The organism is Mesorhizobium sp. M2E.F.Ca.ET.209.01.1.1 (assembly GCF_004010375.2).
Classification (GTDB): Bacteria; Pseudomonadota; Alphaproteobacteria; order Rhizobiales; family Rhizobiaceae; genus Mesorhizobium.
This window is the reverse complement of record NZ_SADP02000002.1, coordinates 1-57671: the sequence shown is the minus strand read 5'-3', so window position 1 is coordinate 57671 and position 57671 is coordinate 1. Positions and strand designations below refer to the sequence as shown.

The window sequence follows — 57671 nt, the reverse complement described above, 5'->3', positions numbered from 1 at the left end:
AGCCGACTGGGAAGAGGTCAAGAGCTTCTGCCAGGACTTCGCCGAATTGCTGGCCCGCACGGATCCGGCCCGCTTCGTCGCGAACATGAGCAAGGCGAGGCGCAAGGGCCGTATGTTCCTCGATTATCTGCGCAATGGCCAGGGTGCCACGGCAATATGTCCCTGGTCGACCCGAGCCCGGTCTGGAGCGTCCTGTGCCGTACCCGTCACCTGGGATGAATTGCCGGCCTTCAAAAGCGCCAGCGCCTTTGACGTCTACGCGTCCGCTGCGCGAGCTCGGCAGTCCGACGACGCGTGGGAAGGCTATTTCGACGTCGAACAAACCCTGACCGAGCGGATCCGAAAAGCAGTCCGGTAACAGCAGCCAGTCCTAGATGGTCAGCGACATCTGGCCGTCTGCCTCTGCTCGCGTTCCGCTCAAGTTCGAAAGCGTCACCCCAAGCAGGCGTATCCCCTTGGTGACGGGAAACACCTGTTCGAGGAGTGTGCCGCTGACGGTCGCCAGGTCCGTCTCCGTCTCGATGACGCCACCGATCGTTCGGCTGCGTGTGATCTGCTGAAAGTCGGCGAACTTCACCTTGAGCGTCACGGTCCGGCCATGGATCGATCGCTCCGCACAATAGCGCCAGACCTTTCGGACCAATGGCGCCAGTTCCCTGCGAGCACTTTCGAGGTCAAACAAATCGTTCACGAAGGTGTCCTCGGCCCCCACCGACTTGCGCTCGCGATCGGCCCGCACCGGACGCTCGTCGATGCCGCGGGCTATCCAGTAATAGTACGGGCCTGCCTTCCCGAACTTCTCCTCCAGGAACACCAGGCTCTGCGCACGCAGGTCAGCGCCTGTCTCGATGCCGAGCCGGGCCATCTTGTCGGCGGTCGCCGGGCCAACGCCATGAAACTTCCGCACGGGCAATGCCTCGACAAAAGCCGGCCCCATTTTCGGAGTGATGACGAACAGCCCATCTGGCTTGTTCTGGCCAGAGGCGAGCTTGGCCAGGAACTTGTTGTAGCTGACGCCGGCTGACGCTGTCAGACCGGTCTCGGACTTGATCTTCGTGCGGATCATCTCCGCGATCGTCGTGGCGACCGGGATGCCCTGAAGATTGTCGGTGACGTCCAGATAGGCTTCGTCGAGCGAAAGCGGCTCGATCAGTGGCGTGTGCTCGGCGAAGATCGCGTGTATCTGCTGTGAGACGGCCCGGTAGGCGTCAAACCGCGGCGGCACGAAGATCAGTTCGGGACATTTGCGCTTCGCGGTGATCGAGGGCATGGCCGATCGCACCCCGAACTTTCTGGCCTCATAGCTGGCGGCGGCCACGCCCCCCCGCGCCGCCGAGCCACCAACCGCCACAGGCTTGCCACGCAGGTCCGGTTTGTCGCGCTGCTCGACCGAGGCGAAGAAGGCATCCATATCGACATGGATGATCTTGCGAAGAATGGCCATGCCTTTCGCCTTCGGCGCATCAGCTTCTTGGCCGTTGTCAATTCGCTCGCCCATAACGCCCTTTCCCGCATCGCCTGCCGCATATGAAAATAGACCGCAACGCGATGGAGTGCAGTCTGCGATCCAACTTTCGAAGCGACGCAACGACCCCGATCGACTCATCAGCCCCAAGAGAACAAATAAGGAACATATCAGCCCCGAAATTCGTTGGGAAGACAGTTTGAGAGTGGTTCGTCCATGGGTCAGCCGGCCGCCAGCCCTGCTATCGCCGCGCTTCGCGAGCGAATCGCGCGCCTCGAGGGCGGGCCGACGCGTAACCGTGCGTCGCTTCCCTTCGGCGTTCCCGCCATCGACAAGGTCCTGCCGGGAGGCGGGCTGGCGCTCGGCGCGCTGCACGAGATCGCCGGCGGCCGAAACGGAGCGATCGATGGCGCCGCGGCGGCGCTTTTTGCCGCCGGCATTACCGCTCGAACCAAGGGCAAGGTGCTGTGGTGCGTTACGCGGCAGGATCTCTTTGCGCCCGCCCTCGCCCAGGCCGGTCTGCTCCCAGGCCGCGTCGTCTATGTCGAGGCCGGCGACGAAGCTTCCGTGCTCGCCTGTTTCGAGGAAGGGCTTCGCCATGGCGGGCTCGGGGCCGTCGTTGCCGAACTGGCTCGGCTCTCAATGACCGCCTCCCGCCGACTGCAACTTGCCGCCGAAACCTCCGGCGCCATCGGCATCGCCATCCGCCGTTGGCGCCGACAGACCGAGGCGACCGATTTTGGACAACCAACCGCTGCGGTCACCCGCTGGCGGGTCACCGCGCTCCCCTCCCGCCCCCTGCCGGTCCCCGGTATCGGCCGCGCTCGCTGGCAGCTCGAGCTGATCCGGGTGCGGGCTGGAGAAAGCGCCGATTTTGAAGTGGAAGCCTGCGATGACAAGGGTCGTCTCGCTCTATTTTCCGACCTGGCCGACCGATCGCCTGCGGCGCGCCATGGGCCAATCCGCGCCCTCGGTTGAAACCCCGGTCATCATGCTCGGCCGGCAGGGAAACCGGCGGCTCGTGCTGGCCACCGATGCGGGGGCGCGCGCGGCCGGCCTGCGCGTCGGCATGCCGGCGAGCAAGGCCCAGGTGCTGGTGCCCAACGTGCAGAGCTTCGACCTGGATGCCGCCGGCGATAACGCGGCACTCGATAGAATGGCGCTCTGGTCGCTGCGCTATGCGCCAATCGTCGCCGCCGATCCGCCCGATGGCCTGATCATCGACACCACGGGCACCGACCATCTGCATGGCGGTGAGGACGCCATGCTCGAGGGACTCGTCTCGCGCATGGCGTCCTCCGGTATCGAGGCGCGCGCCTCTCTCACCCTGCGCTTCGGGCCCGAACTCGGCCGTCGCCTGGACCAGGCCATGGGGCGGCGAAGCGAACCCTTCGAGCCCGCCCGCTCTCCCGAACTCATCGAGGTTCGCCGGGCCTTCGGCGAGCCTATCGGCGCCGCCGAGACCATAGCCCGCTATATCGGCAAGCTCGTCGCGGCGCTTTGCGAAGCGCTCGAGGCCAAGGGGCTCGGCCACGCCGGCTAGACCTCCTGTTTCATCGTGTCGACAACCGCATCGAGGCCATTCGCGTCGGCACCGCCGTGCCAGTGCGCGATGTCAAACGGCTGACCCGTCTCCTTACCGACCGGATCGAGAGCGTCGATCCCGGTTTCGGCATCGAGGTGATGACCCTGGCCGCAACGCTCGCCGAGCCCTTCGGAGCCAAGCAGATCATCTCCTCACTGGTCGAGGAGCCGGAGCCCGACATTACCGATCTCATCGACGTGCTTGCCAACCGTATCGGCGAGCAGCGGCTCTACCGCTTTGCCCCGGTCGAGAGTGACGTGCCCGAACGCTCAGTCCGCCGCATCGCACCGAATGCGCCGGACGACGGGACGAGTTCGCCCAGTGACTGGCCTCGCCCGGCGCGTCTGCTGACCCACCCCGAACCCATTGAGACCATGGCGCTGCTACCCGACCATCCGCCGGTCTGGTTCAGTTGGCGCGGCATCCGGCATCGCGTCGCGCGGGCAGACGGTCCCGAACGCGTTTTCGGTGAATGGTGGCAGCGCGACGCCGAACTAATCGCCGTGCGCGACTATTTCCAGGTGGAGGACGAGTCCGGCGAGCGCTTCTGGATCTACCGCGCCGGTGACGGCGAGGATCGCGAGACCGGCTCGCACAAATGGTTCCTGCACGGGGTCTTCGCATGACCACCCCGCGCTATGCCGAATTGCAGGTGACCAGCCATTTCTCGTTCCTGCGCGGCGCCAGCTCTTGCGTTGAGCTGTTCGCGCAGGCGGCGGCGCTCGGCATTGAGGCCTTGGCTGTAGTCGACCGAAATTCTCTAGCCGGCATTGTGCGGGCACATCAGGCCGCCAAGGACACCGGCGTCAGGCTCGTCGTCGGCTGTCGCCTCGATCTCGTCGACGGCATGTCCCTGCTCGTCTATCCCACCGATCGGGCCGCCTATTCGCGTCTGTGCCGGCTGCTGACCCTCGGCAAGAAACGCGGCGGCAAGGCCCAATGCCATCTCGAATGGAGCGACCTGGCCGACTATGCCGAGGGCCTGATCGCCGTTCTCGTTCCCGATCGGGCTGACGACAACTGCGCGATGCAACTGCGTCGCCTGCGGGAGACCTTCAGCGATCGCGCCTATCTGGCCCTCACCTTGCGTCGCCGACCCAATGACCAGGTCCGGCTGCACGAACTCGCAAACCTTGCCGTCCAAATGAGGGTGCCGACGGTGGTGACGAACGACGCTCTGTTTCACGAGCCCGGCCGGCGCATCCTCCAGGACGTAGTGACCGCCATTCGCCACAACATCACCATCGACGAGTTGGGGTTTCGGCGCGAGCGCCACGCCGACCGCTATCTCAAGCCGCCCGAGGAGATGGAACGCCTGTTTTCGCGCTATCCGGAGGCGCTTGCGCGTACGGTCGAGATTGCCCGGCAGTGCCGCTTCTCGCTCGACGAACTCGCCTACCAGTATCCCGAGGAAAAGATGCTGCCCGGGCTGACGGCGCAGCAGGCGCTCGAAAAGCTCACCTGGGAAGGCGCGGAGCGCCGCTATCCCGAGGGCGTCCCCGACAAGGTGGTGGCTGTCATCAAGCATGAACTGCGCCTGATCGAGATCCTGCAATACGCCCCATACTTCCTGACCGTGAACGCCATCGTGCAGTTCGCGCGCAGCAGGGACATCCTGTGCCAGGGCAGAGGGTCGGCAGCGAACTCCGCCGTGTGCTACGTGCTTGGCATCACCAGCATCGATCCCGAGCGCAACAATCTCCTTTTCGAGCGCTTTGTCTCGCAGGAGCGCAACGAGCCCCCGGATATCGATGTCGTTTTCGAGCATGAGCGGCGCGAAATCGTCATGCAGTGGGTCTATGAGACCTATGGCCGCGACCACAGTGCCCTCTGCTCGACCGTGGTGCGCTATCACACCAAAGGTGCGGTCCGCGACATTGGCAAGGCTCTCGGCCTGCCCGAGGACGTCACCAAGTTGCTCTCGCCCCAGGTCTGGGGCCACGGCGAAGGCATCGACGAGACGCGCGCTCGAGAGCTCAATTTCAACGTGGCCGATCGGAGGCTGCGGCTGACGCTCGAACTGGCGCAACAGCTCGAGGGCACGCCCCCGCATCTGTCACAGCATCCCGGCGGCTTCGTTCTGACCAATGACCGGCTCGACGACTTGGTGCCGATCGAGCCCGCCCGCATGGCCGATCGCCAGGTCATCGAGTGGGACAAGGACGACATCGACATTCTCAAATTCATGAAGGTCGACGTCCTGGCGCTTGGCATGCTCACCTGTATGAAACGCAGCTTCGATCTGCTGGCCGAGCACAAGGGCATGACCCTCGACTTGGCCACCATCCCGGCCGAAGATCCGGCGACCTACGCCATGATCCGCAAGGCGGACACGATCGGGGTCTTCCAGATCGAGAGCCGCGCCCAGATGTCGATGCTGCCCCGCATCAAGCCGCGCACCTTCTATGACCTGGTGGTCGAGGTCGCCATCGTCCGCCCCGGTCCGATTCAGGGCGACATGGTCCACCCCTATCTGCGCCGCCGGGAGGGCAAGGAGCCGGTCGAGTTCCCGACCCCCGAGCTCGAGCGCGTGCTCGGCAAGACCTTGGGCGTCCCTCTGTTCCAGGAGCAGGCCATGCAGGTCGCCATGGTCTGCGCCGGCTTCAGTGCCGGCGAGGCCGACCAGCTGCGCCGCGCCATGGCGACCTTCAAGCACACTGGCGGCGTAAGCAGATTTCGCGACAAGCTGATCGGCGGCATGATCGCCAACGGCTATACGCCGGAATTCGCCGCGACCACCTTCAAGCAGCTCGAAGGCTTTGGCAGCTACGGCTTTCCCGAAAGCCATGCTGCCAGCTTCGCGCTCATCGCCTATGCCTCGAGCTGGATGAAATGCCACCATCCCGAGGTCTTCTGCTGTGCGCTGCTCAATTCCCAGCCAATGGGCTTTTACCTGCCGGCCCAGATCGTGCGCGATGCCCAGGCCCACGGGGTTGAGATCCGGCCGGTCTGCATCAATGCGAGCCGGTGGGATTGCACGCTGGAGCCGATTGGCGAGGACGGACGCTTCGCCGTCCGCCTCGGCCTGCGCCTCGTCAAAGGGCTAGCCAATGCGGACGCGGCGGCGATCGTAGCAGCCCGGACTGACGAGCCCTTCGCATCCATCGACGATCTCTGGCATCGCGCTGGCATGCCGTCGGCAGCTCTGGTCCAACTGGCCGAGGCGGATGCCTTCCGTTCCAGCCTCGGTCTCGCGCGCCGCGAAGCTCTATGGGCACTCAAGGGGTTGCGCGACGAACCCCTGCCCCTCTTTGCCGCCGCCTCGGCGCGCGAACAGAAGACAGTCTCGGAAATCCATGAGCCCGCTTTGTCGCTTCGGCCGATGACGGCCGGTCGGGAAGTGGTCGAGGATTACGGCATGTCGGTCTCACCCTGCGCAACCATCCGCTCTCGTTCCTGCGCAGTGACCTTGCCCGGCGCGCCATCGTCACCTGCAGGGAAGCGATGCAGGCGCGCGACGGACGCTGGCTGGAGGCGGCCGGCCTTGTTCTTGTCCGTCAGCGGCCCGGCTCGGCCAAGGGCGTGATGTTCCTGACGATGGAAGACGAGACCGGCTCTGCCAATGTCGTCGTCTGGGTCAAGGTTTTCGAGAAGTATCGCCGCGTGCTGCTCTCCTCCTCTATGCTCAGCGTTCGCGGCAAGATTCAGCGTGAGGGCGAAGTGGTCCATCTCGTTGCACACCAACTCATCGACCTTTCGGGGGACCTTGCCAGTGTGGGCAACCGCGAGACGCCGTTTCCCCTTCCGCATGGGCGAGGCGACGAAGCTCGTCACAGGGGACCGGGAGTCGATCCGCGGAGCTTACCCAGGGGCTTCAGACCACGTGACCTCGTTGACCCCACGTTGCAAATAGGTGAGGAGCCGGGATTTTCACTAAGCGACGCCCTAGCCCTTCAGTTCGCGCATGCCGGCTTCAAGGAAGCTCGACAGCAATGCCTCCATCGCTTCCATTGGGTTGTCCTGCTTTTCCTCGCGGAGCTTTTCGACCTGCTCAACGAACCCCGAAAGCAGGCCTCGCATCTTGTCTGGCGATTCTTCCAAACGTCTCAGCATCTTCAGCGAATTGTGGCTGTTACCGAGAAACTCTGCGTTCCTTTCAGTGATCTCGGCCAGCATCTCCTTGCTGATGCGTTCACTCGGGGCGGCAAACTCACCGTCGATCCAGTCGACGTAAAGTGAGGCGTTCTTGGCTTGATTTGATCTCTCGTGAAACGCCTCCTGGCTGTCCTTGAATGCCGCCATCGCGCCGTCCCAGTCACCACGCAATCTGGCCTCACTCTCCGCCTCGGATGCCTTGAGCATATACGCATTGGACTTGTTCTTCGACGCATGACGCGCGAAGGCGGACAGGACCTTCTTCTGATCGACGTCAAAACCGACAACCAGGCTGACTGCCCAGGCACCGAGGCTGTCGACCTTCGAGCATTCCTCGAGCGATATCTGATGCAGACACAGCGCCCGTGCCACAGCGCCTGCTTTCGCCAAGAGCTCCGCCTCGACAAAAAGGCGTTCCGCGTTGTCGAATGTCTTTTCGGCTCCTCGGACGAGAATGTTCAACGATACCCGATCCGACTTCGCCGCTTTCTCCACTATGCCGTCCCGCTCTTTATCGCTCATCCCTTGTCCAGCTTATTCCAGTCCGCCGCGCCCGTCACTTCGGGCGCGCCGGCGACGATTCCGTGCAGCCATGTCACGATACAGTAGGCCCGCTCCTCTGCCGGCCGATGGTCCATGAAATCCCCTCCCCGCTCACGATCCCGGAAACCTCCTTGCCGATGTGCCGCTCGAGCACCGGCCGCCATGGCACCAGCGTGAACTCTCGCGACTTTTCAAGGACGGCATTATTTTCCGCTGGCAAGCTCGACGGAGCGACGGAGCCTACCCTCCACTCGTCTCCAGACCGGGCTTCGACATAAGACAGTCCAAGCTCCTCCGACAGCTGCCCGGCAACACGGTTCAGTTCGCGCTGCCGTAACATCGAAAGCATGTTGGCGCGATAGACGATCCGATCCTGCTCTTCATGCGCGAGGCCTTGCGCGATCAGCCACTGCCGCCGGCGGGCTTGCGCCTCGCGAACCTCACGCCCGAACCCAGAGTCGCGCAACGCCTCCGGTCTCTCCGCACCCAGCTCCCGGTCGAGCCAGGTGGCGCCGTCGAAGGTAACTTGGCGCTCCAGCGGCATTGATGAGAGCTTGTCGACAACGACAGGCTCGGCCCTGGCCCGCTGGCGCTCGTATTCCGTGACACGATCGAGATGGTCTGGCGAGACGAGCCAGGTGCCGTTCGGCTCTCGCTCGACGCCGCCGGTCGCGCGGCGGATCGCCTCCAGCCGCCGTACATGCGTTTGCGCAAAGCTCTCGGTGGCGGATGTATCATGCCTCAGATGGATATCGACGTTGTAGCGACCGCCATGCGCGCCGGCGACTTCGGCGACGGTGCGGTCAACCCGCCTCGGCTCGGTGTTCCTCGGCGCGACACGCACGATGCAGCCATCAGGCATCGGTTCTATCGCCTCGCCTCTGCCGATGTCGATCCAATGGCTCTTGCCGTCGACGCCCTCGACGATCAGGTAATGCCGGTCATTGATTTCGTCGGCCAGCCCGCGCGCGACGACGCGACCGACGAGAAGTTGGATCGGCTCGCCGGATCGATCGTGGATTGCCCAATCGGCGGCACTGCGGGCGAGCCCCTTGCCGCTCAGCTCGCGGTGCATGGTCTTGATGATGTCGCCGCGCTCGCCAATACGGCGCAGCGTCGTTTCGAGCTCATCACCGAGACGCCAGGCGCCAGCGCCGACTTCCTCGGCCAGCCCCATGCGCTCGAGCTTGCGCAGGCGGCCTTGGTGCAGCGTCTGCCGAAAGGCGTCGCCGCTCGCCGGCGAGACCAGGCCGTCATCATCCCGAATGCTGAGCAGCCGACGGTCGATGCTGGTAAAGCGTTCCTGCTCGATTTCCTGGCGCAGGCGCTGCTCGATCTCGCGATCGGTGCGTGGACCAAGATCGAGGCTGACCAGCTCGGCGGCGCGCTCGCGGATGCCGCTCGAAATATACTCACGCGCGATGACGAGATTGTCGCCGCGGTCGTCCTTGCCGCGAACGATGATATGGCTGTGCGGATGGCCGGTGTTGAAATGGTCGACGGCCACCCAGTCGAGCTTCGTGCCGAGGTCTTCTTGCATCTGCGCCATAAGGCGCCGGGTGAGCGGCTTGAGGTCCTCGTACTCGATGCCGTCCTCGGGTGCCACGATAAAGCGGAACTGATGCCGGTCGCCGTTTGCGCGATCGAGGAACGCCTTGCCGTCGACGCGGTCGCTGTCGGCGCCATAGAGCTCGCCAGGTTCGCCCTCGCGGGTGACGCCGTCGCGCTGCAGATAGCGCAGGTGCGCACGCGCCCCGTCCGCGCCCTTGCCGGCGAGCTTGACGATCCGCGCCTTGACGACGACCCGCCGCTGCCGGAAGGCGGCATAACGATCGCGCGATTTAAGCAGCGCCGCGGCGGCCCCGCCGCGCCCTGCCCGGCTTCCGGTGAAGCGTCCGCCGTGCTGCGGCCGGCCGCCGGCCCTGTTGATCGCCGCACGGAGCTGGCCGGCATAGCGTTTGCCGGCCTTGGAGCCGCGGGCGCCTATCTTGCCGAGCTTCGGTCGGAACTCGTCATCCTTCATGCCCAGCCTCCGGCCGCAACAGAGTCGAATCAGCCACTTGCGGGTCCCTGCTCTCCTGACGCAGGAGGGAGCCTCCAGTAAAAACGATGTGCAGACAACGACTTGGCCGGCTCGTGGAGGCGGTGCCTTTATCTTGCCTTACGCGCCCCGCCCCCTCTGGACGCGCCCCGCCCGCCACCGCTAGTGATCCGGCTCTTTCGGCAGCCCGCCTTCCTTGCCGAGCGGGACGAAGAGATCCGCGTTTCGCGCGCGGGCGCGAATACCATCCTGGAGGAAGAACAGCGACCGTCCGGAGGGAGCGTTTTGCGCCTTTGGAGCGACAGATTTGCCGTTGGACTTGTCGATGTCGTCGCCTGAAACTCCGGCCGCCTTGAGCTGTTTGAGATAGTCGACGGTCTCCCTTGGCAGGAGTTTTCCATGCTGCAAATGGTCGTCGTAGCGCGCGGGGCCTGCGTTGTAGGCGGCAAACAGGCCTGGAAATCCGAAGCGGTCATACATGGCGCGCAGATAGGCTGTTCCGGCGAGAATATTGTCGCGCGGATCGTGCGGATCAGGCCCAAGGCCGTGTTCGACCCGCATCTCCGCATAGGTGCCGGGCATCACCTGCATGAGGCCGACCGCGCCGGCGCTCGAGGTGATGGGGTGGCCATCGCGCATCGTGTTGCCGCCGCTTTCGGCATCCATGACGGCGTAGATCCAGGCCTTGGGAAGACGAAAACGCCGGCTCGCTTCCGCCACGAACTCCTGCCAGTTTCGCAGCTGCGGAGTTTGGGAGATGGCGACCGGCTCGGCGCCGGTCGAGGCGGAACAGGCGCATGGCGCGATAGCGAGCACGCCGAACAGCAGGAGGGTCACTCGGTCCATAGCGGCACGAGCCTCCCGATGACATTTTCGGCCGACACCGGCCCGAAATAGCGACTATCGAAGGAGTGATTTGTCTCACTGCCGAGCAGGAACACCTCGTTATGGCCGAGCGCCCGGCAGCCATTCCACCAGGGGCAAAGTTCGGCCCTTGGCGTCGACCTTGAGCCGGCGCGCGACGATGTCGCCGCCGATGATGATCGCGTCGTGGAAGGCGCAGACATGCTCGCCGGGCAGCGCGGCAAGGCGTTTAACCAGCGGTATACTGCGGGGCAGATAGCCGCGTTGGTCGGCGAGATAGGCCACGAAATCGGGCGTGCGGACGAGCACGAGATCGTCGCGCGCGGGGGCTCCGGCAGCGACTCGATAAAGCCCGACCGGCGCACTGGCGGAGGCGTTCCAGACCAGCAAGGGCGTGGGTTTTGCGAGCGTGGTGAAGCCCAGAAGGCCGAGGCCAATCGCGGCAATGGCGATCGTCTTGCGGGCGCGAACGCGCCGCAAGGCGCTGCCGATCAGACGGATGGAAGGGCTCCGGTTCACGACTGGCCTCCCTCGTCGGACGGCGCGGAACCGTGCTCGGAAGTAGCGTCCTGGGGATGGCCTTTCGACCATTCGTCGAGCTCGTCGATGTGATAGCGGACATAGCGGCCGTGCTTGCGGAATTTCGGGCCGCCGCCCTTGAGCCGCATCTTTTCGAGCGTGCGTTGGGAGAGCCCGATATAGAAGGCGGCTTGCGCTGTGTTCAGAAACGGGCTGCCCTTCTTGGCGCGGGCGGCGCGTTCGTTTTCGTCGTCCATGATGATCCTCGTGTCTTCAAGGAGAAGCGACGGCGAGGATGGGCGAGCGGGATCGCGTCGGGGACGGGCGAAGAGTCGGGGGCGAGTTTTCGCCGCTTTTTTTGAGGTGAGCCCCGCGCCGGCTGCGGCGCGAGGCTCCAGTGTCCGCCGTTCAGTCGACGGGATTCCAGATAATGGCGTAGGTGTCGTCATCGTCCTGGCCGGCGGCGCGGCCGAGATTGGCGTAGAGCTTGCGCGGGCCGAACTCCGGGGCGGCGATGGAGAGGCTCACATAGTCCTTGCCGGAAGCCTCGCCGATGCGGATCCAGCCGGCGCCGACTTCGACGCCTTGGGTCAGCACCCGGAAGTCGGGATGGGTGTCGGCGCTCTTGGCCTGGTTGGGCACGATGTCGATGTCGGCGCGGACGCTGAGCGTCTTGAGCTGGCCCTTGTAGCCGCCATTGTCCTGCTTGGTGACGTATCCGATCGCGGTCATGTTGGTCTCCTGTTTTGCTGTCGCCGGGGACCATTCCCCTGCGATGGCGGACCGTGATGGGCGCATCCGGCCCGCCTGAACCCGATAGGGCCGCAGCGGCAGCGAAGGACCCGAGCGGGCGGCTTTTTTGAAGCGAAGCGGCGCGAGGAGCCGCCGCAGGCGGCGGGGAAAAAAGCCGCCGGCCGAGGGTTTCGGGCGGGCCGGATCGCCCATAGGTCGACAAGCCAGCCGCAGGGAAATGGTCCTAAAACACGCTTGGGAGACAGTTGCGCGATCGGCTGACACGGCAAGCAGGCGGCGCGGCGGGTACCGAGCTTGGCACGGCTTCAGACACCGCAGCCAGCGGGGACGTGCTTATCCGAGATGCGCCTCTGCGAGCATTCCCACGTGGCGCAGGGCTGGCGAGATGCATCGAACTGACGTCGAGATTGCGCGTACGGTGCGCACCGAAAAGTCCCAAAAGTGCGGCCGGTACCGCCCGAGAAGGTGCCCCAAGCGGCGGCTCTCGAAGTGCCGCCGCCTGGGGCTTGGTCGATTATTCCGACACGAACAGGTGCCGTACCTTGGCCCACTGGTCGGCGGTGCGGAAGCCGCCGCGATTGGTGTAGCTTTGGGCAGGGAATTTCATCCAGCGCGGCAGCCAGGCGTCGACTTTTTCCCTGCCGTTCTCGCCCGCGAGAAAGTCGCGGATGATCTTCTTTTGCGTCTTCACCTTCTCCGAAACATTGCCGTCGGCGACAGGCTTGCCGCCGATATCGGCGAGCATCAGATTGGCGATTTCCCTGTCGCGCAACAACTCGAAAAACGCGTCGTCGGCCTGCCAGCAAGCGGACATGTCGACATTCAGATGATTGCCGAGCGCCTCGATGACGGCGCTGCCGGCTTCGAGCGTCTCGGCCATGACGATGGCGAGAACGCGCAAGACATCGTCGTCGGAGAGCGCCACCAGCTTTGCTAAGACGCTGGCGAGGGCGAAGGCGTCGCCATTGCCGCCTGCGACCGCGCCGTCCTCGTCCGGTTGCCCGAGCAGCGCCAAAACCTCGCGCCGCTTTTCGGCAAAGGCGGCTTCGGCCTTGCAGGCCGCCACGCTGGCGCCGACCGTCTCGTTGGCGGCGCGCTGCGGCTCGCAGCGCACCTGCCACAGGCTTGAACCGGCAATCGCATGCGCCACCATGAGGCGCAGGGCAATGGCGGGATGGTCGAGCAACGCGGTGCGCACGGCGGCATGACGGTGCAGGTCGACATAGTTCTGCATCGGTCCGGTGAGTTCAGGTCGTGACGGCTTTGCGACCTGTTCTTCCTGCTCGCCGCCCCCTTCATTGGCGCGGGCGCGGCGCGCTTCCTTGCGCGACAGCCAGCCCTCGTGACACTCGACCTCGCCGCGATGCGAGACGGTAATGACGACCTTGCCGCCCTTTTTCTTCGGCGTCTTTTCGTGGTCCCATGAGTGGAAATACTGGCCGGGTTCGAGCACGTTCACTTGCGCCCATCCGGCCTCAAGATAGGCGTCGCGTCGGGCGGCAATCGCCTCGTTCTGCTTTAGCCAGAACAGGTCGGCATCGGCAAAATAGCTGTCCTCGCCGAACAGGTCGGAGACGATGAGGCCGGGATAGTCCTCTATGGCGAACAGCGCCACCTTGGTGGAGATCGACTGGCCGCCGAACAGCCATTGCTTCAACTGGAAGCCGCGCGGCGCGTATTGTTCGGGATCGGCATAAAGCGCCAGCCAGTCCTTCTGCTGCGCTTTGGACGCCATGGTGAGATAGCGCGCCGTCTCGGCGTCAATTTCCTCGCGGCGGTAGGCTTCGCGAATTTTGGGCAGAAGCTCGCCGAGCGCCAGAACGCGTTTCACCTGAAGCTCGGTGAGGCCGAAGGTGGCTGCGATGTCGGCAATGGCGCGGCCTTCGCGGATCAGACGGGAGAAGGTTTCCCATTGCGAGACTTCGTCGGGATCGAGGCGGGCGATGTTTTCGATGAGCGAGGCTTCGAGCGCATCGGCGTCGTCGCCATCCTCCATGATGGCGCAGGGCAAGGCATCGCTTTCGCCGCGCTCGTCGGCGAGCGATTTGGCGGCGAAATAGCGTCGCCGTCCGGCGACGATCTCGAAGGTTTCGGGCGAACCGTTGGGCCGCACCAGAAGCGGCACGAGGACGCCGCGCGCGCGAACGGACGGCAGGATATCGGAGATATCCGGCGCGCGTTTGCCGTGGCGCATGTTGAGTGCGGAAATGTTCAACCGATCAATTGGGATATGGGCAAGCTGCATGATTTGTCTCCTTCGGTTTGGTTGAGGTTTCCCCGCCGCAAAGGCCACGAGGCCGGCGCGGGCGGGACGGTTTTCGCACCTAGCGGCGCGTCTGTTCCGCCGTATCCGGCGGAAGCTCGGAATGGGGTTTTGCAAGCCCGTCTGCTGCCTGTTGCAGCAGACGCTCCTCCTCGGTGATGTGGCCGGCGTGGCGCGCGGCTTCGGCATAGACAGAGAGCGGAAACCGCCCCTGAAAATAGAGGTCGCGCTCGATGCCGAGCCCAAGCCGGCCCTTGACGCTTTCAAGTTCGGCAAGGCTGACGTTGCCGAGTTCCGGAAAGCCGAATCCGAGGTCGCAAAGCCCGAACAGTGTGTCGCCGTCCATATCGAGTTCGGTCAGAAGCCAGGTCGCCGGCCCGGTCGGATCGAACAGTTTCAGCACCGGAACATGGTCGTTTTCCTTGTCGGCCGCGCCATTGGCGAGCAGTTGGGCGCAAAGGTCGTCGGTGATCAGGATCATGGCAAAGTTCCTTGTCAGAACAGGTCGGTTTGGTTGCGTATGCACTCGTCCAAGAGGCCGAGATCGGGTGATTTCTGCTCCGCGCGCGGGCGCATCGGCGCGTTCGTGAGAAGGCAAAATCGGTCGCGCGTGTTGACGGGCCGCTCACCGGAATGAGGGTCTCGTCGCCTTCCGGCGTCGTCTCGGTCGGCAGCGTTTGGGGATTGCGCGCACTCATGCCGCGATCTCCTGCTGATCGCTGCCTTGGGCATCGGCGTTAGCGCCGAGCAGGAAATCGGCGGCTTTCGAGGCGTAGCTGGCGGCGCGGAAGATGGCGCGGTTGTCCTCGCGCAGCACCGTCAGCCATGAGCCGATGTAGTCGGCATGGCGCACGGTCGGCTCGATGCCGAGCGTGGTACAGACAAAGGCGGCGGCGATTTCGGCGACCAGTTCCTCGCGCGCATAGGCCTTGCAGCCGAACGAACCGGAAAGATCGCGCGCAAGCCGCGTCGGGTGTCCGGTCCAGTGGCCAAGCTCGTGGAAGCAGCTGCGGTAATAGTCGATCTGGTGGAAGAAAGCGGGCTGCGGCGGCACCTGAATGAAGTCGCTGCCCGGCATGTAGAAAGCGCGATCGCAGCCGATGCGAAAGTCAGCGCCGGTTGCATGAATCAGCGCCTCGGCCTGCGGGATCATCTCGCGTTCTGGCAGCGGTTGGGCGGCGGCATAGAGGTGGTCGGGCAGGTTGTCGCACTGCGCGACATTGAAGACGGTGAAGCGCTTCAGATAAGGCACCGCCTGCGGCTCGTCACCATCGGCCTTGGCGCGTTCCTTCTCGTCCTTGGGAACAAAGCGGTCGGCATGGACGATGGTGGTGCCGTGTTCGCCCTTCCTGACATTGCCGCCAAGCGCAAGCGCCTGGCGGAAGGTGAGCCAGTTCTGGCTACAGAAACCGCGCTCGATGACCGCGCCCCAAAGGATCAGGATATTGATGCCGGAATAGGCGCGCCCGCTGGCCGCGTTCTTCGGCAGGCCGAGGCCGGCCTTTGCGCTGCCCCATGGCTTGACCCATGGCACGGTGCCGCGCTCCAGTTCGGCGATGATGCGGTCGGTGATTTCCTGATAAAGGCTGGCACCCGTGCGCCCGCCGCTGCCCGCGCCAGCCTTTCGGCTGCCGGAACGCTTGCTGTTTGCACGCATCGTCTGGTCCTCCGCTCTTCAATTCCGCGCCCTCCCCGGAAGCGGGGTGGGCGGCGAAAGCGACCGGAAAGGCCCGACGTCAAAGGCGAACCGCATCCGAAGGACCGGAACGAAGAGGAGGACCCGGAGCGGCAAGCGAAGGGTTGCGGGATGCCGCGGCGGGCCTAGAAGGGAGTGCCGCCCACCCCGCGCCACCGGGGAAGGCCAGCACAAAAAACCACGCCGGCCGAGAGGCCGGCGACCGTCAGCAGCCGAAAGGCTGCCTCTCGCCAGGGGGCGAAGCCGCAGGGCCGAGACCGCCTGAGCTTGCCGAAGACAAGCGGGCTCGGTTCACGAGCACCCGGCGCGCGCCACAAGGCGCGCGGGCGCCCCTATGCCGGCTAGTTGCAAATGTCCCTTCGGCGCGGTGGTTTATGAGGTCGCAAGCTCGGCCAGATGGCAAAGATCGCCGAGAAAACCAGTGCCACTCGTCCAAATCTGACGGACCAGGCATGGGAACTGATCTGAGCGTTGAGCCGTCCGCTCGAGGGTGAGGTGATCAATGCGATGCGCTACCGGCTTGCGGCCGGATGCTGCCGATCTGTCTCGCTCACGCGAGTCTGATGACGACCCGCAAAAAAAGGGCGCCCGGGAACAGGGCGCCCCTTCTCATCGACGAAATGCTCGGATTGGAGGTCCGTGATCAAGCACTTCCCCGACAATTTCTTCAAGCCTCACCACAATGGTTCAGCCACAAATTGAAGGCTCGCAGTTACCGCTTCGAACGCGGCGAACGGCCCTTCAATCCTCAGAACGAGCGCTGGAAGCGGAGGAGGCCGCCGATGCTGTTCTTCTTGTCGGCAGCGGTCCAGTTGCCGAACGGCGTGCCGTCGTTGAAGTGACCGTAGTGATCGTAGTCAACTTCCGCGGTGACCGTGAGACCGGGGACGACGTCGTAAGCGACGTTAGCCGCCACGCCATAGTTCTTGTCCTGGTCACCCGAAACCTGCAGGTTGAACGACGTCTTGGGATTGAACTTGTAGGTACCGCCGGCCCACCAGGCCCAGTGACCGCCCCACTGCTTGTAGAAGTCGCGACCGCTTGCGAAATCGAGCGAATTCTTGTCGGTGCCGTAGCCGAACATGGCGAACAGCGACAGCTCGCTGGTCACGTTGAAGTCAGCTCGAACCTTGCCGGCCCATTCTTCGTAGTTGCTGTCATAGGCGACGACGCCGGCGATGGCACCCCAGCCCTGCGTGTACTTCACACCGCCGACGACATGCGGAACATAGCTGTCGATCGTGCCCACGTAGAAGACATTATTGACGTCGACCGAACCTTCTTCGAGCGAGATCACGGCCGAGAAGCCGTTGCCGGCATCAAAGTTGTACTGGATGAGGTTCGTGGAGAAATCACCATAAGGAACGATGGTGTCGTTGAGAACGTTGCCGGCATAGCCGATGAACGAGTCAAAGGCCGAATCATCCAAACCGACCCGGAGCCCACCAAGCTGGATCCAGGCAAAATCCATCGTAACGCCCTTGTTGTGGGCCTGATTGCCGTCTTCGCCAGCGTAGTAGGCGCTGTTGCCGAAGTTGAATTTCGTCTGGGTGTAGGTCTTCAACGTGCCGAGCTCAGTTTCCTGGCCGGTCCAGGTCTTCAGCGCGAAGCGGGCGTTCTTGTGCCAGGTGCCCTGGTCCTTGCCGTTGAGAACGTCTGTCGAACGTGCGCCATCGAAGCTGCCGACATCGCCAGCGCTGATGTCGTAACGGACATAGCCGCCAATGCGCAGGCAGGTTTCGGTGCCGGGGATGTAGAAGTAGCCAGCGCCGTAGACGTCGCAGATCTTGACGTATTCAGCCGGTTCCGGCTCGGCGACGACGACGGCGTCGGCGGCGCGCGCACCGGAAACTGCGATCAGGGCCGCAGCGGAGCCGAGAAGTAGGCTCTTGATGTTCATACTTGATCTCCTTGAATGATTTGAAAAGGGCGAGGACGTCGATAGACGAACCGTTCCCTATCCCCACGATCGAAAAAGATGCGCATCGCGATGCATCCTTCCCGGTTCGAACGCTATTCACCGGGCGGAATAGCGCAAGTTCAAATTCCGTTCCACTGCAATATGTACCAGTATTAGTTGTATTTTTATCACTAAATAGCCGTTATTACTTGCACAAATTGAACAACTATACATTTGTACAAACCGCACAATTGGCACATTCACTGCTTGCGGCCACATCGAGCGTGCGCGAACAGCCAACGACGCCGACGAATCGTCAGATAGATCCAATCAGAGAAATAGCCTGGGCGGCCGACGCAACAGCTTCTGTGTTCATGCCTTCCCTGAGCAATTCGACAGGAACACGACCCTTGAGCAGAGGCGACGGGCTGATCAGCCACAGCCAAGCCAGTCTGGGATCGGAGATCGAGGAAAGGACCTCCCGGATTCCGGGCATAGGCCTGCCGTCGATGAACTGAGCCAGGGGAAATACATGCTTGCGGGAGCCTCTGCGAAAGGCAACCACATCATTGTGCCGCTGCCACCAATGTAGCGTTGACCGCGGTATTCCAAAACGTCTCTCGAGATGCGTCGACCCCGCAACTGGACCGGCCCACTCAGCAATGCGGGCGCCTTCTCTGGGATGATCTTTCAGAAGCGGATGCCCAAGGGGATGATCGGCGGGCCGCGGTCGCGAAGCGATCTCACACGCCTGAGCATCCAGCCGTCGCGCTGCTTCGGCCTCGAGTCTGCCAAGAAATTCGGCGACCACGGCGGTCGAGTTGTCGGAAGGAGAACCCGAAAGCGCGCCAGCAGCCTTGTCGCCCTGCTTTGCCTCATCGCATTGGGCAAGAATGCGCTGCACCTCCTTCAAGACAAAGCTTGAAAGCTCGCTCTGGCGTTTTTCATCCGCAAGATCACTCGGTCCGGACATAGGTGGCTTTCCCAATAGGATTCCCTCAACAGGCCGCCGAAAGAGCGTTGAAGACATGAAGTTTGGAGAACTGCGATGTATTGCGTTTTCGCACGCATGCGAACTAGCAGCCGTCTCGCGGCCTCAACCTGGTGCCTCTCAACAAAAAGGGGAAGAACGTCGATTGACGACCATCTTTGCCCCGACGACCGAAACGGACGCACATCGCAGTGCATTCTTCGCAGCGCGAAGCTACCCATGGCTCCCATTTGCGCAAGGGCAAAGTTTATCTTTCAGAGCTATATAAATTAGACGTTGCTTTTATGCAACTATGTCTCGAATTTTACTTGGACAAATTGAACGTTTGCACATTTATAGGTACTATTTTCCATATAAACTTTGTATATGGCATTTAACAGCGCATACATGCTTCACTGTTGCCGAATTACCTTGGTCAGTGCGCGGCACCTCTCTCATGCCAAACGTAAAAGCCGGTCCTCAGGACTTCTCATCATGCCAGATCGCTCGATCCACTCATGCGGGCTTCCCCGGCAGCGAGAGCAGGTTTTTCCGGTGCTTCAGCGGTCTGGGTCTGCAACCAAAGGACCAAGCGAGGCTTCCTCATTCACCAGCAGGACCCATGCTCACGCCAGTCACATCGAGATCGAAGGTAAGATGTGGCATTTCGCTTATTGCAGGCGCCGGAGCATATCTCTGCGGGCGGGCGTTTGTCCCGCTAGCTGCGAGTATGCGCGACGTGGTGTTCAGTTCGCCAATATAAAATTCTGGACGATATCATCGCGTTTGCAGATGGCCCGTCCCTAGGAAACCGCGCTGCTTCGCCGCTCGCAAGGTCGTCCTGAATGAAACACTCTCCCGCGCCGCGCGAACGACGCTCAGCGCCGTCTCGTAAGTTGGTTCATGGTGGTACAGCGAGGAGGGAAATATATGACACCGGCGGCCGGAGAAGGTCCTCTGGGTCTCCAGGTGATGATCTCATGGTTAAGGGCTGGGCCCCGAGCCGCCCGACTTCCTTCGCTAGCCCCTCGGCCGCGCAACGCTTGGTATTTTCCCGCATGGCCGAGACCGCAGAGCTGCCAGAAACGTGGCCCGTATCGCGCAAACGCCCCAGAACCTCTTCCCGGATAGTCTCTGTATGCGCGCCAAGACCCGGCACTGGGCGCAGCGAGGGGCGCTCCGAGTTGAAGATCGCCGCAGGCGCTATCGTCTCGACAGTTCCTTCGGGTGTGACGACCTCGACCCTGCGAAGATGGGGATGCTTTGAAAGATCCGCCACTTCGTTCAGTCGGCCATATGCCAAACCGGCTGCCTCAAGCTCCTGCATTGCTTCGTGGCAGGATAGTTCGGAAAAACGCAGTTCAATGATCTCATCAAGTTGCGCCCCGTGACCGAGGCGCTCCATATTATCGGCAAAACCAGGTGCGCGCGTGAGCGCCGGCTGCTTCAGGAATTTCTCGCAGAAATTTACCCATTCGCGGTCATTCTGAACCGAAAAGATGACGTCTTTGCCATCGGCACAACGATAGGCGCCATACGGCGCAAGCGACGGGTGTTTCACGCCAGCGCGTGCCGTGTGGTAGCCGCTATAGTCATGTTGCAGAACCGGCACGTTCATCCAGTCGGCGACGGCATCGAACAGTGACACCTGAATGCTGGTCCCTTTGCCGGTAACCTCGCGGTAATAGAGTGCCTGAAGAATGGCACTATGCGCCGTCATGCCCGCCGAGATGTCGCAAACCGAGACCCCTACACGCGCCGGTCCCTGTTGGGTGCCGGTGATCGCGCACAGACCTGTTTCAGCCTGGACGATGAGATCATAAGCCTTCAAATGGGCATACGGGCCTTTCTCCCCGAAACCAGAGATGTCGCAGGTGATCAGCCGCGAAAAACGACGACGGAGATCCGCAGACCCGAAACCCAGTTTTTCGATGCTGCCCGGCTTCAGATTCTGGATAAAAACGTCAGCACTGGCAACGAGCGTGTCCAGGACGGCGCGGTCCGCCTCCGACCTCAGGTCCAGACAGACCGACTCCTTACCCCGGTTGAGCCAGACGAAGTAAGCGCTCTGTTCCCGCACCAGTTTGTCGTAGTTGCGCGCGAAGTCCCCTTCGGGCCTTTCGACTTTGATCACCCGGGCGCCGGCATCGGCAAGGCGAGACGATGCATAAGGCGCGGCCACGGCCTGCTCCACGGCTACGACAGTGATCCCCTCAAGAGCGTTTTGCATGCGACACCGTGCTTTTCATCCAACGTTTATGGCTTGAGACCGGCGACGGTCCAGCATCGCAAGCAACCGGCTTTGTTCGTTCCCGACAATTGAGAATGCCTCGTCGACACCCATTCCGGGCTTTGCAAGCATCATGTCGGCCTGGGTTGCCACGGATACGTGGACAGAAGCTTGGGCGGAGAGATCTGTCTCGGTACAGCTTCCTCCGACATACGCTCCGACCTTGTTTTTCTTGCAGAGGAGAACGGCCCGCGCTGTGTCGGCAATTGAACCGACATCGGGCGTCTTGATCTGGACAAGATGCGTGGCTTTCGCTTCTGCGAAGAGCCGAATATCTTCAAGCGTATTGCATCTCTCATCCACGACAAGGCGTGCGTTGGAGCCCCGGTTGTCCAAGATCGATACGATCTTGGCGTAGTTCTCAATTTGAGCTTGCGTCGAACCAAAATCCGCCGGGGACTCGATGTTGAGCGTGAAATCCGGGACCGTATCTGCAACCTTGCAGATAAAGTCGGCGATGCTTTGCGGCTCCAGGCCGATTTCCTGGCCGATCCAGCCATACACATCGAAATGCAGCACCGGATGATACCCCGGGCGGCCGATTTGGCGCGTACGCGTTGCAACCCACTTCACGAACTCCATGAAGGCTTGCCCGTCGATGCCGAATTTCTGCCGTGAGTTGATCAGACCGTGGGGAAGCACATCCACGGCTTTCAAAACCATTTTGTCGACGTTGATTTCTCGCGAGTCACCGCTCTGGCAGTAAATTGGGACTCGGGACGTGGGTAACTGCAGCCCGAACTCACTACATATGATCTCTGCCATCGTCTTACGGTGGAGATGGGCGGCTGCGCGAAGAAGAGCTTGGCTGACGCCATACTCTATAGCCAGAGGTAGACGCCGATGTTCGACGAGCTGAAAAGCGTTCGTGCAGGAATCACGAAACTGAGTGGCATCGACATCAAGAAGCCGCGGTACGACAGCGCGTGAGGTAAGATCCGAGATTTGATTGGTGTCGAACACAAGGCCGCGTCCACCTGCACCGGAGTACTGGACGTTCATCATGTCGCCCCAAACGACGGTTTCGTCGGTAAGAACCAGCCCGACACTGAGCGACGATGCCGGAATGCGAATTCGATCAAACCCAGGCGTAGTCGGTGTGCCGACATAGATGAAGCCGTCCTGGGTCGCGCCGGACCTAATGGCAGCTTGATCGTCATAAAAGAACGCGCCGTTGCCAGGCGCAAGAAGGACGTCTTTGATCTGCACTTCACTTCGCTCGATTCATTTAGAGCCATTGATGGGCGCACACACCAGCTGAACGCTAAGTATGCGCTACTTGGGGCAGAGTTCGCCAATATAGAGTCCGGGACGGCACTATCGCGTTTTCAGATGGACACGTCCACCCGCTGCTTTGGCCTGAGAGTAGCGAGCGCGCATTTGGAGATGCGTCAGACATCTCTTTCCATGCATCCAAGGTCTCATTCCGAGCCGTTTGCCAGACACCCATCCGGGTCCACGTTATCTTTGTCGAGAGTTTGGTCGATGGCTCTGGATCTTGACTACCGCTCCGATCAATTCTGGGCAGTGGTCAGCTACAGGGGTTCATGCCTTCAATGTCGTCTCGACGAGGCTTATCCAGTAGCCAATCCCGTAAGGGAGGGCTTCGTCGTTGAAGTCGTAAGCCGGGTTGTGTACGGCTGCTGTCGATCCGTTCCCGAGCCATATCATCGCGCCAGGCCGCGCTTCGAGCATATAGGCGAAATCTTCTGAGCCCATTAGAGGCTTGACCTTGTCATTCACGGCACCCGAGCCGACGAGGTTTCGAGCAGCCGCGACTGCCAGACTAGTCTGCTCGGTATGATTGATGGTCATCGGTTCGAGGCGCCGGTATTTCAGCTCAACATCTGCGCCGAACCCCTGCGCGATGCCTCGAGCGGACGCCAGAATCTGATGCTCGACGAAGTCTCGCATGCTCGGCAGCAGCGTCCTAACAGTGCCCGACAACTCGACCGTATCGGGGATGATGTTGTAGGCCTGCGCGGCGCTCAGTTTTGTGACGGAAATGACGAGCGATTCCGTGGGATCTGTGTAGCGAGACACCAAGGTCTGCAGCCCGAGAATGATCTGCGCTCCAATAACGACCGGATCGATTGTAAGATGTGGGATTGCCGCATGCCCCCCTCTACCCCTTATCGTAATATCGAACTCATCGAGCGCAGCCAATATTGGCCCATCAGCGATGGCGAATTTCCCGACGTCGAGACCCGGCGAGTTGTGCATGCCAAAGACCTGTGAGATGCCAAAGCGGTCCATAATCCCTTCCTGCACCATCTTCTGACCGCCTCGCCCATCTTCTTCAGCTGGCTGGAAGATCAAGGCGACCGTGCCTTTGAAGTTCCGCGTTTTAGCAAGATGCTTTGCTGCCCCAAGAAGCATAGCTGTATGGCCATCATGGCCGCAGGCATGCATCTTGCCGGGCACCCGGGAGGACCACGGCTTGTTTGATGCTTCTGCAATCGGTAAGGCGTCCATATCTGCCCTCAGGCCGACAGTCGGACCCTCTCCGCCTTCGCCTTGGATCAGTGCGACGACCCCAGTCTCAGCAATCCCGGTTTCGATGTGATTGATACCGAAAGAAGCCAGCTTCTCTGCAACGAAGTTGGCCGTGTTATGCAATCGATAATCGAGCTCTGGGTATTGATGCAGATGACGTCGCCACCCGGCGACCTCAGATTGCAATTCTCTCAAATTTTCAAACTTCTGCATCTATCAAGTCCTGGCTGGGTTGGCCGCCGCACATTCGTTACAGAGGACCATCAATCGGCCAACAACGTGCGTCAAACGCAGTTTGTATATCGTAGTCATCTAGGAGCGAGATTGTTCACGGAACAGATTTTGGGGTGCCTTAAGTCGGGGGGTGAGCACGTCTGCCGGTATTTCGGGCCGATCGCCTAGGGGCGGCGCCACGAGCCGAGACGCCCTGGGTGCTCTTTGCCTGGGCTATTGCCCGCTCGCTGCGCAAGCGGGCACGCGCGGCAGACGTTTTGGCGGCATCGACCTCGCCGTCGGTGAAGATCACGCCGTATTTCGCCTCAAGGTGAGCGCGCATGCTGTAGCCTTCGAGCAGATCGTAGCGGATGTCGTCGAGCGATCGATCGAGCGGATCGCCATAGCCACCGCCCGACGGCGAAACGTGACGGAAGATATCGCCCTTCAGCAGTTCATAGGGCTCGGTCACGAGCACCGGCAGGCGGATCCGCTCGCGCCGTCCTTGCGCGACAACGTGCTGTCCGGGCCGGCACCGACCTCACCACCGAAGAGACCATGCGGCGGGAAGGCGAGCTTGTCGGACCGCAGCGACAAAATGCCATCCTCGCCAAGGAATTCATATTCGCGAATGAAGGAGTTGCCACCGCGCTGGCGACGGCACCGCCGGTGTCGGAGACCGTGCCGTAGTTGCGGATGCGGAGGGGTAACTCGCCTCGATCATCTCGATCGGCACATTCGCCTGGTTGCGCCCATGTGCGGTACCCCGACCTGGCCATCATGCGACTGACCAGCGCCCCAGGTGCCCATGACCGTCTCGGTGAAGACATAGGGGCTTGCCGTTATGCCAGCCACCGAAGGTCGGGACGCTCGATCCGCCCATCCCGTCGGCGGTGAAGCGATCGGGCAACGGAGCCGCGAGTGCCCCGAACATCGCATCGATAATTCGGTAGCCGGTAATTCCGCGCGCGCCGCAGGGCGCGGGATGCACGGAATTGCGGCGGTGCCAAGCGGCGCGGCGACGACTATGGCGCGCTCGAAGCCGCGACAGTTCGGTATTTCCGACTTCATCACCGAGCGCAGCGCGGTATAGACACTTGCTTTGGTAAAGGGGAGCGGGGTGTTGATGCCGTCCTTGACCGGCTTCGACGATCCAGCGAAGTCGACCGACAGTCGATTGCCGTTGATCGTGACCGCCAACTTGATGATGATCGGCTCGGGCGTTTTGCCGAGCCCGTCGATGTGATCGGTGAATGTGTAAACGCCATCGGGTAGCTCGGTGATCTAAGCGCGCGTGAGCCGCTCGGCGTAATTATGAAGTTCCTCCGCGTAGGCAAGGATTTCCGTCAGGCCATAATGCCCGAGCAACTCCATGAAGGACCGGCGACCGGCCGTGCAGGCAGCCATTTGTGCCTTTCAGATCGCCTAGGACAATACCTGGGACGCGGACGTTGAAGCCGATAATCTCCCAGATCGCCTCGTTCAGGACGCCGCCGTCGTAGAGCTTAAGAACGGCAAGCGGAGCCTTCCTGGAAAATCTCGGTCGCACCGAGCGCATTCGAGCCCGATTGCGTTCTCCTTGTGGAGTTGCTCAGACGGATGGACAGTGACGATGAGATCGCCGCCGGAATACTCCTCGACCTGTTCGGCGAAGACTTTGTGTGTCTTGCCCTCGGAGCTGTCGGGCTGTTTCGTGGCCAAACACCACCCGGTCGGTGTGTGAGCCGCAGCCGAGAACGCTTGCGAAACGGCCATGAACGACAGCGCCCGGATTTTCGCTGCGGCAATGTCAAAGCCCTTCAAATTCATTCCTTCGGTTCTCTTCTACCGGTCGGAGCTCCCCAACCACCTCCCCCAGGCGTTTCCAGGATGACCGCATCTCCAGCGTCGAGGGTCATCGTTCCCTTGCTGGGCGCCCTCGTGAGCTCTCCCTTTTTTTCTATCCAATTGCGTTCTGTCGCCCCCACCATGCCACCATGCAGGCCATAGGGGTTGAACCGGCGACGATCGGTCTGCAACGAGACACGCGCTTCGTGCCCGATGACACGCAGCGAGCGGATGACGCCGTCACCGCCACGATTGGCGCCTTCTCCCCCAGAGTTTTCGCGCAGCTCGTAGCGTTCCACCCTCATCGGGTAGCTGATTTCTAGCGCCTCGATCGGCGTGTTGAGCGTGTTCGACATGTTGGCGTGCACCGCGCTCATGCCAGGGCCCATCGGCCGCCCGCCCTGGCCGCCGCAGATTGTCTCAATGTAAGTGTACGGTTTGCCGTTGCGCGGGTCGACCGCCGACGCCGACGAGGTTCATCGTCCCTTGGCTCGCGGCGGCGATCCGGTCCGGCGCGAATTGCGAGAACGCCTTCAGTACCGTGTCAGCCAGACGCTGCGTCGTCTCGGTGTTGGCGGCGCAAACGGCGGCCGGCATCTTTGCGTCGAGAAACGAGCCCTCAGGAATCAGGATCGTGACCGGGCGCATGACGCCGGAATTCGGCGGCAGCGTCGGGTCCATCAGGATCTTGATGGAGTAGAAGACCGATGAATGAACCATCGCCTGGACGGCGTTGATGTTACCGCGCCGCAAGCGCGAAGACCCGGTGAAGTCAAGCACCATCTTATCAGGCATGACATCCACGCGCAGTTTGATCACGACCGGATCGTCGCTCGAGCCGTCGTCGTCGAGGCAGTCCTCCGACGTCCAGCTGCCGCTCGGAAGTTCGGCTAGCCGCTTCAGCACGCGACGTTCCGTGTAGTCGAGAATGGCAGCGAAGCCGTCTTCGAGCGTTTGAGAGCCGATGCGATGGGCCAGTTCGTCAATGCGGCGAATGCCGATCCGGAGCGCTGCGAGCTGGGCGTTGATGTCGCCCTTACGCTCTTCCGGCGTCCGCACGTTGGCGAGGATCATTGCCATAATGTCGGTCTGCTCGGTACCCTGACGATAGAGGCGAACGGGCGGAATGATGAGGCCTTCCTGGAAAATCTCGGTCGAGCGGCCCGGCATCGAGCCCGGCTCCATGCCGCCGACGTCGGAGTGATGCGCGCGGGTTGCGACATAGGCGATGCAGCGGCCTTCGACGAACACGGGAGCGACTAGCGTGATGTCGGGCAGATGCGCGCCACCGACGTAGGGGTCGTTGAGAATGACGACGTCACCCTGTGCCAGTGGTTCAATGAGGGCGAGGGTCGGACCAACCGCCCTCAGCATCGAGCCCAGATGGACGGGCACGTGCTCAGCCTGCGCAACGAGTTGCGCCTTGGCATCGAAGATCGCGCAGGAGGCATCCATGCGTTCCTTGATGTTCGGCGAGAATGATGTCAGCTTCAGGACGACACCCATTTCCTGAGCCGTCGCTTCAAGGCCGTTTTTGAGGACTTCGAGGCGGAGGGGATCAAACCCGGTCATTGCGCAACCTCAACGATCATGTTGCCGGACACATGGACGGTCAATCGGTCGCCGGGATAAAGAATGGTCGTCGCCGAGATTTCCTCAACCACCGCAGGACCGCAAATCGTGTTGCCGGCCAGAAGCGCGGCGCGATCGTAGATCGGCGCGTCCTGGAATTCGCCCCTTTCGAGCTGATTGAACGGCTCGAAATAGATCTTGCGCGATCCCTTGAGTGCGGCTGGAGGCGGTAGCGACATTCCCTCGGCGAGCTTCGGCAAGACCGGCGTGTCGATCCGGCCGATGCCGGTCACGCCGATACCCACGATTTCGATCGGGTTCGAGGGATCCGCATGGCCGAAGCGTGCAGCGTGGGCGGCGTGGAAGTTGTCCGGAAGCTTGTCCCAGAAATGCTTATCGGTTATGTCGACGAGGATCGGCAGGTCGTAGCTCTGGCCGAGGTAGCGCACGTCGATCTTGACCTCGATGTCGCGCTTTTCCTGCCGCACGCCGTCATGGTCGAGATGCGCGTTCGCCTTAGCAACCTGCGAGCGGATGATGGTCGATCGGGTTGGCGATCTTTTCCTCGATAACCTTGCGCGCAGCCGCCAGATCGAGACCGAGATCGCCACCGAGTCGCGACTTCTCGTCGAAGCGACCGAGCACGAGATTGGCGTCGGTAACGGTTGGCAGGATCCCGCCGCGGCCGTAGCAGACTGGCCACGGCACGGCTTCCGCACTCATCGGACCGACGCGCAACGCGCCGCCGTCGTCGATCCAGGCGATTGAGCCACCGCCCGCGCCGATTGCATTGATATCGATGACCGGTAGCCGGATAGGCACTGTCTCCAGGCTCGCCGAACGCGTGATTTCCGGGCGCCCGTTGCGGATGAGGCTGATGTCGGTCGAGGTGCCGCCGATATCCATGGTGATGATGTCAGGAATCCCGGCGAGTTGGGCCACATGGGCACTGGCGACGACGCCGCCGGCCGGCCCGGACAGGACTGTGTGCACTGGCTTTATCCGCGCGCTGTCGAGGCTCATGAGACCGCCTGCCGCGTCCATGACCATCATTGGCTTTTCGCTGGAAAGCGCGAGCCCCTCCCGCGCATCTACGAGCATACCGTGCAGCGACTCCAGGTATTTTCTGCATAACGGGGCGGAGATAGGCGTTCAGGACCGTCGTCGACGCCCGCTCGTACTCGCGGAATTCCGAATTGATCTCGGTGGAGATGCAGATGGCGACGCCAGGAAGCGACTCTTCGAGGATCTTGCGTACGCGCTCCTCGTGAGTCGGATTGGCATAGGAGTGCAGGAACAGGACGCCGACAGCCTCTACATTGGCCGCCTTGATCGCAGCGGCGACCTCATGCACATCCGCCTCGTTGAGCGGCTCGATTTCCGTGCCGCCCGGCGCCAGACGACCGCGGACGGTGAAGCAGAGGTCCCGCGGTACCAGTTGCTCGGGCGGACGATTGTAATGTCGAACAGTGTCGGTCGATTCTGCCGGCCGATCAGAAGGATATCACGGAAGCCGCGATTGGTCACGAAGGCCGTGCGCGCTCCCTTGCGCTGAATGACGGCGTTCGTCGCCGTGGTCATGCCATGGCCGACGTAAACGACCTCACTCCCGGTGCCGCCCTGCAGAAGAAGAGCCCGCTTCAGCCCGGTCACGGTGCCCTGCGCACGATTGACAGGCGTGGTCGACACCTTGGAAACCGTTATGGTCTGGGTAGCCTCGTCGTATGCGATGCTGTCGGTGAATGTGCCACCGACGTCCGATGCACACGAATGCGCCTGCTCATTCACCGCTTTGTAACGATAACGTTTCCGTTACCGTAAGCAATGCTGTATGGTCTGGCAAGACATATTATGGGCAGGCCTCGCAGTTTTCTTTTAGGAAACAAACTAAGTTTTCGTCCGATTCGAAAGGCAAACGTATGATCGTAGCACGTGCCAACGTAGGCCAGCCGCAAGTCGCTGAAGGTCATGGCATATCGGAAAAGAGCTCGCGCACGCGCGCCGCCATTCTGGCCGCTGCCGAGGCGGAGTTCGTCGCGAATGGCCTGAGCGGTACGAAGATGGAAAGTATCGCCAAGGCGGCCAGAGTGAACAAGGCGTTAGTTTATCGCCATTTTGAGCGCAAGGAACTGTTGTTTCAGAGGGTACTCGTCAACGCCTATCGGCGAATGCGCGAGGCCGAAGCCGTGCTCACAATCTCCGCCGACCCGATGGTCGCGCTCGATCAGCTATGCGAGTTCACGCTCACTTACTATCGGAAAAATCCTGGGTTCCTTGTGCTGGTTGGAATCGCGAATCTCCATCATGGCGACAATTTGCGCTCAGTGCCGCGCTCAGAATTGGCAATCGACAAGCTCATGACGCTCGTGGGTGGCATTATTGCCCGCGGCGAGGCGACCGGCGTGTTTCGGAAGAACCTCAATCCAGCTGATTTGTGGATCTCCCTATCGAGCCAGTGCTGGTTCAGCGTAGCCACGGCCTATACGGTCGAAGTGTCATTCGGCAAGAGCATTCTGGAAGACCAGGAAGCAGACAGGCGGCTGGCGACGATCAAGGAAGTGATCCGCCGCTACGTGCTCGCGTGAACGCTGAGTCCCGCGTAGTGTCGCTCCGCCCGCCCGATCTTCTTTTCAAAGATGGGAGGTGCGCGGCAAACTGTAATCAGATTTCGAAGATTGTTCGTGGCAAGCGAGAGAATGTTTCGGCGCCGCTTTCGGTCACGCGGAAGCTTTCACTGATCACATAGCCGAAGTCTTCGTCTATCCAGTTTCCGAGCATCAGGTGAAAAGTCATGTTCGGCCGAAGCACGGTCAGGTCATCTTCCTTGAGACTCGCCGTTGGTTCCAGCCACTCGATTCCTTGGGCGTAGCCGCATCTGGTTTCTTTCGCAAAACCGTGCTTTTTCAGCGTTTTATTGAAAGCCATAGCGACTTCGGCACAAGTGGCACCTGGCTTGACCGCGGCAAGCGCAGCTTCCAGTCCTGCTACCTCTCCCTCGTGCACTCGACGCAACTGCTCCGACGATTTGCCGATTGACAGAGTTCGCATCAGCCCAGAGGTATACCCATGACGCACGCCGCTAAACTCGAGGTTGATCTGCGAACCGTCGTGGAAAACATCTTCTGCCCACCTGATATGCGGCGTGGAGGAACGCGGTGAAGCACATAAAAGAAAGTGCGACAAATCCGTGCTTGGCTTGCCATTCGCACCTCGGATCAACGTCGAGATGATCTCTGCCGCAGCATCAGCTTCTCTAACGCCGGGCCGGATTACCTCTACCGCTCGCAACATTCCCGCATCAGTGATCGCCGCTGCCTCCCGCATCATAGCGATTTCAAGGTCGGATTTAATTAGCCGGATCCAAGCGACTGCTTTGCTAAAATCTACGATTTTGGCGTCCGGCATCCGGGTCCTGAATTTCTCTACCGATTCCGGCCTGAGGGATTTAATTTCCATCCCCACCCGCCCCGCAAGGCCACCTTCATGCAGGAAATCAATTATTGCATCATAGCCATCTTTGTCAGGGTTTGCGATAAGCGCTTCTGGATAGCCAATAACTCGATTGCTATCGAAGAACATCTGATGAACAGCGCCCGGCGCATCACAACGGCGCGTCACAAAGGTCGGCTCCTCATCTTTCAAGGAAACGATCAGCGCTTCCGGGATGTAGCCAGATTTGGCAGTGTATCCGGAAAGATAGGTGATATCCGCCGAAGTGCTTACCAATAAGGCATCGATCTCGCGTTTTTCCATTTCCGCCTTAACTACGGACAGCCGTCGCAGATATTCAGCCCGGGGAAACGCTTGTGGTCCTTTTGGCATCGCCATTGGTTTTAACTCCTTGCCTGGTGTGGGGCCGTCCGTCGGTAGGGTAATTTAGGGCAACAGCACGCGCCCAAGTGTCCGAAAAGCGTAAAGCGCGGGGGAACTAGAGGGGTAGAATCGTCTGCCTCTATGAATGGGATTGTCAGCAATTGAGAGATACTGACGAAGGCCACGATGTCTCTTGGATGATTGTGGCTGCGTACCCCATTTCAACGGATCGAAAGATCAGGGCAACTCAGCCTCTGGCGTTGTGTGCAGTCTCCGGATGTTTGGATGGCGCGTTGTTCAGCCGACATCCGAGGTTAGGACCTTTGTGGCGCCAAGCTCTGCAGATGCCGGAAAGTTTCGCCTCTGTGCATACGTCGCCTATTGATCCTCTAACTGTCGATCTCAAGTTGCGTCAAATTCAGTTTGCATATGTCATGATCTAGAAGCGAGATGCTCCCCCAGGAACAATCCTCGGCGTGGCCCATCCGCTGCCCTTGCGGTGCTTTTGGGTTGCTTTTGCGGGTGCCACCCTTCCCATGTCTTCGCCAAGCGGGTGGTAGGCCACGACCGGATTTGAACCAACGCTTGATGCGCGGCGCTAATGAACCGCTTTCTTCCAGGCGGCGGGCCTGAGGTTGGAAGCATGGAAGCGGAGTCACTCATGGACCCATGCATCCAATCCGCAGAAGGTTTCTCTCAACGGCCCTGACCTAAGACCCTGAAGCTCCCCCAATTTTTGACGGACGAAAAAGGCTCCACGGTGGTGCGTAGGTTCGCCCGGCATAGTGGGGCAAGCCGTTCTGCCCGCACAACCTCCCCAGGTGCGCGGTGAACCGCTTCACCTGCGGCGCCACCGCTCCGACGTGCACTGTTCCTGTTGCAGCTCCATCTTCGGTCACGACACTTACAGACACAACCTACTATCTCGCTTGCCGCGCGGAATGCTTGCCATCTAGGCGGAACGCGCTCCCTTGAATGAAAGTGCGGCATGGGGAACGATTGCACATGACACCGCTTCGCGATCTTAAATTGACTGGCGCCCGACCTGCAAGAGAACCGGATCCCGCCGTCGGCAGCGATTGCAATGCCCTGACCATACTATCGCTTTTGCCGCCTCGCTGCGAAGAACAGAGTATTCTTTGTGGGCCTTGCCGGCACTTAAATCGCCGCATGAGACGATGTTTTTTCCTTCATTGAGCGCCACCACGTAAAATAAATGGCGACCACCCAAAGGACAGGCAGGAGCATTAACAGAGAGGAAACCGCGGCGATTGTAGGATCAATCGAATGACTAATGTTCTCCCGCATCTTTAGCGGTAAGGTCTTGATTGAGTAACCGCGTACCAATGAGGTTATCACCACTTCGTCAAATGAATGAATGAAGGCAAAAACGGCCCCTCCCAGGATACCAGGCAGAATCAAAGGCAGAGTTACTCGTCGGAAGGTCTGGACGGGACCCGCCCCCATGCTCATGGCAGCTTGCTCTAAACGTCTATCAAAGTTGGCTAAAGTCGCTGAGACAATCACGACTACGTAGCTTGTAGCCCCAATGCTCTGCGCCAGGATTAAAGAGCCTGCGATCCAAATGATCTTCTCGACCAGCTTCTGGCAGGAGGCGCAGCCAGTGCAGCCTTCGAACAGGGCGGCCTGCTGGATACGCTCAAGAAGGCTCTGACCGAGCGCGCCTTGAACGCGGAGATGGACCATCATCTGGCGAGCGGCGAAGGCGCTGGCAATACGCGTAACTGCTACGGCCGCAAGACCGTGACGACGGAAACCGGACATACCGCGTGATCGCCACGCCAGTTTCCATCCGCAACTAATCGCCAAGTATCAGCGTCGCTTACCCGGCTTCGACGAAAAGATCGTGTCAATGTATGCGCGCGGCATGAGCACCCGGGAGATTACCGGGCACCTGCATGATCTGTATGGCGTCGACGTGTCGCCGGATCTGATCAGCACGGTGACGGACGCCGTGCTCGATGAAGTCGCCACTTGGCAACAGCGCTCGCTCGATCCGGTTTATCCGCTCATTTTCTTCGAACCCGATCCGGGTCAAGACCCGGGACGAAGGGATGGTTCGCAACAAAACCATCCATATCGCGTTGGGCGTCCGCGCCGCTGGCGCCAAGGAGGTACTCGGCCTGGCTCGAGCAGAATGAAGGCGCCAAGTTCTGGCTGCCGGTGATGAACGAGCTCAAGAACCGCGGCGTCGATGATATCCTGCTGGCCGTCATCGATGGCCTGAAAGGCTTCCCCGACGCGATCACCGCCGTTTCCCGGAGGCGATCGTTCAGACCTGCATCGTCCACCTGCTGCGCAACTCCATGGACTTCGTCTCCTGGAAAGACCGCAAAGGGCTTGCGACAGCGCTCAAGGACATCTACCGCGCCGTCTATGCCGATGCTGCCGAAAAGGCGCTGACGGCGTTCGAGGCCGGCCCATGGGGCCAGCGCTATCCCGCCATCGGCCAGAGCTGGCGGCGTGCCTGGGGCGAGGTCATCCCGTTCTTTGCGTTCCCTGACGAAGTCCGCCGGATCGTCTACACCACAAACGCGATCGAGGCGCTGAACTCGAAGCTCAGGCGGGCTGTCAGGGCCAGGGGCCACTTCCCCAGCGATGGCGCGGCCACCAAGCTGCTCTACCTGATCTTGAACCGGTCCGAAAAGAGTGGAAAATGCCGCCACGTGAGTGGTCCATGGCCAAGGCCCAGTTTGCCGTCATCTTCGGCGAATCGCTTCATCAAAGCCATGGCGGCACAATGTTGAACCGCCCACCCGCACACGGAATTCCTGACAGTCCCCCATGGCCGATGATTTGATCCGTGGCGACGAGAAGAGGGTGTGGGCGGACGCCGCTTACGACACCCATGCCCGCCGCGCCCGGCTCAAGGCCGAGGGCAAGAAGGTGCGCATTGCGCGCCGCCCCAACAAGCATCATCCGCAGTTGCCGCCGCGGCTCAAGCACTACAATCGCCTGATCGCCAGACGCCGGGCGACGGTCGAGACCACCTTCGCCACGCTCAAGAACCGTATGAGATTGACCGCAATCCCCTATGTCGGGCTGGCCAAGGCGACCGCCCAGGTAACGATGGCGGCGATCGCATTCAACATGCGCCGATGGACCGCCATCACGGGATAGGTGCGCCTACAATCCGGCCGCAAGAGGCCGCACCGCCGCCAACCCCCACCCAAGGCGACAGAGCTCAAGAATACGAGCGAAACCCCCTGCAATCCGATCCCTTCAAACATCCCTCCGCTACTGCGCAACAGGCCCCTATTTAGGCAGAAAATCGGAACGAAAGGGCCTCGCAGCCTGCGCCTTTGGGCACAACGAGGAAACCTATGCTCACGCCAGGCGCTTCGAGATCGAATGTAAGGTGTGGTGCTCCGGTCATTGATCTATCTCCATTATGGAAGTAATTTCGCGCATTCTGTGCACTGCAACTCGTCACAATTCTACAGCTTGGCAGAGAGCGCTTCGCACACGGCTGGCAGCCCGACCGACGCGATGACTTCTAACCCGCGGTTGTCGCCATGTGCAAAGTCATTCCAGCTAGACCATGATATAAACGGATCTCCAGGATGAGGGTCCGAAAGGACGTCTAATGCGGCGGCCATGTCGCGCACCGTTCGACAGAAAACAAATTCGCGAGTGCGACCAAATGAGCGTCTTGGACCTGAAATCCGTCCGCGGGATCGGAATGAGCCCGAAAAGACCGCACCAGGATGCAGGAATGCGAATTGACCCGCCGCCGTCGCTGGCATGTGCAAGGGGGTGATGTCGGCAGCGACCGTCGCGGCAGCGCCGATGAGGACCCCCTGCAGATCGTTCCAGATTCCATGGATTGGCGGTAATGCCATTGAGTTCACTCATACCTGAGGTACCCAACTCCGGGCATGTTGTTCTCCCATGGTACGGAGCCCTGCGTCTCGCGCGCGGCGATAATAATGGCTGTCGGTTCGGGGCCGATATCCTTTGAAGAGACGGCTCCCCTGTTCTTGAGGGCGCCGAGATGCGGTAGCGCCAATATCCTTGCGAAGGAAAGGTACTCCGCCCAAGATGCCTTCGTCCGAGACGACAACTGTCTCGACAGTCTATGACGGCGTTGATGCGTCGATTGACCTCGTCATGGCCGTCACTTCGGCCGCCTTCACGAGAGAGGCCAAATCGGTAGCATCGTGGTCGGCATATTCGCTCATTCTCATTCGACAGATCCTTACTCACCAACTGCTCTATTGATGGCTGTCGCAGTTGCGTTCCCAACCTGCCCGGTTTGCCAATGCCGAAGCGTACCCGTGACATCACTCTCAATAGCGATCGGATCGACGGCACGCAGGTCTCCAGAACGATGGAACTGTGCGGTCGGCTGGTGAAATCGCCATTGTTCAGTCCCCAATTGAGAACAAGGAGGATCCAAGGAGGAGGTGTGGCCCGTGAGAATGACCGGACTTCAGCACGAATTTACCTCGTCGAGACCTCGTCCGTGTTGCAGATAATGCAACTGTATTGCAACTAGGTTTGAAACGTGACAGGGGTGTGAACACTTGTCCAGTGGAGCTGAGGAGTCATCGATGAATTCTGTCAAACATCCCCCGAGCGCCCGTGACCGAGCCCGTGGTGAGGTTACAACCGTGCAACGGGCATTGAATCTGCTGAGGATCGTCGGCGCGAGTGAAAGGCCGATCGGAGTAAATGAGATCGCGCGGCGGCTAGAACAGCATGCAAGCGCGGTTTCCAGGACACTGTCGACGCTTGAGCACAACGGATTCGTCGAGCGCGATGAAGAGACTGGACGGTTTGTGCTCGGAGTTGAGCTCATCGCGCTGGCGAGCAGGCTTCTTGCTGAACTTGACGTGGTCCGGGTGGCGCGACCCTATCTGGAGGAACTTGCCGAGAGCACGAGGGAAACGGCCTCGCTCAGTCTTTGGAACAAGACGGAGGCCATCAACATCGAGCACGTACTTGGTCCTGGGTCGATCAAGCACATCGCGGCACCGGGGCGCCGCAATCCGGCGCATTGCACGGCTACTGGAAAAGCCATGCTGTCGCAGATGCCTGGGTCAACCCTGGAAGAGGTTTTGGCGCTCGGGCTAGAGCGCTACACGGACCGCACGATCACCGAGGGGAACGCGCTTGAACGCGAGCTGCGTTGCGTGCGCGAACGAGGATACGCGCTGAATGTGGGGGAGTTCATTCCCGAAACCGCCGCCATCGCGGCCGTGATCCACGATCGGAGGGGGAGAGTTGTGGCCGCAATTGCCGTTACGATGCCGGTTTTTCATTTCACCCAGCAAAGTGAACGCCAGCTGGCGCCTCTTGTCATGAATGCGGCGGCAACCATCTCGCGGCGTCTAGGACATCACGGTGCTCAGACGATATGATCAGCAAAGCAACATGCCCAGTGACCTGAGCACATCGGTATTCGCTTCATGTGGCGCTACGGCGAGGTCCGAAAGTCTCTCGCGTCTGCCGTCGATGACATCTTTCGTTCAAAAGAGCAACGGCAGCAATTACGCCCTCCACGCCCCGGCGGGCTTTGCGGCGGCGTGGACCCGGCCCGGCCCCGCAGACGAGCCAAGGTGATTTATGCGAGGTACACTTCAGGCTCGGCTGCCGGTTGTCCCTGTCCCGAAATTGCCGACGCAAGCGCCGAGAGCTGGACGAAGGCGGGTCCACAAATCGGCTGCTTAACTTGTCGGCCGCCCGAGCGCCCACATAATCATAGGCGACGACAAACTTTCCGTCTGACCACAATCCGTGAGGACTTGTGACAGCATCAGTTCAGCTGCTTGTTCGTCGGAGCTGGTCGAGCGTCCAGGCAATGCGAAATGCTGTTTCCTCGGCTACACCAGGCCCATGTGAAGCGCCGCTGTGGCCGCCCACCATCCGCATGCGGAAGACAAGCTCGGGATCGCGATCGGCCGCGCAGGACCGACGCTGCGCCACGTAGCGAGCGGGCTGGTAATAGAGCACCTGGCCGTCGTCGAGCGCGGCGTCGATGTACGTCGGCGGAAGTGGGCGATCAGCGCTGAGGTTGTAGTACGGGTCGTAGCTGCGCAGGTACCGATACTCGTGGGCGATGTGGGGATCTCCGTACTCCGCCGTTTCATGTAGCGCGTACGGCATCGTGAAGTCCAGTTCGGTATCTAGGATGTCGGCGACTGGAACCTCGGCGAGCACGGCGCGGAACAAGTCGGGCCGCAAGCCGGCCGTGGCAAGCACGGTACCCCCGCCACCGCTCTTTCCCTCAATGACGATGCCGTCGCGGATGGCAATCCCCCGCTGAACGAGCCCCTCTGCAGCGGCGATCAAGTCTGTGTGGGTAATGCGCTTTTGATCGCGGGTAGCCGCCTCGTGCCATGGACGTCCGAGCTCACCGCCCCCTCGTACGTGCACGATGCCGAAAGCAACTCCGCGATCGAGCAGGCTCAAGCGCTTTGTTATGGATGAGGGCCACGAGAAGAACGAGGGCCATCTCGGTATTCCGTAACAGCCGTACACATTCAATAGTACCGGCCCCGGGCTTGTTCGATCGCGCCGCGCGACCAAGGAGATCGGGACCTGCACCCCGTCTTCCGCCTCCGCCATGACCACCGTCGCCACATATTGAGCCGCGTCATATCCCGGAATTCGGGCCTGGTACAGGACTGCCGATCGGTCGTCGACAAGATCATGCTCGATGACGGTGTCCGGCGTCACAAACGAGCTAACCGAGTAGGTCAACTTCGAGCTTCGGAACGGATGCCGTGCGACCGAACAGTGCCCCCCTGCCGACAGGCCGACCATTAGAGTGCAGCTCGGCTGGTCGGGAACGATCGTGGCCCCAACCCGCCCGCTTCCGTTACGCGAGATCAGGCGAGGACGAAGACCTTCTCGTTCCAGGACAACCAGATGCTGTTCGAGCACGTGGACCTCCTCGAGGGTCACGCCGTTCCGATGTGGTATGACTTCTTCCCAGCGCGATGGCGACGGGTCGTCAATCGGCGCACACACGAGCCGCCAGTACGGTCCAGCATCGTCCACCCGAAACAGGAACCTGTCGCCCCAGTGCTCGGCATAGATCTCGTGCCCAAGTTCACGCTTCACGATCCGGCGCCACTTGCCCTGCGGCTCGTCGGACGGAAGACACCACACCTCTACAGCGCCTTGCTGAACGCTGAAGGAATAGGTCGTAACTACGTCGAGGAACAACCAGGCGCCGCTATCAGAACGCCGAACCAGCACCGCCAGTCGCTCATTGGCCTCCTCGAACACCACCTCGAAGTTTCCGACGTCTACGTCCAAGCGGACAATCTGATCGACATGCCGCCGATCACTCCGCTCCCGTGTAAGAAAGAGCGTGTGATTGTCGGCGGCCCAGACAACGCGCCGGGCGCGACCCGAGTCGCGCCATATGTCACGGCCGGCGGCCATGTCCCGCACTCTCAACTCGTAGCGCTCGTCGCCGATGAGATCAAAGCTGAACGCCACGTAACGCCCATCGTCGCTCGGCTCGAACACACCGAGCTGATAGAAGACCTCGGCCCCAGCAATCGCGTTCGGATCGAGAACAAGCTCGGCCGAGCCTCCGGTCACCGGCCGGCGCCACCATGCGGGATGACACAAGCCCCGCTCGTGACTTTGGAAGTACTCGAAAGGTCCAACCTGGAACGCTGGTGCGGCGACGCCCTCGCAGGTCTGACGACCTTCGATCTCGGCGATGAGTTCCGCCTTGAGCCCCTTCAGGTGAGCTGTCGCTTGCTCCGCATAGCTGTTCTCGGCTTCCAGATAAGCGCGGACATCGGGATTCTCCCGGTGTTGAAGCCATCGATACCGGTCTATTGTTACGTCGTCATGAAGCACCCTGATCCGCGGCTCGGAATGGGGAAGCGGCGGCTGTAGGCGTTTGTCTCCCATCACACTTCCCTCACGTGGAAGCAAAAGTAAGGATTGCCGCGGCAGCCCTCAAAAATATAGTTTCTTCACTAATGCCCCCCGCCCGACTAGCGAGCAAACCGCTCAAGAAATCATGACCCATGAGATGCCTCATTGTTTTTCTCTTTCCGATTTTGACAGCATAGCGTTCAGCACGACGCAGAACTTGCTTACAATAGCGACGTGCATGCTATTCTCAGCCATCATTAATAACATGAACTGCAAAAAATCCGCTGTTACATAGTCATAAACACGCGGGCGACCGTTTCAGCTACCTAGATGATGGCCCTGCAGCTCGCTTGCTTTGCTATTGATTAGACCTTCAAGCTTATGCCGGAATTGACAAGCATAGAATTAAGCTATCAGCTATCGCGAATCCAGATGCTCAATGCTCGCCGGCGGCGGGGACAGGCCGGTGCGGTGCACGGCCAGGCAACGTCGATCGCGTCGAATCGAAGTTATGGCCAGTTGTACGCTCGAGGTGGGGGCCGAAAAGCAAGCGCCTGTGAACCGCGCATGGCCGCGAGCGAAGGTTAAACGTTGGCGCCTTACGCAACTGACTGGCTCTGTGTTCTCAACGGACCGATTGACGGCCAGTGCCTCCGCACTATCTCGAGCAGCAGCTTGTGCCCAACTGGCGAGTTCGCTCGACCAGGCCGTATTGGCGCCGCTGGATTTCGCGGTTGTTCATGACTTGGCAGCTTGTCAACTGCCGGATGTAGACGATGGTCGGCAAAGGTGCTCAGCGGTGATCTTGCTCATTGCCCGCCTCCTTCAGGTTCGCGGATCGACTGTCCGTCGGCTGGCACGGACGCCGCTTCGATGAGTAGCGATTGCAACAGAGCCACTCGCTTCAGCCGATCGTCGGTCGGACATGTCGGTTGGTGGCGCAGCGGGCGCGAACAAATCCAGTTGAATGCGCAGTGGGATCTTCATCCGCATGTCCTCCTCCAGAGATCAAGTCTCTCGGAAGAGAAGCTACGAGATGATCGACAAGCGGGCGAAGTTCGAGGAGGTATTTGGGGGACGATGGGCTCGGCAACGACCCAGCAAGGCGACAAACGCCCGCAACCGCCGCCTGGAGCCCGCCCATAAACAGCATACCAGTCGATGATTTGCACGGGGTTGGAGTATCAACCACTGAGCCCTTACTGACCGGCATTGGCTGACCTTCACTTTGTCAGCCAACACGCGGACATATGCTGTGGTCCCACTTCGAGGGCCGGCGGCTCCTCCTCCTTGCAGCGGTCGAAGGCAAGCGGGCAGCGCGGATGGAAACGACAGCCCTTCGGCACGCGTGCGGCACTTGGAACCTCGCCCTGCAGGGCCGGTAGCTTGCTGCGATCTGCGTCGCCGCGAATCTGCGGCGTGGCGTTGCGCAGCGCGACGGTATACGGATGGCGGGGGTTGAACGTGATCTGATCCGCTGTGCCGATTTCCACCAGTCGCCCAAGATACAACACCGCAATCCGGTCGGCGATCAACCACGCGAGCGGCAGGTCGTGGGTGATGAACAGCAGCGCCATGTGGTGTTTGTCACGCAAATCCACCAGGACCTGAAGAATCTGTGCGCGTATCGAGACATCGAGCATCGACACAGGTTCATCGGCGACGATGAGTTCCGGCTTCACGGCAAGCGCTCCGGCAATCACGACCCGCTGTCGCTGCCCGCCGGACAGTTCGTGCGGGAAGCGGGGAAAGAAATCGCCGGAAGGATTAAGCCCGGCTGCCGCAAGCGCTTCGCTGACCCTCTCCGTAAGTTGGGAATGGTTCTCGACCAACCGCAGGGAGCGCAACGGCTCCGCCACGATATCGAATACGGTGTGTCGCGGATTGAGCGCCTGATAGGCGTCCTGGAAGATCATCTGCACGCGACGCCGGTAAGGACGCAGGGTCGAGGAGCCTCGCTCCGACGTCATGTCTCGGCCTTCGAACAGCAACCTGCCGCCTGTCGGCTGAGCAAGTTTGGTGATGACGCGGCCCACTGTCGTCTTGCCGCTCCCCGATTCCCCGACCAGGGCAACGATTTCACCCTGTCCGACGTTCAAGTCGATCCCGTCCACCGCACGCACTGCACCGGCAGGTCGGCCCAGAACACGGTCGAAGAATCCGCCACGGATCGGGAAGTGGACCTGCAGGCTTTCCAGACGCAGGATGTCGGCAGTGTCAGGCATGAATTGCGACCTTGTCCTCTTGCGTCAAGGGCCGGTGAAGGTGACAGGCGACGCGGCCCCGCCGGACTTCGTCGAGGCTGGGGACTTCGGTCGCGCATACCGTCATTGCAGACGGGCAACGTGAATGGAAGGCGCAGCCTGAGGGTCGATTCACCAAGTTGGGAGGATCACCGGGGATAGGCCGGATCATCCGTTTGCCGTTTGCTGGGTTTGGTATCGATTCGATCAGCAGCTGGGTATAGGGATGCTTGGGTTGCGCGAAGACATCGGCGACAGTGCCATCCTCGACGATGCGGCCAGCGTACATAATCATCACGCGATCACAAGTCTCGGCAACAACAGAAAGGTCGTGGGTAATCAAAATCAGGGCAAGGTTAAGCTTCGATCGCAAGTCCCCAAAGAGCTTGAGAATCTGAGCCTGTGTAATGACATCGAGCGCCGTGGTGGGCTCGTCGCCGATGACAATCGAGGGGCGACATGCGAGTGCCATCGCAATCATCACCCTTTGACGCATCCCACCCGACAGTTCGTGAGGATAGGCTGCACCGCGGTCCGCCGGAATGCCGACCAGTTCGAGCAGCTCCCTTGCCCGCACGGTGGCCTCGCTGCGCGACAAACCGAGCCGCAGGATGCATGGCTCGGCGATCTGCTTGGTGATGCGGTGAACGGGATTGAGCGCATTCATCGCGCCCTGAAAGACGACGGACGTCTCGCTCCAGCGGTGTGGCCGCATGGCGACATCGTCATTGATAGGCAGTCGCTCTCCGCGATAGCGTACCTCGCCCTCGCTTACCCGCGCGTTGGGCGATAGCAGACCCGCAATCGCCATTGCGGTCGTGGTCTTTCCACTGCCCGATTCACCGACGAGGGCAACGGCCTCTCCGGCTCGAAGCGCAAAGCTTACGCCATCGATTGCACGCGATGAAAGGCCCTTGAGCTTGTAGTCAACAGAGAGCCCGTCGACGTTCAGAAGCAACGCCGTGCTCCGGGAGGGTTCTGTCATGGGATCACCCTCCGGCGTGGATTGAACGTATCGTCGAGGGCATTGCCAATCAGGACGAAGCTAAGCGCAACCGTAAGCGCGCACAGCCCGGGGGCGCCAAGATACCACCAGGCTCCAGCACTGGCGGCGCCGGCGCGCTGAGCGAGCGATAGCAACGTGCCCCATGAAGGCTGCAAGGGATCGCCAAGCCCAAGGAACGAGAGTGAAGTCTCGATATAGATTGCGCCGGAGACGACCAAGGCGCCATTGGCTGCAATTTGCGGCACGAGATTGGGCAGGATGTGCTGTACCATGATGCTGAAATCGCTGCTTCCCACCACCCGGGCACGATCAACGAATGTTCGCTCCTTAAGCGAGAGTGTCTGGCTGCGAACGATACGAGCAACGAACGCCCAGCTGGTCATGCCGATGACAACAATGATCACAAAAAGAGAAGGGCGGAAGCCAAGGATGTCTCCACCGCGCCCCATCACCTCAAGGACCACAGGCGTGATGACCAGCGCGAGCACGAATGAAGGCATAACAAAAAAGAAATCTGTGATGCGCATCAGCCAGACATCCACCCAGCCACCAAAGTAGCCCGAGGTCATTCCGACCGTGGTGCCGACGATGAGGCTGATTACAGTCGCCAGCAGCGCGATCGTGAGTGATATCCGGGCACCATGGACGACCAGATTGAGCACGTCTCGCCCCACCTCATCCGTCCCCAGCAGATGCTGGCTTGATGGTGGTGCGAGGAAGTCGCCGGTTGCATTGATCGCAGTCTGCAGAGGTCCCACCAGAATATTCGGCACCGCTGCCAGCACAAAAAAGAAGATAAGGCATACTATACCCAGCTGAGCCCCGCCATGACCAAGAAATTGACGCAGAAAGTCTTTGATAGCCCGCTCTCGGCTGCGCTTAGAATATTGAACAGTATTTTCACTCATTGCCTAACTCTTGGATCGAGAAGACCGTAAGTAAGATCAGCGACGAGGTTCGCGACAACGATCGACACACCAAGCAATAGGAATATCCCTTGCAGAACTGGATAGTCTCTCGCGTTGAGTGCCTCAACAGTTAAGTTGCCTATGCCTGGCCATGCGAATACAGATTCGACGGTAATAGCACCCGCCACTACATAACCAAGATTTAGCGTCACCAAGGTCATGACTGGTAGCATTGCATTGCGAAAGGCGTGACGCATCAACATTTGGAGGTCAGTCAGCCCCTTAGCCCGGGCAGTTACCATGTAGTCCTCGGCGACAACATCGCTCATAGCAGCACGAGAAACCACAACGTATTGCCCGATCAGACCAAGAGCCACTGCGGACACGGGAAGTACGAGATGCCGCAGATAATCTAACAATAAGTCAAGAGAACCCTTAAGCGCGCCCGGAGAATATCCACCGTAGCCAGGTAGCCAGCCCAATGCCGTGCTAAAGATGACCACCAGAAGCATGCCGACCCAGAACGATGGCGTTGAATAGAGGGCGAGAGAGGCACCCGTCGTGATATGATCGACGACTCCTCCCCTGCGCCAGCCCGCATACATGCCGAGCGTGACCCCCACAACGATTGCGATGAGCTGAGCGATGCCGACCAGTGCAATAGTGGCCGGCAGCCGCTCCAAGAGCAGGCCTGCGACCCGCCTGCCCCTGAACTTGAAACTATAACCGAGGTCGCCATGAAGCGTTGCTGACACGTAGTCGACAAGCTGGTCCGGCACCAGCGGCCGCTCAAGGCCCCAACTCTTCCGCTGCGCTTCCAACTGCTCAGCGGTCACAGAAACTCGTGCCCCGCCCAATAGCAATTTAGCGGGGTCGCCCGGAATGACTCTGAATAAAATGAAGTTCAGAATTACTACCATCGAAAGCGTTACGGCTGCTCTGAGAAGGGCATGCCCAATGTGCCGCGTGGTCCGGCCACCATTGGCAGCCATGTCAGATTGACCTCAAGCGATCGAACGGAAAATAGGTCCACATCGACACCATGTCCTGTGTCCCCCAGCCCTCGAAACAATCTGTGCGATGGGCGTCGAGCACGAGGGGATAGCATAGCATGATATAGGGTGCTTCGCGATAAATGAGGCGCGCCGCCTCATCGACCAGTTCCTGGCTCTTCTTAGGGTCGACGGTACTGTCGACCTCGGACAAGAGCTTTTCGAAGTTGTCATCGGTCCAGTATGACATGTTTGGGTTGCCGATGGCCTTGCTGCTCCCCATCCTAAGCAGGTCGTGAGGTGTGGGAGATGGCCAGTTGCTGGCTACGAGCAAATCCCAGCCTCCGCCGCCATCCGCCGGCGCCGCCGTGCGGGCAGTGAGCGCGCCGGAGTCGAGTTGGGTAACCGATAAAGGTATGCCGACTTGTTGCAGCCAGCCAGCGATAAGCTGCACGACCGCAATCGGCATCTCGAGGACACCCGAGAACTTTCCGGTAATCAGATCGAGCTGGAAGCTGTTGCCCTCCTTGTCCTCCCGGACGCCGTCTCCATTCTTGTCGCGATAGCCGGCGGCATCGAGTCGGCGGCCTGCCTCGGCGAAATCGAAGTGGCGCCTGATGTCGTTTAGGTCCGAATAGTAATCGGCCGCCACCGGCATTACCAGTCCCACGCCAGGGTCCGCGTGCCCGCGGTAAGCTCGGTCGACGATGGCCTTCTGGTCGATCGCATAGCCGATCGCGTCGCGAAAAGCCGGGTCCTGCAGGGCCTTGGTGCTGCCTGCCCCCTTCTCCGAGAGAGTGTTAAAGGCCAAATAATTACGCTGCTCAACGCGCGATTCACCGACCTTTATGTTGGGATCCTTTGAGAGGTCGGCCCATTGGGCGGCCGTGAGACCGCTGCCGTAATCGAGGTCGCCGCTCTTCAAACCCTGCGCGACTGAATCGATTGTCGTGACGTATTGCAATATCATGCCGGCAGTTTTTGGCTGTCCTGTACGGAAATAAGGATTTGGCGTGAGGCGATCAAACTGACCTTGTTTAAACTCCGCAACGATCATAGGTCCAGTTCCCACCAGCGGGGGATTATTGCGGAAAGTGCCGCGAGCATCGGCGTAGCTGATATCCTTCCAAATGTGCTCGGGGACAATTAGAAGGTAGTTGTCAATTGGCCAGCGCGTAGGAGCCTTCGTTACTATTTGCAAAGTCTCATCATCAACAGCCTCTATGAGATCGATTTGGTCCATGCCGTCGGTGTTGTTGAGACCCCGATTTAGTTCGTCGGGCTTGCCAATGGAGTCGCGTAGATAATTATAGGTGAACGCAGCGTCCCTGGCCGTCGCAGGCTGACCATCCGACCACTTCATGCCAGGCCAGATCTTAAAGGTCCAGGTGAGCTTGTCGTCAGCGACGGACCACTCCTTCGCAAACCCCTTCCGATCCTCGTGGCGCTGCGCGTCCATACCCACCAAGCAGTCATAGGAGAAAACCAGGGGCCAGAAGGAACCATAACTCGCAAAAGGGTTCATCGTGTCCGGGGTGCCCATTGTGCCGAAGCGCACGATATGATCACCACACGACGAGGCAAACGCGTTTGAGTGCATGATCCAAGGCGCGGTTGATCCCGCAAGCATAGCCTTCATCATGGCACGGCGGTTGAGCTGCCACTCGTTCATTCTGTCCTCCCTTTAAATTCTAGTGCACCGCAATTTCAAACCGAACGCGCATAGCCTAGGCCATGTCTTGGCGTGATGCAGCGGTTCCCTTCGTTTGCGTTGAAGATGATGGTCGCGGGCAAAGACGGAATGCAAGAACAGAATCAATATCGCAGGTATCTAGGATTTAGATGGGGTTCTCTGATCGTGGAGCTGATTGCAAGCTCCTGTCGGCGTATCCATGTTCCTGCCGGCTCTGTGGTTCTCTTCGCGGTTAACACTGGGTCGCCGCATTTAGCGTTCAAGACGTGGGTGCCTCAATGTAATCGACGCAGTAGTACCTTAAGTTAGGGCTGCCTCCCCATCCACGAGATCACGACGCCATCATCCCGGCAGGGACATTCACCGCCGAAAGGGCGGATCTTGCTTAATGCTTAGCTGGTGATCGCGGTCGCCTCCTCCTTCGACCAGCGGAATTCGCTGACGTCGATCCAGATCCGATGCATGATCACAGCCAGTCTGCAGGGTACGCCTCCGGCGGAGGCCGCCTTGCGAGAAGATGGCACGGTAGCGAGGCTGCGCTCTTAAGGTCGTCCTTACGAGCGTGGTTAGCAGCACAACATGAGCCATGTGACGTTATTGACCGGGCCGGAGCGGCGGCGCCGTTGGAGTGAAGCGGATCAGTGCCGGATACTGGCCGCGGCATTCGCGCCTGGGGCCACAGTGGCGGCGGTGGCGCGTCAGTACGATGTCGCGACCAGCCTGATCTACAAGTGGCGCCGCACGGTGAGAGCCCGCGAGACGGGCTTTGCCGAAGTTGTCGTGGCTCCCGATGAGCCTGTCGCCGTTTCGCGGCCGGCGGCATCCCCAGCGGTGATCGAGCTGGAGGTCGCCGGCAAGGTGCGGCTGCGGATTCCGCTGACCACGCCGCCAACACTGGCGGCGGCGATGGTGAAGGCGCTAGGGGTTTCATGATCCCGGTTCCGAGCCAGGTGCGTATCTGGTTGGCAGTCGGCCAGACCGATATGCGTCGCGGAATGCAGGGTCTCGCTCTACAAGTTCAGGAGACGTTGGGCCGGGATCCGCATGCCGGCGATCTTTATGTCTTCCGCGGCCGCAGCGGCAACCTGATCAAGATTATCTGGCATGATGGGCTCGGCATGTCGCTGTATGCTAAACGGCTCGAGAAGGGCCGGTTTCTATGGGCGTCGCCGGCGGACGGCACGGTTTCGATATCACGGGCGCAGCTTGCCTACATGCTCGACGGGATCGATTGGCGCAACCCGCGTCACACGTTCCGACCGCAGCGCGCGGGCTGAGTTTTTCTTTGAGTTTGCGCCATTTTCCGCGAGTCAGCGGACTCGTTTTATGATTCACTCCAAGGCATGGTTGCCACCGCCCAGGGTGCTGTGCCGGACGATATTGGCGCGCTGAGAGCGGCGCTGATCGCGGCGCTGGCCAGAGCCGAAGACAAGGCCGCGCGCGCTGCGCTGGTCGAGGCCGAACTGGCGGTCGCCAGAGCCAAGGCATCGGATGATGCAGCGCTGATCGCACATCAGGATCTGACGATCCGGAAGCTGCAGCGGGCGCTGCATGGTCAGAGTTCTGAACGCTCAGCCCGCCTGCACGACCAGATGGAACTCATCTTCGAGGAACTCCAGAGCACCGCGACGGAAGACGAGATCGCCGCCGAACAGGCTGCGGCCCGGACCACCGAGGTGGCGCCTTATGTGCGCAAGCGACCCGCGCGCCAGCCATTTCCCGAGCATCTGCCGCGCGAACGCATGGTCGAGCCCGCGCCGACTGCTTGTCACTGCTGCGGCGGTCATCGGCTACGCAAGTTGGGTGAGGATATCACCGAGACGCTGGAGGTGGTGCCGCGGCAATGGAAGGTGATCCAGCACGTGCGGGAGAAGTTCACCTGCCGCGACTCCGAGGCGATCAGCCGGGCTCCGGCGCCGTTCCACGCCACCCCGCGTGGCTGGGCCGGTCCCGGCCTGCTGGCGATGATCCTGTTCGAGAAGTTCGGCCAGCATCAGCCGCTCAACCGCCAGGCTGAACGCTATGCGCGCGAAGGCGTGCCGCTCAGCCTGTCGACGCTCGCCGACCAGGTCGGGGCCGGCGCCGCGGCGCTGATGCCGCTGTTCAAGCAGCTCGAAGCCCATGTGCTGGCCGCTTCACGTCTGCACGGCGACGACACAACGGTGCCGGTCCTGGCCAAGGGCAAGACCGATACCGGCCGTTTATGGACCTATGTGCGCGATGACCGACCGTTCGGCGGCGCCGATCCGCCGGCGGCGGTATTCTATTATTCCCGCGATCGTCGAGGCGAACATCCCGCGGCGCATCTCGCCGGCTGGAGCGGCATTCTGCAGGCCGATGCCTTTGGCGGTTATGGCGATCTCTATGCGACGGGTCGTCAGCCGGCGCCTGTTATGGAAGCCAGCTGCTGGGCCCACAGCCGGCGCAAAATGTTCGAGCTGGCCGATATCGAAGCGGCGGCGCGCAAGAAGGCGCGCAGCGAGAAGCCCAACCTGGTCTATCCACTGGCGGTCGAAGCCGTGAAGCGCATCGATGCCCTGTTCGATATCGAACGCGCGATCAACGGCCTGTCGCCAGCCCAACGCCACGCCGTGCGCCAGGAGCGGAGCGCGCCGCTGCTCACCGAGCTCGAGCGCTGGATGATCGAGACGCGCGACAAAGCTCTCGCGCGGACACGACCTGAGCAAGGCCTTCAACTACATGCTGCGCCGCTGGTCATCCTTCACCCGGTTCCTCGACGATGGGCGGATCTGCCTATCGAACAGTGCAGCCGAGCGAGCCCTGCGCGGCATCGCTCTCGGCAGAAAGTCCTGGCTGTTCTGCGGTTCCGATCGCGGCGGACAGCGCGCTGCCGTTCTCTACAGCCTGATCGTCAGCGCCAAGATGAACGATATCGACCCGCAGGCCTGGCTCGCCGACGTCCTCGCCCGACTGCCCGCCTATCCGGCCCATCGGATCGATGATCTGCTGCCGTGGAATTGGAGGTCCGCAAAACTGCGGACCCAACCAGCTGCCGCCTGATCATGCAGCGCAATAAGGTGCATCACGTCTACACCGTCGGCCGTGTCGCCAGCGACCTCGGCGTCAGCGAAGCGCTCATCCACGAACTGACCCTCGGTCTCGAGCCGGAGGACGGCGTCATCTGGGTGTACGGCACCAACGATGACGACGGGATCTTGGCCTTCACCGATGAAGGCATCGAGGAGGTCAAACTCCTCCTCGAAGAATATCATCGGGTCTCCTCATCGAAAGCTTGACCCCAGCACTCCGGTGCTCAGGTCCTCACGGTCACCAGATACGCACGTCTGCGGACTTCACCGGATGGGTACTCTGCAGGCGACGGCCACTCGGGCTTTCTTGCTGCCAATCCGGCGCGCCAGACGCGCGCCCACGCTTTCAGTGCAGACCATCTGGCGACCCGTGCCAACAGAGTGCCCGCAGCTCGAAGAGATAGATAGGTGCCTGTGAGCGTGTCGTCGCATTTTGACACCGACCCGTCACGATCGACTTCCCGATTGATACCGTCTCGGCGTCAGGCCGAAATGGGCGCCAACACCCGATGAGCGAACAAAGCGCGCTAAATCATCCACCGCGGTGACGAAGCGGATTGGCCGTCAAGACGCCAATGCCGGGTACGGTCATCACGGCGGCACGGATCCCTGTGTGGCGAACCCGAGAATGTGCTCCTCCAACATTCTGATTTTTTGCTCAATGCGTGCGCGGGCAGCTTCGATGCCGTTGGATATCGGCGTACTAACGGCGACGGAATTCGGGAAGACAAGGAGGGAAACAGCTTGCAGCTCCAGCTGATCACTGTAGCCGGCGCAGGCGTCGGCGAGATCGAAGTGGCGCCTTTCGTCGTTTAGGTCCGAGTAGTAGTCGTTTGCCACCGGCATCATCAGTCCCACGCGAGGGTCCGCGTGCCATCACGGGGCTGGCCGGCTCGCCAAGGCGCTTGCAGAACCGCCGACGCCGACCGATAAAGCTGCATGACCTTTGACCAGATCAAAAGCTTCTATCTTGTAGCGGTGCTCGGGACCTTTGCCAAGGCTGCGGAGCAACTGAACACAACACAGCCAACCATTTCAGCGCGTATCGCGGCGCTCGAAGATCGGCTGGGCGTCAGTCTTTTCGATCGCTCGGGCCATCGGGTTGCGCTCACTCCGCAGGGCCGCAGCTTTCTTCGCAGCGCCGAGAAGCTACTGGAAATCCAAGCCAAGGCCCTCAAACGCTACGGCAAAGGCGAGCTGCGTGGAATCGTGCGTATCGGGGCTTCAGACACGATGGCAGTCATCTGGATCCCGCCCTTCCTTGCGGCCTTGCGCGCGGCAAATCCGGATGCCGAGTTCGAGCTTCACATCGGTCCATCCTATCGACTGCGCGACGAATTGCTTGCCCGACAAATCGATATCGGGTTCATTGTGGGTCCCATCTCCAATCCGCAGATGATCAACCATCTGCTCTGTGACTGTCCCATGGTATTCGCAGCCGCACCGTCGCTCGGCCTGCACGGCAGGAAGCTAACACCGGCCGAAATCGACCGCATGGACATCTTCACCTTCGAGCGGATGACTAGGCCACACCAGGATCTGCTGCGCGATCTTCGCAAAGCCGATATTGCGCCCAGGCTGAACCCGATCAACTCGCTTCAGACAACCATTTTGATGGTTCGCAAGGGCTTGGGGATAGGCGCGGTGCCTCTCGGCTCTATCGAGGAGGAAGTCGCTACCGGCAGCCTTGTCGTCGTCGATACCGAATTCAAGCTCACCGATGTCCGCTTCACGGTCTGCTACCCGCAGGGGCCGGACACGCATGTCCCCGAGACGCTCACCGAACGTGCCATAGAGTTCTTGAAGGCACGCGGCTCATCGGACTCGATAAAATTACTTTATTGATCTCCAGCGTAAATTGCGATTTGCATCTATGGGGCGCTCCTTTCTATGTTTCGTCAAATTGGTGGAGCAGGGAGGGTTCGATGAAAGGCTGGCGTTTGGCGTCCGACATTGGTGGTACATTCACCGATATTGCCTTTATAGCCGAGGACGGGCTGCTAAGTACGATTAAGGTGCCATCGACACCCCAGAATTATGCCAGCGGAGTGATCGAAGGTGCGAAAGCCCTCGCATCGGCCCGAGATCTTCGGATCGAGACGATGGCCGAAATGGCGCACGGATGCACCGTCGCTACAAACGCGATTCTGGAGGGCAAGGGTGCCCGCGTCGCGCTGCTCACAACGGCGGGATTTCGTGATGTGCTTGAATTGCGGCGCATCCGTGTGCCTAAGCTCTACGAGCCGCTCTACGTCAAACCTCTTCCTTTGGCGGCGCGCGACCTGAGGCTTGAAGTTCGTGAGCGCGTCGGAGCCGATGGCAGCGTCGTTGTGCCGCTGGTTGAGGATGATGTGTGCAAGGCCGCCGAGGTCATCGCCAGGTCGGGGGCGGAGGCTGTCGCCGTCTGCTTCCTGCACTCCTATCGCTTTCCCGACCACGAACGCCGCGCCGGCGCGCTCCTCCGGAAATTGCTCCCCGGCTGCTTCGTAACCCTTTCGGTCGACGTGCTCCCGCAGATTCGTGAATACGAACGTACCAGCACGACGGTGGTAAACGCCTATGTCGGCCCTCCGGTTAAGCGCTACCTGGAAGGGATGGAAGCCGATCTCGCTGCGGCCGGTTGCAACGCCCGCATATCAGTCATGCAGTCCTCCGGAGGCTCGATCTCCTCCGATGCGGTGAAGGACAAGCCGGCCCAGATCGTGGAATGCGGGCCGGCGGCGGGTGTCGTCGGCGCCGCCCATCTGGCCCGCCTTCTGCGTATCCTTAACGCCATAACGTTCGACATGGGCGGCACCACCGCGAAAGGTTCCCTGATCGAGGATGGCGATGTCATCTTCGCCGAAAACTACGAGATCGGCGCTTCGATGAGCACCGCGGGTGCGATCGCCGGCGGCGGCGGATACGCGCTCAAGCTTCCGGTCATCGACATCGCTGAGGTTGGCGCTGGTGGCGGCTCCATCGTGCGGCTGGACCGGGCAGGGGCTATCAAAGTCGGCCCTGACAGCGCCGGCGCGGCGCCGGGTCCGGCCGCATACGGGCTGGGCGGTGAGGAGCCGACCGTTACGGATGCGAATATCGTGCTCGGCTTCTTGAATCAGCAGTCTCTGGCCGGCGGAACAGTAAGGATCGATGCCGGCTTGTCGCGCGCATCTCTTGAGAGGACGATCGCCTCCCCGCTCGGAATGTCCGTGCATGAAGCCGCATACGGCGTGCATGAGGTTGCGAATGCGACGATGGTGCGGGCCATCAAGGCGGTGACGACCTATCGCGGGCGCAATCCGCGCGATTTCGCCATGTTCGCTTTTGGAGGCAATGGCGGCGTGCATGGGGCGTCCATTGCGCGAAGCTTGGAGATCGGCCGCATATATGTTCCTGCAGCAGCGGGCGTTTTCAGTGCCGTGGGTCTGCTTCTGGCCGAAAAGTCAGTAGCTGTCGCATCAGCCTTCGTCGCACGACTGGACGAGCTCGATTATACGGCAGCTGAACAGGCTTACGTTCAGCTCCAGCGTGAGGCGGAGCGCCTTCTGGGTGTTTCCGGGAAGGCCAGGTGCATGCGCCAGGTAGAGATGCGCTACCTTGGGCAGGCATTCGAGCTGATTATTGATCTCGATGATGGGCACCTATCCACCGAGGCGCGCAGCGAGCTGCGCGCCCGCTTCGACGCCGAGCATGAGCGACGGTTTGGTCACCGTTTCGATGAGCACAACGCAGTCGAGATCGTCGCGTTGCGTCTCAGGGCATCCGACCCGGACCATGTCGTGCCTGCTCGCCTACGGCACGCACTCAAGCCAAGCGAGACCACTTCAAGGCCGGTGTGGTTCGGAAAGAGGTACGGCTTCATTGAGACGGCTGTCGTGGGACGCGCGGAAGTCACGCGGGAGAGGCAGGCCGGGCCGGTTATCGTGGAAGAATATGAAGGGACGACGGTTGTGCCGCCAGACGCTTCCGTCTTCCGAGACGAATTTGACAACCTGGTCGTCGATCTGCAACGAGGAGTCGCGTGATGCGAAACCGCAAGACAGACCCGTTTTTGCTCGAGATATTCAAGAACGCGTTCGACACGATCGCCGATGAGATGACGCTTACGATCGTTCGTACCGCTTACTCCCAGATCGTTCGCGACTCATTGGATTTCTCGACGGCCCTCTGCGATGCGACCGGGCGTACAATCGCTCAAGGCGTGTGCACGCCCATGCATCTAGGCAGCTTCTATGATGCGCTACAGACGATGCTGTGGAAAATCGGCGACGACATCCATCCGGACGACGTGCTGATCATGAACGACCCGTACGCGGCAGCGGGCCAGCACCTTCCCGACATCTATATCGTCCGCCCTATTTTTTACGAGAATGTCCTGCGTGGCTGGGCGACGACACTGGCGCACCATTCGGACGTCGGCGGCATCGTGGCGGGCTCTAACGCTCTCGGCGCTCACGAAATATTTCAGGAGGGCCTGCGCATCCCTGTCCTCAAGCTTGTGGATCGAGGGCGCCGCAACGCCACTCTGTGGGATATGATAGCGATCAACGTGCGTACGCCCGATCTCGTCCTGGGCGATCTTCAGGCACAGATGGCCGCCGGAGCGACGGGTGCGCGGGCAATGGTGCGTCTCTTCGATCGCTATGGCGCCGATACGGTTCTGCAGGCGATAGAGGATCTGAACGACTACGCACGTGAGCTGGCAGAAGCTGAGATCGGCGATCTTCCCGACGGCGTCTATCACTTCACCGACCATATTGACGGGATCGGCGAGAATCCTGAGCCGATCCTTCTCAAGGTTCAGGTCGAGATTAAGGGCAGCCGGGTTGTGATAGACTGGGACGGGTCCTCGCCTCAGGTCGCCGGCGGCGTAAACGCCACTTTCCCCTTCACCAAGGCCTGTGCCTACGCAGCCCTACGATCCGTGATGAAGGCGGACGTTCCCAACTGCCACGGGTTCACCGAGATCATCGAGGTCAGGGCTCCGGAAGGCACCGTGGTCCGTCCCGTATCGCCAGCCCCCTGCGGCGCGCGCGGCATTACCGGCTACAGAATGATCGACTGCCTCTTCGGCGCGCTTTCGCAGGCTGCTCCCGACCGGGTAACGGCCGACGGATCCGGCGGCTCGACTTTGCCTACCATTGCGGGCCTGCATGGGGGCAACCAGTTCGTCTTCTGTGAAACGGTTATGGGAACCTGGGGAGCCAGCCTAGCGAATGACGGGCTGGACGGTGGCCCACATATCGGCGCCAACCAGTCGAACGTGCCGGTTGAGATGATCGAGCAGACCTATCCTATCCGCATCGAGCAATACGGCTTCGTCCCCGACACAGGGGGTCCGGGACGCCGTAGGGGTGGGCTCGCCATCCGGCGCGATTATCGGCTCCTTGCGAGCTCAGCGACCTTGAATATCCGTTCCGATAAGCGTGCCTATCCGCCGCATGGCCTCTTTGGGGGCTGCGAAGGCAAGCCGTCGATGAACCGTCTGATCTCGGGCGACAATGCCATCGTGCTGCCGGTGCTCCTTAAGGAGCCGGTACCAATGAAGAAAAACGACCTGTTCTGCCACGTGATGCCATCGGGGGGTGGGTACGGCCCAGCATCCGAACGGGAGCCGGAGCGCGTGCTGGAAGACTGTCGTCTCGGCAAGATCAGCATAGAAGGTGCGCGGCGCGACTACGCCGTAGTCCTCACGAAGAGTGAAGCGGGCATCGTCATCGATCTCGACGCCACGCAACAACTGCGGCAGGCAAGATCTCGTGCGGCGGAATAAGTCATTTCAAGCGGAGGACGAGAAATAAGGATTTGAACCCGGCTCGACCTAGCAGGATGTTGAAACAGGCGCTCGCCCTTGGGCTGCGGCCGTGATTCATTTTCCTTGAATGGATTCGGAGGATGAATCGTGCGATAGTCGGACTGGTGAACTGTTCAGATCCGATCTGGGCAAGGACCGGGGCCTCCCGGCGGAAGATTTCTTTCGCGTTCGAGTTCCGAAACCGCATTCGCGATCTCTAAAACCCACTCTGCCGAATCCGTCTTCGGAAAAACCAGTGCGTCAACGCCTGCCATCACGGCTGCAAGCCGGAATAGGCGAGCCGCGAATGATAGAGACGGTGATCGAGCGGCTGTCCGGCGATGGTGAGGCCGGTGCTGCTCATGATCGGTGAAATCCGACAGGCCGAGGCGGCCGGCTCGTGCGTTTGCCGGAAGATGACTTCCTGTTCCTCGCCATCGGACAGCGCGCCGGGATCGGACGCGACGCTGGCGAATGGCGTTGCCCAGCTCGGGATGACGCCGCAGCGTCTCCTCGAAGATTGCGACCGGCCGGATTCCCGGCGCAGCCCACAGCAGCGGCACGATCTCGGCGTCAAAATTGTCGGGCGAGCGGATCGGGCGGCGGCGTTGTCGCGGAACCTTCCTCTGCGAGGGCAGCCTCGAATCCTTCTCGATGCGATAGGCCGTGCCGTGCCGATCGACGCCTTCGCCGCCGCGACGGCCGTCGTATGGGTCTGCCGGAACTTCATGAAGCCTCATCTGGTGATCGGTTACGTGGCGGCCGGGCACTAAGTGATTCCTCCAATCCGACAAACCACTGGCGTACCCGGTCGGCCGCGATCGCCAGACAACGCTCCGAAAGGGAACGCCGCCGGCGGCATTCTCATCTTGATTGACGCTGCGCTCTCACTTGATTGCCGCGCCCCAGCGGGAACGTCGACGGATATCCGCAGACCCGAACCTAGTTTTTCGATACTAGCGCTCAAACAATTCGGTGGAGAAGCGGCCCGCCCGATCCTGCGGAACCCGCAGCTCAAGCTTGCCGACCCGCGTGACAAGGGTGCGGCCCTAGACTAATAGCCAGAGCGATAGCCGAGACGCTCCGGCGTGCGCTGGTTCTTCGCAGCACCCAGCGCCTCGTCCATCTCGGCCTCGAGCACCTCCTGCATCACAGCGCGGATCACCTCGTGCAATCCATCCGTATCCGGGTTCGAAAGCAGAATGTCTTTGACGGCCGGCGGATTTATCTTCAGTCTTGGTCATGGCGGCGTTCCTTCGCGGGAATCGGTGACGTGAACAATCATCAGCCTGCCATGACCGCCCTCTCTCAGCGAATTTGCAGAACTCTCAGCACACTACCAAGGCAGCCGGGTCAGCCAACTTCCGCGCTGGTTGCGCCGTGCGGCCCTGCCTACCGGAAAGGTCTAGCCCCGAGAATGGAAAGCACGACAACGGCGACCGCCAGAAGCGGTGACGGCCGAGGGCGACGCGCGCAAACTTACAGGAGGTCTGGACTGCGACGCCATGAAGGTCGACAGCATGGCGTCTCCCAACCCGCCGAGGGGCCGGCGTGATGTAAAAGCCGAGGCAGATCACAAACACCACAGGGAACCGCCGCGCACGCCCGGCAGGCTGAGCGGGAAGAAAACGCGAGAAGGCGGCAAAAAGGCGTCGCCCATGCTGCGGGCGGCCGCCATCAGAGATGACGCTGACCAGAGGCAGGATCATCATGGGCAGCATAATGTGGTCGGGTGTCCGGCGGCCGCGTGGGCGCTACTTGACAAGTACGCACACTCGGTATGTCGTTGTTGAGGCGAAATATCGATGCCCCTTAGATTCAGAGATTGAGCGGCCGCGCGAGGTACACTAAGCCATCGTTGACGTCGACCTGCATTCCGGTCCTTAATGAACAGACGATCGATGTGGTAGGCGCTCGAATTTCAATGGCCTTTGATGACCACGGATCCAACGGATGCAGGAGTCCTACAAGATCTCCTTCACTCAGCTCGTCCAACACCGAACAACGAGGTTCGAAGATGCCTCGTGCCGGCGATGTCAGTTGGTCCGACGTGAGCGACTCGAGTGTCAGGTTAGTCTTCATTTGACGGGGCGTCGGATACTCTGTCTTTCCTTCTACGAGCCCAAGCTCGATAATTGCGTTGCGTACCCCAGCTTCGGCGACCGCAAGAGCGTCGGCGCTCACGGTTCCACTGCCGAGCTCAGCACAAACGAATACCTTGCCTTGGCTTTGAACCAAGGTATCGAACATTCCTTGCGTTGGTCCATCCCAGGCCAGTGTCACTGGAAACTTGAAGGCCGCTGCCATGTTAAGCGTCTTTCGCATGAGATCGGCGTCGCCAATAGGGTGCGTTGTGGCTGCGGGGGGACAATCAAACTTGGGTCCGAAGCTGTGCAGATCAAAAACCATGTCAACCGTTGGTAACAGCAACTCCGACACTGCACTCGCAGTGCGTTCGGATATTGACCCGTTCGGCCGGCCGGGAAACACACGATTCAGGTCCAACCTATCTACTGGCGACCTGCGACTCCACGCTTCCAAAGCTGTCGGATTGAGCATCGGCGCAATGAGAACTCTCCCGCACGTTTGCGCTTCAATTAGCCAGTCAATGAGCCGAAGCGCGACAATTGGTCCTTCGAATTCATCGCCATGGATACCGGCGGTAATAAGGAGGCGCGGCCCCTCCCCTTTATTAAGGCTTAGAACTGGAAGCGGAAGAGCTTCCCTGTCCGTGCCCGTTGGGACTACAAGATAACCCTTGTTCACGCCAGGCTCGTCGAGGTCAAACGTAAGGTGCGGTTTTTGGCTCATTGACAAGGTTCCATTATCTATAAAACGTGGTGGATTAATCGTTGCCACAGTGTGCAGCTTGGCCGGCGGATTGACGAAGGCGACAATTATTTCTCCGCCAATGACCCCATCAGGCACTGCAGCCAGTGCTCCCAGTATTGAAATGTATGCAGATTATTCCTCGAAAATTTTTACTTTCAGTTAGGTCAAAACAGGTTTCAAAATCCGTCTCGTACGATTTCCTTACAAGCCGACCACCATGACATCGTCTTATCTGGAATTGTGTTGAAATAGCTAGATCAGAGGAATCGAAGGTCGCGATCGCCGTTGCTCAGGACCTCCGCCCCTCCATCGGTCACCAGGATCGTCTCGCTGCAACCGATCGCGAAACGGCCCTCCTCGTCGGTCAGGAACAGCGGCATGTGCAGCGCCATGTTGGGCC

General features: G+C 60.7%; 40 protein-coding genes and 11 pseudogenes (1 of these 51 running past the window's edge). 15 read left to right on the top strand and 36 right to left on the bottom strand.

Annotation, left to right across the window (positions count from 1 at the left end; genetic code table 11):
• Window positions 1-358: the 3' end of a DNA ligase D gene (ligD, locus tag EN852_RS03740; protein ID WP_126101818.1), read on the top strand. It extends 1583 nt beyond the left edge of the window; only the last 358 of its 1941 coding nucleotides appear in the window; its start codon lies beyond the left edge, outside the window; its stop codon occupies window positions 356-358.
• Window positions 359-370: 12 nt separating this feature from the next.
• On the opposite strand, the gene dinB is transcribed toward ligD, so the two are convergent.
• Entirely contained in the window at window positions 371-1444 is a 1074-nt protein-coding gene (gene dinB / locus EN852_RS03735) for a DNA polymerase IV (RefSeq protein ID WP_245460077.1), read from the bottom strand.
• A 237-nt stretch (window positions 1445-1681) separates the two neighbouring features.
• Here dinB and EN852_RS03730 point away from each other — a divergent pair, with 237 nt between their 5' ends.
• The 3 genes and pseudogenes from EN852_RS03730 to EN852_RS03720 form a co-directional block, all read left to right on the top strand.
• Window positions 1682-2443, top strand: coding sequence for an ImuA family protein (locus tag EN852_RS03730; protein ID WP_126101820.1), 762 nt, complete (start codon window positions 1682-1684; stop codon window positions 2441-2443).
• Window positions 2358-3676: pseudogene (locus EN852_RS03725) on the top strand (DUF6504 family protein). Before EN852_RS03730 ends, EN852_RS03725 begins: the two are co-directional and overlap by 86 nt.
• A pseudogene (locus EN852_RS03720) lies at window positions 3673-6815 on the top strand (error-prone DNA polymerase); the annotation flags it as partial. The pseudogenes EN852_RS03725 and EN852_RS03720, both read left to right, overlap by 4 nt.
• A 120-nt stretch (window positions 6816-6935) precedes the next feature.
• Here the strand turns inward: EN852_RS03720 and EN852_RS03715 are convergent.
• The 22 genes and pseudogenes from EN852_RS03715 to EN852_RS43115 all read right to left on the bottom strand — a co-directional run.
• Complete coding sequence (locus EN852_RS03715; protein WP_126101821.1) at window positions 6936-7667, bottom strand: AbiV family abortive infection protein; 732 nt, start codon at window positions 7665-7667, stop codon at window positions 6936-6938.
• A 73-nt stretch (window positions 7668-7740) separates the two neighbouring features.
• Window positions 7741-9711: a relaxase/mobilization nuclease RlxS gene (gene rlxS / locus EN852_RS03710; RefSeq protein WP_126101822.1), complete on the bottom strand. Its 1971-nt coding sequence runs from the start codon at window positions 9709-9711 to the stop codon at window positions 7741-7743.
• Window positions 9712-9891: 180 nt separating this feature from the next.
• A complete protein-coding gene (locus EN852_RS03705; RefSeq protein ID WP_126101823.1) occupies window positions 9892-10575 on the bottom strand; it encodes a lytic transglycosylase domain-containing protein in 684 nt (227 codons plus the stop codon).
• Between the two features lie 99 nt (window positions 10576-10674).
• Entirely contained in the window at window positions 10675-11112 is a 438-nt protein-coding gene (locus tag EN852_RS03700; protein WP_245464504.1) for a S26 family signal peptidase, read from the bottom strand.
• Entirely contained in the window at window positions 11109-11369 is a 261-nt protein-coding gene (locus tag EN852_RS03695; RefSeq protein ID WP_126101825.1) for a helix-turn-helix domain-containing protein, read from the bottom strand. The genes EN852_RS03700 and EN852_RS03695 overlap by 4 nt, the downstream gene beginning before the upstream one ends.
• Window positions 11370-11520: 151 nt before the next feature.
• Window positions 11521-11844, bottom strand: a complete 324-nt coding sequence (locus EN852_RS03690; protein WP_126101826.1) for a DUF736 domain-containing protein — start codon at window positions 11842-11844, stop codon at window positions 11521-11523.
• A 535-nt stretch (window positions 11845-12379) separates the two neighbouring features.
• A complete protein-coding gene (locus EN852_RS03685; protein ID WP_127229475.1) occupies window positions 12380-14110 on the bottom strand; it encodes a ParB/RepB/Spo0J family partition protein in 1731 nt (576 codons plus the stop codon).
• Between the two features lie 79 nt (window positions 14111-14189).
• Window positions 14190-14609: a DUF2958 domain-containing protein gene (locus EN852_RS03680; RefSeq protein WP_126101827.1), complete on the bottom strand. Its 420-nt coding sequence runs from the start codon at window positions 14607-14609 to the stop codon at window positions 14190-14192.
• A gap of 213 nt (window positions 14610-14822) precedes the next feature.
• Window positions 14823-15785, bottom strand: coding sequence for a zincin-like metallopeptidase domain-containing protein (locus EN852_RS03675; RefSeq protein ID WP_126101828.1), 963 nt, complete (start codon window positions 15783-15785; stop codon window positions 14823-14825).
• A gap of 787 nt (window positions 15786-16572) precedes the next feature.
• Complete coding sequence (locus EN852_RS03670) at window positions 16573-17724, bottom strand: porin (RefSeq protein ID WP_126101829.1); 1152 nt, start codon at window positions 17722-17724, stop codon at window positions 16573-16575.
• A 316-nt stretch (window positions 17725-18040) separates the two neighbouring features.
• The gene (locus EN852_RS03665) at window positions 18041-18697 is read right to left on the bottom strand and encodes a hypothetical protein (RefSeq protein WP_127229476.1); all 657 of its coding nucleotides are present in this window, start codon (window positions 18695-18697) and stop codon (window positions 18041-18043) included.
• A gap of 1093 nt (window positions 18698-19790) precedes the next feature.
• Window positions 19791-20924 (bottom strand): annotated as a pseudogene (locus EN852_RS03660) (CaiB/BaiF CoA-transferase family protein); the annotation flags it as partial.
• Window positions 20925-20939: 15 nt separating this feature from the next.
• Complete coding sequence (locus EN852_RS03655; protein WP_126101831.1) at window positions 20940-22193, bottom strand: methylaspartate ammonia-lyase; 1254 nt, start codon at window positions 22191-22193, stop codon at window positions 20940-20942.
• A 336-nt stretch (window positions 22194-22529) separates the two neighbouring features.
• On the bottom strand, window positions 22530-23693 hold the full coding sequence (locus EN852_RS03650; protein ID WP_126101832.1) for a M20 aminoacylase family protein: 1164 nt from the start codon (window positions 23691-23693) through the stop codon (window positions 22530-22532).
• Between the two features lie 139 nt (window positions 23694-23832).
• Window positions 23833-24171, bottom strand: coding sequence for a hypothetical protein (locus EN852_RS41680; protein ID WP_135897370.1), 339 nt, complete (start codon window positions 24169-24171; stop codon window positions 23833-23835).
• A 242-nt stretch (window positions 24172-24413) separates the two neighbouring features.
• A pseudogene (locus tag EN852_RS41670) lies at window positions 24414-25067 on the bottom strand (hydantoinase B/oxoprolinase family protein).
• Window positions 25068-25175: 108 nt separating this feature from the next.
• Window positions 25176-25502 carry a hypothetical protein gene (locus EN852_RS41660; protein ID WP_210211891.1) on the bottom strand — a complete coding sequence of 109 codons (327 nt, stop codon included), beginning with the start codon at window positions 25500-25502 and terminating at the stop codon, window positions 25176-25178.
• Window positions 25499-27026, bottom strand: a pseudogene (locus EN852_RS03640) (hydantoinase B/oxoprolinase family protein). The gene EN852_RS41660 and the pseudogene EN852_RS03640 overlap by 4 nt, the downstream one beginning before the upstream one ends.
• 62 nt (window positions 27027-27088) lie before the next feature.
• Window positions 27089-27580, bottom strand: coding sequence for a hypothetical protein (locus EN852_RS42165; protein ID WP_245460082.1), 492 nt, complete (start codon window positions 27578-27580; stop codon window positions 27089-27091).
• A gap of 28 nt (window positions 27581-27608) precedes the next feature.
• The gene (locus tag EN852_RS42160; RefSeq protein WP_245460083.1) at window positions 27609-28193 is read right to left on the bottom strand and encodes a hydantoinase/oxoprolinase family protein; all 585 of its coding nucleotides are present in this window, start codon (window positions 28191-28193) and stop codon (window positions 27609-27611) included.
• Window positions 28194-28386: 193 nt separating this feature from the next.
• Window positions 28387-28491: pseudogene (locus EN852_RS43120) on the bottom strand (hypothetical protein); the annotation flags it as partial.
• Window positions 28492-28601: 110 nt separating this feature from the next.
• Window positions 28602-28880 (bottom strand): annotated as a pseudogene (locus tag EN852_RS43115) (hydantoinase/oxoprolinase N-terminal domain-containing protein); the annotation flags it as partial.
• A gap of 131 nt (window positions 28881-29011) precedes the next feature.
• On the opposite strand from EN852_RS43115, the gene EN852_RS03630 reads away from it, so the two are divergent.
• Window positions 29012-29677 carry a TetR/AcrR family transcriptional regulator gene (locus EN852_RS03630; protein WP_126101833.1) on the top strand — a complete coding sequence of 222 codons (666 nt, stop codon included), beginning with the start codon at window positions 29012-29014 and terminating at the stop codon, window positions 29675-29677.
• A gap of 76 nt (window positions 29678-29753) precedes the next feature.
• On the opposite strand, the gene EN852_RS03625 is transcribed toward EN852_RS03630, so the two are convergent.
• Entirely contained in the window at window positions 29754-30920 is a 1167-nt protein-coding gene (locus EN852_RS03625) for a Xaa-Pro peptidase family protein (RefSeq protein ID WP_126101834.1), read from the bottom strand.
• A 1143-nt stretch (window positions 30921-32063) separates the two neighbouring features.
• Window positions 32064-32456, bottom strand: a complete 393-nt coding sequence (locus EN852_RS03620; protein WP_245490130.1) for an ABC transporter permease subunit — start codon at window positions 32454-32456, stop codon at window positions 32064-32066.
• Between EN852_RS03620 and EN852_RS03615 the strand changes: the two are divergent.
• Window positions 32455-33673, top strand: a pseudogene (locus EN852_RS03615) (IS256 family transposase). The gene EN852_RS03620 and the pseudogene EN852_RS03615 sit on opposite strands and share 2 nt — an antisense overlap.
• Window positions 33674-33704: 31 nt before the next feature.
• Window positions 33705-34046 (top strand): annotated as a pseudogene (locus EN852_RS03610) (transposase); the annotation flags it as partial.
• Between the two features lie 414 nt (window positions 34047-34460).
• On the opposite strand, the gene EN852_RS42150 reads toward EN852_RS03610, so the two are convergent.
• Window positions 34461-34781 carry an amidase family protein gene (locus EN852_RS42150; RefSeq protein ID WP_245490127.1) on the bottom strand — a complete coding sequence of 107 codons (321 nt, stop codon included), beginning with the start codon at window positions 34779-34781 and terminating at the stop codon, window positions 34461-34463.
• Between the two features lie 698 nt (window positions 34782-35479).
• On the opposite strand from EN852_RS42150, the gene EN852_RS03600 reads away from it, so the two are divergent.
• Window positions 35480-36289, top strand: coding sequence for an IclR family transcriptional regulator (locus tag EN852_RS03600; protein ID WP_127229477.1), 810 nt, complete (start codon window positions 35480-35482; stop codon window positions 36287-36289).
• A 400-nt stretch (window positions 36290-36689) separates the two neighbouring features.
• Here EN852_RS03600 and EN852_RS03595 read toward each other — a convergent pair whose 3' ends face one another.
• The 6 genes from EN852_RS03595 to EN852_RS03565 all read right to left on the bottom strand — a co-directional run bounded on the left by EN852_RS03595 (window position 36690) and on the right by EN852_RS03565 (window position 45592).
• Complete coding sequence (locus EN852_RS03595) at window positions 36690-38804, bottom strand: S9 family peptidase (RefSeq protein WP_126101837.1); 2115 nt, start codon at window positions 38802-38804, stop codon at window positions 36690-36692.
• A 1190-nt stretch (window positions 38805-39994) separates the two neighbouring features.
• Window positions 39995-40996 carry an ABC transporter ATP-binding protein gene (locus tag EN852_RS03585; RefSeq protein ID WP_126101838.1) on the bottom strand — a complete coding sequence of 334 codons (1002 nt, stop codon included), beginning with the start codon at window positions 40994-40996 and terminating at the stop codon, window positions 39995-39997.
• The gene (locus tag EN852_RS03580; protein WP_126101839.1) at window positions 40989-41999 is read right to left on the bottom strand and encodes an ABC transporter ATP-binding protein; all 1011 of its coding nucleotides are present in this window, start codon (window positions 41997-41999) and stop codon (window positions 40989-40991) included. The genes EN852_RS03585 and EN852_RS03580 overlap by 8 nt, the downstream gene beginning before the upstream one ends.
• Complete coding sequence (locus tag EN852_RS03575) at window positions 41996-42928, bottom strand: ABC transporter permease (RefSeq protein WP_126101840.1); 933 nt, start codon at window positions 42926-42928, stop codon at window positions 41996-41998. Before EN852_RS03575 ends, EN852_RS03580 begins: the two co-directional genes overlap by 4 nt.
• Window positions 42925-43920 carry an ABC transporter permease gene (locus EN852_RS03570; RefSeq protein ID WP_126101841.1) on the bottom strand — a complete coding sequence of 332 codons (996 nt, stop codon included), beginning with the start codon at window positions 43918-43920 and terminating at the stop codon, window positions 42925-42927. Before EN852_RS03570 ends, EN852_RS03575 begins: the two co-directional genes overlap by 4 nt.
• 1 nt (window position 43921) lies before the next feature.
• Window positions 43922-45592, bottom strand: coding sequence for an ABC transporter substrate-binding protein (locus EN852_RS03565; protein ID WP_126101842.1), 1671 nt, complete (start codon window positions 45590-45592; stop codon window positions 43922-43924).
• A gap of 600 nt (window positions 45593-46192) precedes the next feature.
• On the opposite strand from EN852_RS03565, the gene EN852_RS03560 reads away from it, so the two are divergent.
• From EN852_RS03560 to EN852_RS03545, 4 genes are all read left to right on the top strand, one after another.
• Window positions 46193-46546: a transposase gene (locus EN852_RS03560; protein WP_126101843.1), complete on the top strand. Its 354-nt coding sequence runs from the start codon at window positions 46193-46195 to the stop codon at window positions 46544-46546.
• Window positions 46543-46890, top strand: coding sequence for an IS66 family insertion sequence element accessory protein TnpB (gene tnpB / locus EN852_RS03555; protein ID WP_126101844.1), 348 nt, complete (start codon window positions 46543-46545; stop codon window positions 46888-46890). Before EN852_RS03560 ends, tnpB begins: the two co-directional genes overlap by 4 nt.
• A 66-nt stretch (window positions 46891-46956) precedes the next feature.
• Window positions 46957-48634 (top strand): IS66 family transposase gene (locus tag EN852_RS03550; RefSeq protein WP_126101845.1). Its coding sequence is split into 2 segments (ribosomal slippage): window positions 46957-48270 and window positions 48272-48634, totalling 1677 coding nucleotides; the frame shifts between segments, so codons are not numbered across the junction.
• A 2-nt stretch (window positions 48635-48636) separates the two neighbouring features.
• Window positions 48637-48870 carry a hypothetical protein gene (locus EN852_RS03545; RefSeq protein WP_126101846.1) on the top strand — a complete coding sequence of 78 codons (234 nt, stop codon included), beginning with the start codon at window positions 48637-48639 and terminating at the stop codon, window positions 48868-48870.
• Between the two features lie 384 nt (window positions 48871-49254).
• On the opposite strand, the gene EN852_RS40740 is transcribed toward EN852_RS03545, so the two are convergent.
• Window positions 49255-49521, bottom strand: a complete 267-nt coding sequence (locus EN852_RS40740; protein WP_167498733.1) for a hypothetical protein — start codon at window positions 49519-49521, stop codon at window positions 49255-49257.
• 81 nt (window positions 49522-49602) lie between these two features.
• On the opposite strand from EN852_RS40740, the gene EN852_RS03530 reads away from it, so the two are divergent.
• From EN852_RS03530 to EN852_RS03520, 3 genes are all read left to right on the top strand, one after another.
• The gene (locus tag EN852_RS03530; RefSeq protein WP_126101848.1) at window positions 49603-50508 is read left to right on the top strand and encodes a LysR family transcriptional regulator; all 906 of its coding nucleotides are present in this window, start codon (window positions 49603-49605) and stop codon (window positions 50506-50508) included.
• Window positions 50509-50588: 80 nt separating this feature from the next.
• Window positions 50589-52670, top strand: coding sequence for a hydantoinase/oxoprolinase family protein (locus tag EN852_RS03525; RefSeq protein WP_127878311.1), 2082 nt, complete (start codon window positions 50589-50591; stop codon window positions 52668-52670).
• A complete protein-coding gene (locus EN852_RS03520) occupies window positions 52670-54418 on the top strand; it encodes a hydantoinase B/oxoprolinase family protein (protein WP_126101850.1) in 1749 nt (582 codons plus the stop codon). Before EN852_RS03525 ends, EN852_RS03520 begins: the two co-directional genes overlap by 1 nt.
• 272 nt (window positions 54419-54690) lie before the next feature.
• Here the strand turns inward: EN852_RS03520 and EN852_RS42145 are convergent.
• The 3 genes and pseudogenes from EN852_RS42145 to EN852_RS03500 form a co-directional block, all read right to left on the bottom strand.
• Window positions 54691-55179 (bottom strand): annotated as a pseudogene (locus tag EN852_RS42145) (IS21 family transposase); the annotation flags it as partial.
• A 219-nt stretch (window positions 55180-55398) separates the two neighbouring features.
• Window positions 55399-55683, bottom strand: a pseudogene (locus tag EN852_RS03510) (transposase); the annotation flags it as partial.
• Window positions 55684-56257: 574 nt separating this feature from the next.
• Window positions 56258-57367: a succinylglutamate desuccinylase/aspartoacylase family protein gene (locus EN852_RS03500; protein ID WP_245460084.1), complete on the bottom strand. Its 1110-nt coding sequence runs from the start codon at window positions 57365-57367 to the stop codon at window positions 56258-56260.
• Between the last annotated feature and the right edge of the window lie 304 nt (window positions 57368-57671).

Coding starts and splice junctions, on each gene's coding strand:
- EN852_RS03545 (WP_126101846.1), top strand. CDS start 48,637: ATGCAGCGCAATAAGGTGCATCACGTCTACACCGTCGGCCGTGTCGCC.
- EN852_RS42160 (WP_245460083.1), bottom strand. CDS start 28,193: ATGCTCGTAGATGCGCGGGAGGGGCTCGCGCTTTCCAGCGAAAAGCCA.
- EN852_RS03600 (WP_127229477.1), top strand. CDS start 35,480: ATGAATTCTGTCAAACATCCCCCGAGCGCCCGTGACCGAGCCCGTGGT.
- EN852_RS41660 (WP_210211891.1), bottom strand. CDS start 25,502: ATGAATTTGAAGGGCTTTGACATTGCCGCAGCGAAAATCCGGGCGCTG.
- EN852_RS03525 (WP_127878311.1), top strand. CDS start 50,589: ATGAAAGGCTGGCGTTTGGCGTCCGACATTGGTGGTACATTCACCGAT.
- rlxS (WP_126101822.1), bottom strand. CDS start 9,711: ATGAAGGATGACGAGTTCCGACCGAAGCTCGGCAAGATAGGCGCCCGC.
- EN852_RS03580 (WP_126101839.1), bottom strand. CDS start 41,999: ATGACAGAACCCTCCCGGAGCACGGCGTTGCTTCTGAACGTCGACGGG.
- EN852_RS03665 (WP_127229476.1), bottom strand. CDS start 18,697: ATGTCCGGACCGAGTGATCTTGCGGATGAAAAACGCCAGAGCGAGCTT.
- EN852_RS03595 (WP_126101837.1), bottom strand. CDS start 38,804: ATGGGAGACAAACGCCTACAGCCGCCGCTTCCCCATTCCGAGCCGCGG.
- EN852_RS03530 (WP_126101848.1), top strand. CDS start 49,603: ATGACCTTTGACCAGATCAAAAGCTTCTATCTTGTAGCGGTGCTCGGG.
- EN852_RS03630 (WP_126101833.1), top strand. CDS start 29,012: ATGATCGTAGCACGTGCCAACGTAGGCCAGCCGCAAGTCGCTGAAGGT.
- EN852_RS03650 (WP_126101832.1), bottom strand. CDS start 23,693: ATGCAGAAGTTTGAAAATTTGAGAGAATTGCAATCTGAGGTCGCCGGG.
- EN852_RS03675 (WP_126101828.1), bottom strand. CDS start 15,785: ATGCGTGCAAACAGCAAGCGTTCCGGCAGCCGAAAGGCTGGCGCGGGC.
- EN852_RS42150 (WP_245490127.1), bottom strand. CDS start 34,781: ATGAGTGAACTCAATGGCATTACCGCCAATCCATGGAATCTGGAACGA.
- EN852_RS03520 (WP_126101850.1), top strand. CDS start 52,670: ATGCGAAACCGCAAGACAGACCCGTTTTTGCTCGAGATATTCAAGAAC.
- EN852_RS03585 (WP_126101838.1), bottom strand. CDS start 40,996: ATGCCTGACACTGCCGACATCCTGCGTCTGGAAAGCCTGCAGGTCCAC.
- EN852_RS03685 (WP_127229475.1), bottom strand. CDS start 14,110: ATGCAGCTTGCCCATATCCCAATTGATCGGTTGAACATTTCCGCACTC.
- EN852_RS03705 (WP_126101823.1), bottom strand. CDS start 10,575: ATGGACCGAGTGACCCTCCTGCTGTTCGGCGTGCTCGCTATCGCGCCA.
- EN852_RS03695 (WP_126101825.1), bottom strand. CDS start 11,369: ATGGACGACGAAAACGAACGCGCCGCCCGCGCCAAGAAGGGCAGCCCG.
- EN852_RS03570 (WP_126101841.1), bottom strand. CDS start 43,920: ATGGCTGCCAATGGTGGCCGGACCACGCGGCACATTGGGCATGCCCTT.
- EN852_RS03575 (WP_126101840.1), bottom strand. CDS start 42,928: ATGAGTGAAAATACTGTTCAATATTCTAAGCGCAGCCGAGAGCGGGCT.
- EN852_RS03730 (WP_126101820.1), top strand. CDS start 1,682: ATGGGTCAGCCGGCCGCCAGCCCTGCTATCGCCGCGCTTCGCGAGCGA.
- EN852_RS03565 (WP_126101842.1), bottom strand. CDS start 45,592: ATGAACGAGTGGCAGCTCAACCGCCGTGCCATGATGAAGGCTATGCTT.
- EN852_RS03560 (WP_126101843.1), top strand. CDS start 46,193: ATGAGCCATGTGACGTTATTGACCGGGCCGGAGCGGCGGCGCCGTTGG.
- dinB (WP_245460077.1), bottom strand. CDS start 1,444: ATGGCCATTCTTCGCAAGATCATCCATGTCGATATGGATGCCTTCTTC.
- EN852_RS03715 (WP_126101821.1), bottom strand. CDS start 7,667: ATGAGCGATAAAGAGCGGGACGGCATAGTGGAGAAAGCGGCGAAGTCG.
- EN852_RS03690 (WP_126101826.1), bottom strand. CDS start 11,844: ATGACCGCGATCGGATACGTCACCAAGCAGGACAATGGCGGCTACAAG.
- EN852_RS03670 (WP_126101829.1), bottom strand. CDS start 17,724: ATGAACATCAAGAGCCTACTTCTCGGCTCCGCTGCGGCCCTGATCGCA.
- EN852_RS03625 (WP_126101834.1), bottom strand. CDS start 30,920: ATGGCGATGCCAAAAGGACCACAAGCGTTTCCCCGGGCTGAATATCTG.
- tnpB (WP_126101844.1), top strand. CDS start 46,543: ATGATCCCGGTTCCGAGCCAGGTGCGTATCTGGTTGGCAGTCGGCCAG.
- EN852_RS03680 (WP_126101827.1), bottom strand. CDS start 14,609: ATGATCCTGATCACCGACGACCTTTGCGCCCAACTGCTCGCCAATGGC.